The sequence below is a fragment of the Pedococcus soli genome (genome assembly GCF_054782575.1).
The window spans coordinates 282600-340270 of the sequence record NZ_BAAGSF010000004.1; the positions used below are offsets into that span (position 1 = coordinate 282600).

General features: G+C 71.7%; 51 protein-coding genes (2 of these 51 cut by a window edge). 17 read left to right on the forward strand and 34 right to left on the reverse strand.

The window, feature by feature from the left end:
* The 6 genes from ACYVKF_RS07345 to topA form a co-directional block, all read right to left on the reverse strand.
* Nucleotides 1-497, reverse strand: partial view of an ABC transporter ATP-binding protein gene (locus tag ACYVKF_RS07345; RefSeq protein ID WP_056915703.1) — the 5' portion only. 211 nt of this gene lie to the left of the window's left edge; the window shows 497 of its 708 coding nt (coding positions 1-497); it begins with the start codon at nt 495-497; its stop codon lies off the left edge, out of view.
* Nucleotides 490-1296 carry an ABC transporter ATP-binding protein gene (locus ACYVKF_RS07350; RefSeq protein WP_460965895.1) on the reverse strand — a complete coding sequence of 269 codons (807 nt, stop codon included), beginning with the start codon at nt 1294-1296 and terminating at the stop codon, nt 490-492. The genes ACYVKF_RS07345 and ACYVKF_RS07350 overlap by 8 nt, the downstream gene beginning before the upstream one ends.
* A 188-nt stretch (nt 1297-1484) precedes the next feature.
* The gene (locus ACYVKF_RS07355) at nt 1485-2846 is read right to left on the reverse strand and encodes a serine hydrolase domain-containing protein (RefSeq protein WP_460965897.1); all 1362 of its coding nucleotides are present in this window, start codon (nt 2844-2846) and stop codon (nt 1485-1487) included.
* A gap of 23 nt (nt 2847-2869) precedes the next feature.
* Nucleotides 2870-5122, reverse strand: a complete 2253-nt coding sequence (locus ACYVKF_RS07360) for an FG-GAP repeat domain-containing protein (RefSeq protein WP_460965899.1) — start codon at nt 5120-5122, stop codon at nt 2870-2872.
* A 123-nt stretch (nt 5123-5245) separates the two neighbouring features.
* Nucleotides 5246-7477, reverse strand: coding sequence for an FG-GAP-like repeat-containing protein (locus ACYVKF_RS07365; protein WP_460965901.1), 2232 nt, complete (start codon nt 7475-7477; stop codon nt 5246-5248).
* A 107-nt stretch (nt 7478-7584) separates the two neighbouring features.
* Nucleotides 7585-10380, reverse strand: a complete 2796-nt coding sequence (topA, locus tag ACYVKF_RS07370; protein ID WP_460965903.1) for a type I DNA topoisomerase — start codon at nt 10378-10380, stop codon at nt 7585-7587.
* Between the two features lie 187 nt (nt 10381-10567).
* On the opposite strand from topA, the gene ACYVKF_RS07375 reads away from it, so the two are divergent.
* Nucleotides 10568-11371, forward strand: a complete 804-nt coding sequence (locus ACYVKF_RS07375; protein WP_460965905.1) for a dioxygenase family protein — start codon at nt 10568-10570, stop codon at nt 11369-11371.
* Between the two features lie 169 nt (nt 11372-11540).
* On the opposite strand, the gene ACYVKF_RS07380 is transcribed toward ACYVKF_RS07375, so the two are convergent.
* Together ACYVKF_RS07380 and ACYVKF_RS07385 are read right to left on the reverse strand one after the other, a co-directional pair.
* Nucleotides 11541-12461: a hypothetical protein gene (locus tag ACYVKF_RS07380; RefSeq protein ID WP_460965907.1), complete on the reverse strand. Its 921-nt coding sequence runs from the start codon at nt 12459-12461 to the stop codon at nt 11541-11543.
* Between the two features lie 210 nt (nt 12462-12671).
* On the reverse strand, nt 12672-13730 hold the full coding sequence (locus ACYVKF_RS07385) for an NAD(P)-dependent alcohol dehydrogenase (protein WP_460965909.1): 1059 nt from the start codon (nt 13728-13730) through the stop codon (nt 12672-12674).
* A 104-nt stretch (nt 13731-13834) separates the two neighbouring features.
* On the opposite strand from ACYVKF_RS07385, the gene ACYVKF_RS07390 reads away from it, so the two are divergent.
* The 3 genes from ACYVKF_RS07390 (at nt 13835) to ACYVKF_RS07400 (ending at nt 16145) form a co-directional block, all read left to right on the forward strand.
* Complete coding sequence (locus tag ACYVKF_RS07390) at nt 13835-14539, forward strand: TetR/AcrR family transcriptional regulator C-terminal domain-containing protein (RefSeq protein ID WP_460965911.1); 705 nt, start codon at nt 13835-13837, stop codon at nt 14537-14539.
* Nucleotides 14536-14937 (forward strand): VOC family protein, encoded by a 402-nt coding sequence (locus tag ACYVKF_RS07395; RefSeq protein ID WP_056915710.1) that lies wholly within the window; start codon nt 14536-14538, stop codon nt 14935-14937. The genes ACYVKF_RS07390 and ACYVKF_RS07395 overlap by 4 nt, the downstream gene beginning before the upstream one ends.
* A 95-nt stretch (nt 14938-15032) precedes the next feature.
* The gene (locus ACYVKF_RS07400) at nt 15033-16145 is read left to right on the forward strand and encodes an MFS transporter (RefSeq protein WP_460965913.1); all 1113 of its coding nucleotides are present in this window, start codon (nt 15033-15035) and stop codon (nt 16143-16145) included.
* A gap of 13 nt (nt 16146-16158) precedes the next feature.
* Here ACYVKF_RS07400 and ACYVKF_RS07405 read toward each other — a convergent pair whose 3' ends face one another.
* Together ACYVKF_RS07405 and ACYVKF_RS07410 are read right to left on the reverse strand one after the other, a co-directional pair.
* Complete coding sequence (locus tag ACYVKF_RS07405) at nt 16159-16470, reverse strand: hypothetical protein (protein WP_460965915.1); 312 nt, start codon at nt 16468-16470, stop codon at nt 16159-16161.
* Between the two features lie 11 nt (nt 16471-16481).
* Nucleotides 16482-18242 carry a sodium:solute symporter family protein gene (locus tag ACYVKF_RS07410; protein ID WP_056915713.1) on the reverse strand — a complete coding sequence of 587 codons (1761 nt, stop codon included), beginning with the start codon at nt 18240-18242 and terminating at the stop codon, nt 16482-16484.
* Nucleotides 18243-18401: 159 nt separating this feature from the next.
* Between ACYVKF_RS07410 and ACYVKF_RS07415 the strand changes: the two genes are divergently transcribed.
* Nucleotides 18402-19385, forward strand: coding sequence for an NHL repeat-containing protein (locus ACYVKF_RS07415; RefSeq protein ID WP_460965917.1), 984 nt, complete (start codon nt 18402-18404; stop codon nt 19383-19385).
* Between the two features lie 62 nt (nt 19386-19447).
* Here the strand turns inward: ACYVKF_RS07415 and ACYVKF_RS07420 are convergent, their stop codons facing one another.
* The 10 genes from ACYVKF_RS07420 to ACYVKF_RS07465 all read right to left on the reverse strand — a co-directional run bounded on the left by ACYVKF_RS07420 (nt 19448) and on the right by ACYVKF_RS07465 (nt 31076).
* Nucleotides 19448-20251, reverse strand: a complete 804-nt coding sequence (locus tag ACYVKF_RS07420; protein WP_460965919.1) for a pentapeptide repeat-containing protein — start codon at nt 20249-20251, stop codon at nt 19448-19450.
* Nucleotides 20244-22280: an ABC transporter ATP-binding protein gene (locus tag ACYVKF_RS07425; protein ID WP_460965921.1), complete on the reverse strand. Its 2037-nt coding sequence runs from the start codon at nt 22278-22280 to the stop codon at nt 20244-20246. The genes ACYVKF_RS07420 and ACYVKF_RS07425 overlap by 8 nt, the downstream gene beginning before the upstream one ends.
* On the reverse strand, nt 22277-24010 hold the full coding sequence (locus ACYVKF_RS07430; RefSeq protein ID WP_460965923.1) for an ABC transporter ATP-binding protein: 1734 nt from the start codon (nt 24008-24010) through the stop codon (nt 22277-22279). Before ACYVKF_RS07430 ends, ACYVKF_RS07425 begins: the two co-directional genes overlap by 4 nt.
* Nucleotides 24010-24612: a TetR/AcrR family transcriptional regulator gene (locus ACYVKF_RS07435; protein WP_460965925.1), complete on the reverse strand. Its 603-nt coding sequence runs from the start codon at nt 24610-24612 to the stop codon at nt 24010-24012. Before ACYVKF_RS07435 ends, ACYVKF_RS07430 begins: the two co-directional genes overlap by 1 nt.
* A 91-nt stretch (nt 24613-24703) precedes the next feature.
* Nucleotides 24704-25255, reverse strand: coding sequence for a chloramphenicol phosphotransferase CPT family protein (locus ACYVKF_RS07440; RefSeq protein WP_460965927.1), 552 nt, complete (start codon nt 25253-25255; stop codon nt 24704-24706).
* Complete coding sequence (locus tag ACYVKF_RS07445) at nt 25252-26757, reverse strand: PqqD family peptide modification chaperone (RefSeq protein WP_460965929.1); 1506 nt, start codon at nt 26755-26757, stop codon at nt 25252-25254. Before ACYVKF_RS07445 ends, ACYVKF_RS07440 begins: the two co-directional genes overlap by 4 nt.
* The gene (locus ACYVKF_RS07450; RefSeq protein ID WP_056915721.1) at nt 26757-27470 is read right to left on the reverse strand and encodes an AIM24 family protein; all 714 of its coding nucleotides are present in this window, start codon (nt 27468-27470) and stop codon (nt 26757-26759) included. Before ACYVKF_RS07450 ends, ACYVKF_RS07445 begins: the two co-directional genes overlap by 1 nt.
* A gap of 9 nt (nt 27471-27479) precedes the next feature.
* Nucleotides 27480-27953 carry a GNAT family N-acetyltransferase gene (locus tag ACYVKF_RS07455; RefSeq protein ID WP_460965931.1) on the reverse strand — a complete coding sequence of 158 codons (474 nt, stop codon included), beginning with the start codon at nt 27951-27953 and terminating at the stop codon, nt 27480-27482.
* 93 nt (nt 27954-28046) lie between these two features.
* Nucleotides 28047-30542, reverse strand: coding sequence for a sodium-translocating pyrophosphatase (locus ACYVKF_RS07460; RefSeq protein WP_460965933.1), 2496 nt, complete (start codon nt 30540-30542; stop codon nt 28047-28049).
* A gap of 183 nt (nt 30543-30725) precedes the next feature.
* The gene (locus ACYVKF_RS07465; protein ID WP_460965935.1) at nt 30726-31076 is read right to left on the reverse strand and encodes an anti-sigma factor antagonist; all 351 of its coding nucleotides are present in this window, start codon (nt 31074-31076) and stop codon (nt 30726-30728) included.
* Between the two features lie 78 nt (nt 31077-31154).
* On the opposite strand from ACYVKF_RS07465, the gene ACYVKF_RS07470 reads away from it, so the two are divergent.
* Nucleotides 31155-33620 carry a DEAD/DEAH box helicase gene (locus ACYVKF_RS07470; protein ID WP_460965937.1) on the forward strand — a complete coding sequence of 822 codons (2466 nt, stop codon included), beginning with the start codon at nt 31155-31157 and terminating at the stop codon, nt 33618-33620.
* Nucleotides 33621-33758: 138 nt separating this feature from the next.
* Nucleotides 33759-34616 carry a cell envelope integrity TolA family protein gene (locus ACYVKF_RS07475; RefSeq protein ID WP_460965939.1) on the forward strand — a complete coding sequence of 286 codons (858 nt, stop codon included), beginning with the start codon at nt 33759-33761 and terminating at the stop codon, nt 34614-34616.
* 98 nt (nt 34617-34714) lie between these two features.
* Here the strand turns inward: ACYVKF_RS07475 and ACYVKF_RS07480 are convergent, their stop codons facing one another.
* From ACYVKF_RS07480 to ACYVKF_RS07515, 8 genes are all read right to left on the reverse strand, one after another.
* A complete protein-coding gene (locus tag ACYVKF_RS07480) occupies nt 34715-35146 on the reverse strand; it encodes an Rv3654c family TadE-like protein (RefSeq protein ID WP_460965941.1) in 432 nt (143 codons plus the stop codon).
* 17 nt (nt 35147-35163) lie between these two features.
* On the reverse strand, nt 35164-35523 hold the full coding sequence (locus ACYVKF_RS07485; protein WP_460965943.1) for a TadE family type IV pilus minor pilin: 360 nt from the start codon (nt 35521-35523) through the stop codon (nt 35164-35166).
* A gap of 14 nt (nt 35524-35537) precedes the next feature.
* On the reverse strand, nt 35538-35873 hold the full coding sequence (locus tag ACYVKF_RS07490; RefSeq protein ID WP_460965945.1) for a DUF4244 domain-containing protein: 336 nt from the start codon (nt 35871-35873) through the stop codon (nt 35538-35540).
* Entirely contained in the window at nt 35870-36457 is a 588-nt protein-coding gene (locus ACYVKF_RS07495; protein ID WP_460965947.1) for a type II secretion system F family protein, read from the reverse strand. Before ACYVKF_RS07495 ends, ACYVKF_RS07490 begins: the two co-directional genes overlap by 4 nt.
* Nucleotides 36454-37197 (reverse strand): type II secretion system F family protein, encoded by a 744-nt coding sequence (locus tag ACYVKF_RS07500; RefSeq protein WP_460966904.1) that lies wholly within the window; start codon nt 37195-37197, stop codon nt 36454-36456. Before ACYVKF_RS07500 ends, ACYVKF_RS07495 begins: the two co-directional genes overlap by 4 nt.
* 20 nt (nt 37198-37217) lie before the next feature.
* Nucleotides 37218-38354: a TadA family conjugal transfer-associated ATPase gene (locus ACYVKF_RS07505; RefSeq protein ID WP_460965949.1), complete on the reverse strand. Its 1137-nt coding sequence runs from the start codon at nt 38352-38354 to the stop codon at nt 37218-37220.
* A 46-nt stretch (nt 38355-38400) separates the two neighbouring features.
* Nucleotides 38401-39120 carry a CpaE-like family protein gene (locus tag ACYVKF_RS07510; RefSeq protein ID WP_460965951.1) on the reverse strand — a complete coding sequence of 240 codons (720 nt, stop codon included), beginning with the start codon at nt 39118-39120 and terminating at the stop codon, nt 38401-38403.
* 699 nt (nt 39121-39819) lie between these two features.
* The gene (locus ACYVKF_RS07515) at nt 39820-40671 is read right to left on the reverse strand and encodes a Fic family protein (protein ID WP_056915732.1); all 852 of its coding nucleotides are present in this window, start codon (nt 40669-40671) and stop codon (nt 39820-39822) included.
* Between the two features lie 54 nt (nt 40672-40725).
* Here ACYVKF_RS07515 and ACYVKF_RS07520 point away from each other — a divergent pair, with 54 nt between their 5' ends.
* The 7 genes from ACYVKF_RS07520 to ACYVKF_RS07550 all read left to right on the forward strand — a co-directional run bounded on the left by ACYVKF_RS07520 (nt 40726) and on the right by ACYVKF_RS07550 (nt 47671).
* Nucleotides 40726-41928 carry a sensor histidine kinase gene (locus tag ACYVKF_RS07520; protein WP_235529315.1) on the forward strand — a complete coding sequence of 401 codons (1203 nt, stop codon included), beginning with the start codon at nt 40726-40728 and terminating at the stop codon, nt 41926-41928.
* Nucleotides 41929-41937: 9 nt separating this feature from the next.
* Nucleotides 41938-42762, forward strand: a complete 825-nt coding sequence (locus tag ACYVKF_RS07525) for a LytR/AlgR family response regulator transcription factor (protein ID WP_082553449.1) — start codon at nt 41938-41940, stop codon at nt 42760-42762.
* A gap of 52 nt (nt 42763-42814) precedes the next feature.
* Nucleotides 42815-43168, forward strand: a complete 354-nt coding sequence (locus ACYVKF_RS07530; protein WP_235529314.1) for a hypothetical protein — start codon at nt 42815-42817, stop codon at nt 43166-43168.
* Nucleotides 43165-44691, forward strand: coding sequence for a sodium/solute symporter (locus tag ACYVKF_RS07535; RefSeq protein WP_460965955.1), 1527 nt, complete (start codon nt 43165-43167; stop codon nt 44689-44691). The genes ACYVKF_RS07530 and ACYVKF_RS07535 overlap by 4 nt, the downstream gene beginning before the upstream one ends.
* A 208-nt stretch (nt 44692-44899) precedes the next feature.
* Complete coding sequence (locus tag ACYVKF_RS07540; protein WP_056915734.1) at nt 44900-45232, forward strand: DUF485 domain-containing protein; 333 nt, start codon at nt 44900-44902, stop codon at nt 45230-45232.
* Complete coding sequence (locus ACYVKF_RS07545; protein ID WP_460965957.1) at nt 45229-46881, forward strand: solute symporter family protein; 1653 nt, start codon at nt 45229-45231, stop codon at nt 46879-46881. Before ACYVKF_RS07540 ends, ACYVKF_RS07545 begins: the two co-directional genes overlap by 4 nt.
* Before the next feature lie 196 nt (nt 46882-47077).
* Nucleotides 47078-47671, forward strand: a complete 594-nt coding sequence (locus ACYVKF_RS07550) for an AMIN-like domain-containing (lipo)protein (RefSeq protein ID WP_235529313.1) — start codon at nt 47078-47080, stop codon at nt 47669-47671.
* Nucleotides 47672-47759: 88 nt separating this feature from the next.
* On the opposite strand, the gene ACYVKF_RS07555 is transcribed toward ACYVKF_RS07550, so the two are convergent.
* On the reverse strand, nt 47760-48620 hold the full coding sequence (locus ACYVKF_RS07555; RefSeq protein ID WP_460965960.1) for a hypothetical protein: 861 nt from the start codon (nt 48618-48620) through the stop codon (nt 47760-47762).
* 140 nt (nt 48621-48760) lie between these two features.
* On the opposite strand from ACYVKF_RS07555, the gene acs reads away from it, so the two are divergent.
* Both acs and ACYVKF_RS07565 read left to right on the forward strand, forming a co-directional pair.
* Nucleotides 48761-50734, forward strand: coding sequence for an acetate--CoA ligase (gene acs / locus ACYVKF_RS07560; RefSeq protein ID WP_056915737.1), 1974 nt, complete (start codon nt 48761-48763; stop codon nt 50732-50734).
* 141 nt (nt 50735-50875) lie between these two features.
* Nucleotides 50876-51322, forward strand: coding sequence for a ferritin-like domain-containing protein (locus ACYVKF_RS07565; RefSeq protein ID WP_056920322.1), 447 nt, complete (start codon nt 50876-50878; stop codon nt 51320-51322).
* 45 nt (nt 51323-51367) lie between these two features.
* On the opposite strand, the gene ACYVKF_RS07570 is transcribed toward ACYVKF_RS07565, so the two are convergent.
* A complete protein-coding gene (locus ACYVKF_RS07570; protein ID WP_056915739.1) occupies nt 51368-52162 on the reverse strand; it encodes a glycerophosphodiester phosphodiesterase in 795 nt (264 codons plus the stop codon).
* Between the two features lie 118 nt (nt 52163-52280).
* Nucleotides 52281-53075, reverse strand: a complete 795-nt coding sequence (locus ACYVKF_RS07575; RefSeq protein WP_056915740.1) for an IclR family transcriptional regulator — start codon at nt 53073-53075, stop codon at nt 52281-52283.
* A 90-nt stretch (nt 53076-53165) separates the two neighbouring features.
* Here ACYVKF_RS07575 and aceB point away from each other — a divergent pair, with 90 nt between their 5' ends.
* Entirely contained in the window at nt 53166-54773 is a 1608-nt protein-coding gene (gene aceB / locus ACYVKF_RS07580) for a malate synthase A (RefSeq protein WP_056915741.1), read from the forward strand.
* A gap of 57 nt (nt 54774-54830) precedes the next feature.
* On the opposite strand, the gene ACYVKF_RS07585 is transcribed toward aceB, so the two are convergent.
* The 3 genes in view from ACYVKF_RS07585 to xdhB are tightly spaced (at most 1 nt apart) and all read right to left on the reverse strand, a layout consistent with a single transcriptional unit that may run on beyond the window.
* Nucleotides 54831-56144: a guanine deaminase gene (locus tag ACYVKF_RS07585; protein ID WP_460965963.1), complete on the reverse strand. Its 1314-nt coding sequence runs from the start codon at nt 56142-56144 to the stop codon at nt 54831-54833.
* Nucleotides 56141-56980 carry a xanthine dehydrogenase accessory protein XdhC gene (xdhC, locus tag ACYVKF_RS07590; protein ID WP_056915743.1) on the reverse strand — a complete coding sequence of 280 codons (840 nt, stop codon included), beginning with the start codon at nt 56978-56980 and terminating at the stop codon, nt 56141-56143. The genes ACYVKF_RS07585 and xdhC overlap by 4 nt, the downstream gene beginning before the upstream one ends.
* A 1-nt stretch (nt 56981) precedes the next feature.
* Nucleotides 56982-57671 carry the 3' end of a xanthine dehydrogenase molybdopterin binding subunit gene (gene xdhB / locus ACYVKF_RS07595; RefSeq protein WP_460965965.1) on the reverse strand. It continues 1764 nt past the right edge of the window, so 690 of the gene's 2454 nt are visible here — the last part of the coding sequence; its start codon lies beyond the right edge, outside the window; the stop codon is at nt 56982-56984.

The following is a 57671-nucleotide window of genomic DNA, read 5'->3' on the forward strand; positions in this document are numbered from 1 at the left end:
AGGCCCTCGCTGGGCTCGTCGAGCAGGAGGAGCGTGGACCCCATCCGCAGCACCCGGGCGATGGCCAGCATCTGCTGCTCGCCGCCGCTGAGCTTGGTGCCGGGGAAGTCCCGGCGCTCGTGCAGGACCGGGAACTGCTCGTAGACCTGGTCCAGGCTCCAGGCATCGGCCTTGCTCGTGACCGGCGGGAGCAGGAGGTTCTCGGCGACGGTGAGGGTGGCGTAGATGCCGCGGTCGTCCGGCACCCAGCCGATGCCGGCGCGGGCGCGCTTGTCGGCGCTGGCCTTGCCGAGGTCGTCGCCGCCCCAGGTGACGGTGCCCTCGACCTGGCGGTGCAGTCCCATGACCGAGCGCAGCAGCGTGGTCTTGCCGGCGCCGTTGCGGCCGACGAGGGTGACGACCTCACCGGGTTCGACCCGCAGGTCCACGTCCGTGAGGACCTTGGCCTCGCCGTACCAGGCGGACAGTCCCGCGATCTCGAGGGTCTGGTCAGACATGCTGGTCTCCGGCCTGTCCGAGGTATGCGGTGATGACCTTGTCGTCGTTCCGGACCTCTTCGTAGGTGCCCTCGGCGAGCACCTGCCCGGACTGCAGCACGGTGACGGTGTCGGCCAGGGAGCCGACGACGTGCATGTTGTGGTCGACGAACACGACGGTGCGGCCGGCCGCGACCTTCTTGACCAGGGCGATGGTCCGGTCGACGTCCTCGAGGCCCATGCCTGCGGTGGGTTCGTCGAGCAGCAGCAGCTTGGGGTCGAGCGCCAGGGCGAGCGCGAGCTCGAGGGCGCGCTTCTGCCCGTAGGCCAGCGAACCGGCAGCAGCGCCGGAACGGTCGGTGAGGCCCACCTCGTCGAGGAGCTCCATCGCTCGCGGGCGGAACTGCTTCATCGCCGAGCTCGACCGCCAGAACCGGTAGCCGAGCCCGGTGGGCGAGGCGAGGGCGAGCTCGACGTGGTCGACGACGCTCATCTGGTCGAACAGGCTGGTGATCTGGAACGAGCGGGCGATGCCGAGGTGCGCGATCTGCTCCGGCTGCATACCGGTCACGTCGCGGCCCGCGAGGAGGACCTCGCCCGACGTCGGCGTGAGGAAGCCGGTCAGGAGGTTGAACAGCGTGGTCTTGCCGGCGCCGTTGGGGCCGACCAGGGCGTGCACGGTGCCCTCGACGACCCGCAGGCTCACGTCGGAGACGGCGCGGAAGCCGCGGAACTCCTTGGTCAGGTCGCGGGTCTCGAGCAGGGCTGATGCTGCTCGATCTGCTGAGCCTGATGCCTTCGGGCTGGCCTCGGTGGGCACCGGCACCTCCTCGTGCGGCTGGTGCGACGGCAGGGGGACCGTCGCGGTTCTGCAGAACACTAGGGGCGCCCAGTGACCCCGGACATGGCCGCCCTCGACACAGAGCCACCAGAGAACATGTCCGGGCCCCACATACCTGATCGAGGCGCAGGAGGGCCTTGTGAGGCGTTCCCGCGCTCGGGGTGCGGTCAGTGCCAGCGGTCGGGGTGGACGTCCCCGGGGATCTGCGCGGTCGGGTCGTACGGCGTGCGGCTGAACCGGAACGAGGCGAGGTCGAGGTGGCTGACGTGCCCGTCGGGGCCACGGTGCGCCACCAGCGGCTCCCCCTCGTGGTAGCTGTCGAGCCCGACCCAGCCGGTCTCGGTGCGCTTGAACCGCGAGCCACGCTTCAGCCCGGGTTCGCCCAGGACCAGTCCTCCGTCTGCGGCCAGGCGCAGCGAGTATGCCGTCGTCCCCCAGTACCAGTCCCCCACCAGCTCCAGTCCGCCCACCTGCTCGGCGTCTGCGGTCCACGGGGTCGGCGGGAGGGGTTCGCGCTCCGCGAGCAGGGTCATCAGGTCGACGGTGATCGTGCCCATCCCCGAGGTCGCGTTGGCGAACACGACGACGCCGTCACCGGTCTCGAGGTCGACCCGCAGCCCGGCGAGGAAGCCCGGCATCGAGCCGCCGTGGCCACCGAACCTGCGGCCGTCGACGTTCCACACCTGCCAACCGAGTCCGTGCGCTGCGGTCCACGCCTGCCCCGGGTTGTCGTTGACGACGATCGGCAGGCACATCTCCGCCAACGTCGCAGCCGAGAGCAGCCCCTCGGTCCGCCCACCCAGGAAGGCCGCCCAGCGCGCCAGGTCCGACACCGTGGACCACAGCTGGCCGGCCGGTGCCAGCGCCCCGGCGTCGTGCTCGGGCTCCACGTGGACGAGGTCGGCCAGCGGGTGCACGGCCCAGCCCGGGGCGCTGGGGGCCTGCGGACGAAGGGAGGTCCGCGCCATACCGAGGGGGTGGAGGAGTCCGGTGCGGACCGCCTCGTCCCACGGCACTCCCCTCAGCCGGCCGACGAGCTCGCCGAGGACGGCGTACCCGGTGTTGGAGTAGTGGAAGCGGGCGCCGGGGCGAAACCGCAGGCCCGGGCGGCTGGCGAGCAGGGCTGCCCAGTCGCCGCCCTCGGTGCGCTCCCACCACGGGCCGTTGGTCTCCGCCTGCAGGCCGGAGCTGTGCGAGAGCAGCTGGGCCACCGAGACGTGCCCGAACTCGCTGTCCGAGGTCTCGGGCAGGTGGGCGTCGATCCGGTCGGACAGGTCCAGCGCACCCTGGTCCCGCAGGCGCAGCACCTCGACGCCGACGAAGGTCTTGGTGATCGAGCCGATGCGGTACTGCGTCTCGACGGTGGCGCGTGCGCCGTCCTTGCGACCGTCGACCGTGCCGACGGCACCGGACCAGACCAGCTCCCCGCCGCGGACCAGGCCAGCAGCGATGGAGGGGAGGCGGCAGGTCGACTGCTCCTCGGCGAGCCTGCGGTCCAGGGCGGCGACGGTCGTGGTCTCGAGCGGCATGGTCACCGAACCTAGCCGACGACCTACAGGAAGGACCCCCAGCCGGTGCCGGCGACGGTCGCGCCGGTGAAGGTGCCGTTGCCGCGACCCTTGTAGAACCGCAGCTCACCGTTCATCGTGATCGCCCCGAGGTCGCCACGGCTGTCGCCGTTCGCGTCGCGCGCAGAGAACAGCGCACCCATCCCGCCCCAGCCCGGACCCACCTTGACCCGACCCAGGAAGCCGCCCCGGCCGTTGCCGCGGTAGATCCACAGGACGCCGGTCGCGTCGACCGCCATGACATCGGCCTTGCGGTCACCGGTCACGTCCCCGGGCACGAACACCCGGACCATCGAGCCCCAGCCGGTCCCGATCTGGGTCCCCGCGGCGAACCTCCCCTGGCCGTTGCCCTTGTAGAGCCGCATCGCACCGGTCGACGTCACCGCCACGATGTCGGGCAGACCGTCTCCGGAGAAGTCGGCGCTGCCGTCGATGGAGCGCATGCTCCCCCAGCCGGTCCCGCTGATCGTCGACCCGAGCGACTTCCCGTCCCGGTCGACCATGTTTCCCTCGAGGCCACCGTCCTGGTTGATCGTGAGGAACGCCGTGTACCCGTAGATCCGGCCCGACGGGAAGTTGCGGCTCGAAGGGAGGTCCGTGACGGTGGTTGCGGCCTTGAACTTCGGGAACCCGGCGCCACGGTAGAGCCGCACCTGTCCTGCCGGCAGTCGCGCGAAGAGGTCGTCGCGCCGGTCGATGTTCACGTCCCCGGCTCCCCAGACGTTCCCGGAGATCATCGGCGTCAATGACACCGTCGTCGTGGGACCGGGACCGATCTTGCTCTGAGGCGTGACTGCCAGGGTGTAGGTCGTGCCGTTGCGCAGGCTGGGGACGACCACCTTGCTGTACTCCCCCGTCACCGGCACGGTGACGACCCGACCACCCGGGTTGACCACCACCCGGTAGGACGTGAGGTCCTGCGCCTCGTCGGGCATGGTCGAGACCCCCAGCTCGATCGACTGCGGACGACTCCGTCCCGAGACGTCGAGCTTGCTGGGCTTCGCGACGATGTCCTCGGCCGCGAGGTCCAGCGCGTGCTCGCCGATGGTCTTCCCCCGCTCGTCGAGCACCCGACCATCGCGGGTGTACTCCGTCCTTCGCATCGCTGCGTCCAGCAGCACCACGCGCTGCAACCGGTAGGTGCCCACGCGCTGGGGGAGGCCGCGAGTCACGCTCCCCGCGGCCCGGCCGTCCTCGGACCACAGGCTGGTGGCAACACCCGGATCGCCGTCCAGGAGGTACAGCGCCGAGATCGACCGGAGCGTGGAGGAGGTCAGCGTCGTGGAGTAGGTGGCGGTCGCTGTTCCACCGGACACGGCAGAGGACGTCACCGCCAGCCTCGCGAGGACCGGGCCGGGTCCGTCGTAGTAGGAGTTCGCGACGGTGAGACCTGATGCCGAGAACGGGATGCTGTGGGTCCCGCGGGGTCGCGTCGGCTGGGGGAAGAAGATCCCGGCTGGTGCCGTGTACCCGATCGTTCCGTCTGCTGCGTACCGGGAGGCGAAACCGTTGGGGTCTTCCAGGACGACCGACGACAGCACGTAGTCGCCGTTGGACTGCAGGTGGGGCACAGTGCGGGTGAACGCACCTGCCGCGAGCTCCGCCGGATCCGTCGACGTCAGAGAGAAGTGCTCGTCCTGCGCGCCGTGGACCCAGGTGAAGGTGGCCTTCACGACGGGGTGCAGGTCGTGGGCGGCGAAGCGCATGGTGACGGGGGTCCCTGGCTCGACCTTCGTGGGCGACACCCCGATGGACGTCAGCACCGGCGCTTCGAAGTCCTCGGTGGACCCCGACACCACGACGTCGTACGGCGACAGGTCCCGGGTCTCGGTGCACTTGGCGTTAGTGCTGGCGTACGACGGGTTGCAGGCGTACGTGAAGTCGTTGGGAGAGTACGTGAGGAAGACGTACTGCAACGTCCACGTCCCGTTCTGCACCCCGTCCGGCACCTTCCGGGTCCCCGAGCCTGACGTTCCCTTCGACAGGTTGACCGAGTAGAGCCGGCCGGCTGGGTCCTTGTACCCGGCCAGAGCCTCGTCCACGGGGGCGGTGGTGGTCGCGGTGTAGGACAGCACCACCTCGCCTGGCGCCTTGACGGCGTTGGTGCTCACCGAGATGGACGTGATGACCGGTCCGGCCGCGGCACTGGCTGGTGTGGCGGTCAGCAGACCCGCCACGAGGGTCGCCACGACCCCACCGACGACAGCAACGATTCCCCGAACGCGACGAAGCGCCATACCCCTCAAGTCCCTTCAAACCCCGGCGGTGCTGGGAGGGAGCATAGGTCGGCACGTCGTGTCGCGGCGACGAGTAGGGACATTCTGCGCAGACACGCAGCCCCGGGCAGCGCGTCGGACCGACTAGAGGAAAGAGCCCCAGCCGGTGCCGACGACGGTGGCGCCGGTGAAGGTGCCGTTGCCCCGGCCCTTGTAGATCCGCAGCTCCCCGGCCTTGGTCACCGCGCCGAGATCGCCCCTGCCGTCGCCCGTCGCGTCGCGGGCCGAGAAGAGCGCCCCCAGTCCGCCCCATCCCGAGCTCACCTTGACCCGGGAGCTGAACCCACCGGAACCGTTGCCGCGGTAGATCCACAGGACGCCGGCCGAGTCGACGGCCATGACATCGGCCTTGCGGTCGCCAGTGACGTCGCCGGGGACGAAGACCCTGGTCATCGACTGCCAGCCGGTGCCCAGGGCGGTACCTGCTGCATACGTCTCGTTCCCGCGTCCGCGGTAGACGCGCATCTGTCCGGACTGCGTGACGGCCACAATGTCGGCGATCCGGTCGCCGGAGAGGTCGGCCGAGCCGTCGATGAAGCGCATGCCACCCCAGCCCGAGCCGGAACCGGTTCCATACTGCATGGTGCCGTTGCGGTCGACGTGGCGGGTGCTGAGTCGGCCGTCCGACTCCACGACGAGGTAGGCGGCATACCCCCCACTGGGCGCTGCCGGGAACGCGCGGTCGCCCCCGAGGTACTCCGCGACCGTGGCGCCCCGGTACCCGGGCACGTTCGTCCCGCGGTAGAGCCGCATCGCGCCCTCCCCGGTGGGCAGGTGCCCCCACAGGTCGTCGCGGCGGTCGCCCGTGACGTCCCCCGCTCCGAAGAGGTTGCCAGAGATGAGGGGCACGGTGGACGCCGACCGCGACGGCCCGTTGCCGAAAGCACTCTGGGCGGTGACGGAGAACGTGTAGCGGGTGGCGTTGGTGAGGCCATCGACCGTGTACGACGACAGGTCCCCGCGCGCCGGTGCGATGTCGAGGACACGGCCGCCCGGGTTCACGACGATGTGGTAGCCGGTGATGCCCGGGGTCTCGTCCGGCGAGACCACCCAGGTCAGCTGGGCCGAGCCGGGTCGAGACCTCGCGGTGAGCACCTGGACCGCGCTGGGCCTGGTCGTGAGGTCGAGCTTGGTGAAGTCAAGGGTGTGGGTGCCCCGTTCGCCCGTCAGAGCGTTCCACGTGGTGCCGTCGCGGCGGTACTCGATCGAGTAGGAGTAGGGGTCCGTGAGGGTCACCTTGGTCAACCTGTGCGTGCCGATCGACCTCGGGGTGTAGGCGAGCGAGCCCGTCAGCGGCGGCGGGTTGCCGGTGGCCGCCATCGAGGTGCTCACGCCATTCAGGTCGGTCCAGGTGAACAGGGCCGAGCGCAGACCGCTCGCATCCGAGGCTGAGTACGCGACCGGGTACGGCTTACCCACCGCCGGTGGGCCACCCGTGGCTGCGAACGAGTTGAGGACGGGCGGTGCATCGTCCTGGGTGGAACCCGACAAGGTGAAGCCCACGGACGCGAAGTCGACGTCGTGGGTGGTCGGTCCGGTCGCCGGGGAGGTTGGGACGACGGTCCCGTCGGGGCGGAACGTCGCAGAGTTGCCGAGGCTGTCGTAGGTGCGCGCCAGCACGAGCACGTATGGCCCGTCGTAGGCGGTCGACCCGAGGCGGCGACTGAACGAGTCGGAGTTGCCCGCGACATCCGAGGTGTTCAGGACGATGCGGGCCCCGCGAGCCTCGGGTCGGGTGTTCTCGAACGTGAAGGCCACGGATGTGGTCCGGTGAGCCTCCTGTGTCGCCCAGTCGACCGTGACAACGCCGTTTGCCACGACCTCGCTCGGCGAGACGCTCAACGAGGTGAGCAGGGGCGCGTCGAAGTCCTCGTGGGACCCACTCACCACCACGTCGTACGGAGTGAGGTCGCGGCGCTCGGTGCACGCGGCACTGGTGTCGCCGAGGCGACACACCACCGCGCCGCCGGCGTTGCTGTACAACGCGAGAGACTTCAGCGTCCACGTGCCATTGGGGCGTCCGTCAACTACCTGCAGGTCACCCGACCCCGAGCTCCCCATGGTCAGGGCGACGATGCGGGTGGTGCCACGCGCGTCGAGATACGTCGCCTGCGCGTAGGTGACGGGCGAGTCGACCGTCGCGGTGTAGCCCAGCGTCACCTTCCCCGGGGCCGAGATGCTGGTCCCCGAGATCGAGATGTCCCGGACGACCGGCGACGCGGCCGCGCTGGCCGGCGATGCGGCCAGCAGGCCTACCACCAGGACCGCGAGAACCCCACCGACGGTGAGGCCGCTCCGAACGCCACGACCCGCCATACCCTGCTCCCCACCCGAAACCAGCGAAAATGCTGGACGGAGCATAGGTGCGGGACGGCGACGGGCGCCAGAGATTCGGACAAATCTCCAGCGCCCGCACCGACCGGTCAGGCCTTCTTGGCGGCGGCCTTCTTCGTGGTGGTCTTCTTGGCGGTCGTCTTCTTCGCAGCCTTCTTGGCCGGGGCCTTCTTGGCCGCGCGCTTGCGGGTCGTCGGACCCTTCGCCCGCTTCTCCGCGAGCAGCTCGGCGCCGCGCTCGGGCGTGATCGACTCGGGCTCGTCACCCTTGCGCAGGGTCGAGTTGGTCTCGCCGTCGGTGACGTACGGACCGAACCGGCCGTCCTTGACCACCATCGGGCGCCCGGACACCGGGTCGTTGCCGAGCTCCTTGAGCGGAGCCGAGGCGGCGCGGCCGCGCTGCTTGGGCTGGGCGTAGATCGCCAGCGCCTCCTCGAGCGTGATGTCGAAGAGCTGCTGCTCGGTGACCAGGGACCGGGAGTCGGTGCCCTTCTTGAGGTAGGGACCGTAGCGACCGTTCTGCGCCGTGATCTCGACGACGCTGCCGTCCTCCTCCGTGGAGGTGCCGACGACGCGAGGCAGGCTGAGCAGCTTGAGCGCGGTCTCGAGGTCCATGGTCGCGAGGTCCATGTCCTTGAACAACGACGCGGTGCGCGGCTTGACCTTGTTCTTGCCCTTGAGCGCCGCGGTCTCCTCGTCGAGGACCTCGGTGACGTACGGCCCGTAGCGCCCGGCCTTGGCCACGATGTCGCGACCGTTCTCCGGGTCCTGGCCCAGGACCTTGCCGTCGTCGGCGGACTGCTCGAGCAGCTCACGCGCCCTGGCCGGGGTCATCTCGTCGGGGGCGATGTCGTCGTTGATGGTGGCGCGACGCGGCGTGGTGTCGGCGTCGTCGGTCATCTCACCGGTCGACAGGTCGACACCGCGCGGGACGGTCTCCTCGACGTACGGGCCGTAGCGGCCGACGCGGACGACGATCCCCTCGCCGATGTCGATCGTCGAGATCGCGCGGGCGTCGATGTCACCGAGGTCCTCGACGAGCTGCTTGAGGCCGAGGTGCGCGTTGCCGGCGTCGGGCAGACCAGGCTCGGAGCCGACGAGCGCCCCATCACCCTCACCGAAGTAGAACCGCTTCAGCCACTCCGCGCGCTGGGCGTCGCCGCCCGCGATGCGGTCGAGGTCCTCCTCCATCGAGGCCGTGAAGTCGTAGTCGACGAGCTCGGTGAAGTGCTCCTCCAGCAGCCGCGTCACGGCGAACGCGAGCCAGGTCGGGATCAGGGCCGAGCCACGCGTGTTGACGTAGCCACGGTCCTGGATCGTGCCGACGGTGGAGGCGTAGGTCGACGGACGACCGATTCCCTTCTCCTCCATGGCTTTCACGAGCGTCGCCTCGGTGTAGCGCGGCGGCGGCGTGGTCTCGTGGCCGTCCGGTTCGGCCCGGACGACGGTGAGGGACACGCCCTCGCTCAGCTTCGGAAGGCGGCGCTCCTCCTCGGCCTCGGCGGCCTTGGACGCGCGCTCCTCGTCGCGACCCTCCTCGTATGCCGCGAGGAAGCCGCGGAACGTGATGACCGTTCCGGAGGCGCTGAACTCCACGACCCGGCCGTCCTCGAGCGTGCCGCCGAGCTTCACGGTCGCGGTCGAGCCACGCGCGTCGGCCATCTGCGAGGCGACGGTGCGCTTCCAGATCAGCTCGTAGAGCGCGAACTCGTCACCGCGCAGCTCGCCGGCCACCTGCGCCGGCGTCCGGAAGCGGTCCCCGGCGGGACGGATGGCCTCGTGGGCCTCCTGCGCGTTCTTGACCTTCTTCTCGTAGAGGCGAGGCGACTGGGGGACGTACTCGGCGCCATACAGGTCACGGGCCTGCTGGCGCGCGGCGGTGAGGGCGGCCTCCGACAGCGTGGTGCTGTCGGTACGCATGTAGGTGATGTAGCCGTTCTCGTACAGGCGCTGCGCGACGCGCATGGCGTTCTTCGAGGAGAGGCGCAGCTTGCGGGAGGCCTCCTGCTGCAGCGTGCTGGTCGTGAACGGAGCGCTGGGACGCCGGGTGTACGGCTTCTCCTGGACGCTGGTCACGGCCACCTGGCAGGTGAGCACCTGGGTCGCGATCGAGGTCGCGGCGGCCTGGTCGAGGTGGACGACCGACTTGCCCTTCAGGGTGCCGTCGTCGTTGAAGTCACGGCCCATGGCGACGCGGTTGCCGTCGACGGAGCTGAGCCGCGCCGTGAACTGGTTCGACGCGCCGTCGGGCGTGAAGTCGCCCTCGACGTCCCAGTAGGACGCACGGACGAACGCCATCCGTTCGCGCTCGCGCTCCACGACGATACGGGTGGCGACGGACTGCACACGGCCGGCAGACAGTCCCGCCTTGACCTTGCGCCACAGGACCGGGCTGACCTCGTAGCCGTACAGGCGGTCGAGGATGCGGCGGGTCTCCTGGGCGTCGACGAGCGCGACGTCGAGGTCACGGGTGTTGGTGGAGGCGCGCTGGATGGCCTCCTTGGTGATCTCGTGGAACACCATGCGCTTGACCGGGACCTTGGGCTTGAGCACCTCGAGCAGGTGCCAGGCGATCGCCTCGCCCTCGCGGTCCTCATCAGTGGCCAGGTAGAGCTCGTCGGCGTTCTTGAGCAGGCGCTTGAGCTCGGCGACCTTCTTCTTCTTGTCGTTGTCGACGACGTAGTAGGCCTCGAAGCCGTTGTCCACGTCGACGCCGAACCGGCCGAACGGGCCCTTCTTGATGTCTGCGGGCATCTCCGACGGGGTCGGGATGTCGCGGATGTGACCGACGGACGCCTCGACGTCCCAGTCCTTGCCCAGGTATCCGCCGATCGTCTTCGCCTTGGCCGGCGACTCGACGATGACGAGCTTGCGCCCTTCAGCCACGTTCTCTTCCTCGGTTCCTGCTCCCATGTGCTGCGGATTCGTCGCAGCGTGGACATGGCAACGCGAAAGACGGTAGCCGGTCCCGTCAAATCTGCCTCGTCCGGTCTCGCGGACGTGCCTGGTGCTGGTCGTGGGCGGTCTGCCTCGAGCACTTGGTTGAAAGTTCAAGTAGATGTACACTGATGTCATGACCGAGTCCTCCCTGCCCGAGCGGCAGCCCGTGCTGTACCTCAGCCACGGCGCGCCGCCGCTGGCGGACGACCCCCGCTGGACCCGCCAGCTGTCCGACTGGTCCGGCCGCTTCGGCAAGCCCACCAACATCCTCATGGTGTCGGCGCACTGGGAGGAGGCCCCGCTCGCCCTGAGCGCGACCTCCGGCGACGTCCCCCTCGTGTACGACTTCTGGGGCTTTCCCCAGAAGTACTACGACGTCACGTATGCCGCCCCGGGTGCGCCCGAGCTCGCGGACAGCATCACCAAGCTCGTGCAGTCGTCCGAGACCCCGGTCCACCGGGACGAGTCGCGCGGCCTGGACCACGGCGCCTACGTGCCGCTCGTCGAGATGTACCCCGAGGCGGACATCCCCGTCCTGCAGATGTCGATGCCGACACTGGACCCCAGGGCCCTGTTCGAGATCGGTCGCAAGCTCGCCCCGCTGCGCGACGAGGGCACGCTGATCGTGGGTTCGGGGTTCACCACCCACAACCTGCGCTGGTTCAACCCGGCGGCCGGCCCTGACGGCACTCCCCCGGCCGCCTCGAGCGAGTTCGACCACTGGGCCGCCGAGGCGCTCGAGCGCCAGGACGTCGACGGCATCCTCGACTTCGTCCACAAGGCCCCCGCTGCCCTCGAGGCCCACCCGCGCACCGAGCACTGGGCCCCGCTCTACGTCAGTCTCGGCGCGGCATACGAGTCCGGGTCGCTGGAGAACCAGAGCGTCATCGACGGGTTCTGGTTCGGCCTGAGCAAGCGTTCCTGGCAGTTCGCGTAGCCCCACCCTCCAAGCCCGCCCCACCCCAACCCCGACGCCGCCCCAACCCCGCCCCGACGTCGCCCCGACGTCGCCCCGACGCCGCCCCGGCCTGGCTTTGGGTGCCCAGACGGTCGGAAATCCGACCATCTGGGCACCCAAAGCGCGGAAGAAGGGGAGAGTCCACCGGTCAGGCGGCTCGACGGAGCGCCTGCCCGACCTGGGCCATGAAGAGGTCCTCCTCCAGGCGCAGCCCGATCAGGTCGATCGTCAGCACGATGTCGTCGCCGAGGGTGAGCGAGTTGCGACGGAGGTTGTCCGACGTGACGGCCAGCCCCTGCCGGTGCTGCGCCCCGTCGATCTCCACGACCACGCCGTGATCCTCCCAGGCCACGTCGAGGTAGAGGCGACCCCGATGGCCACGACGGACCACCTGTCGACTGGGCACGGGCAACCCCCGCTCGCGGCACAGCCGCGCGAAGTCGAGCTCGCCCAGGGACTGCGCTCCGTCAGCCACGTCGCGCACGAGGCGTCGCACGAACCGGGTCCGGCCGTAGTGCGCGCCGGGGTGCCGAACGGGGCACAGCTGCTCGGCTCGGACGAGCCTCTGCTGCACGGCCATGCAGACGATGAGCGCGGCCTGCCGGTCACTGACCGCCCACTGCGCGGCGCGAATCGTCGCGACCTCGGATCGGACCCGCGGCAGACCCGCCCCGACCGCGTCCCGATCCAGGTCCAGGTCGCGTATGCGGTGCAGGACCACCCCGTCGACGGGTCGCGGCACCGCCGGGTGGGGGACGGCCACGTGCACCTCGTCGGACGTGAAGTTCTCCAGTCCGGCTGCGTGCAGCGCCGAGATCCCATCCAGCGCCGCGCCGTGACCCACCTCCCAGACGGCACGCCACCACCAGGCAGTGCGCGAGAGGCTCCCCGTGTGCACGGCCACCGTGGCGCGACCGTGCAGCCGCCACCGACCGGCCGCCACCTCACGCGCAACCGCGTGGCGGTCGACTCCGAGGTCGCGCAGGTCCGCTCGAGAGATGACGCCGTCCCTGTCGCTTGCGGCCAGCTGGACACTCCGTCGCCGTTCCCACAGCCGCTCCCCACCCATGACGGCAGGGTGGTCGACGTCCCGGCGAGCTCACGACGTCCGCGTCCACGCCTGTGGACCCCCCGGCGGCAGCGGGAGCCATGTGGACGCCGCCCGCTGCCCGAGTTTGGGTGCCCAGGTGGTCGGAAATCCGACCGTCTGGGCACCCAAAGCGCGGAAGGGGTCGGTCGGGGGTCGGGGGTCGGCGGGCGGGGCGGGTCTGAACTGGGGTCAGGGGATGACGACTGACTTGCCGCGAGCGTGGAACTCTCCCTGCACGCGCAGCGCCTCGGCGGCGTCGTCCAGCGACCAGCGCCGATCCATCTCCGGCTTCACCTTTCCCTGGGCCACCAGGTCGATCAGGAGCTCGAGGTCGGAACGGCTGCGGGACGCGACCTTGAACGCGGGCGCCGTGCGACCGCCGAACGCGAAGACGAACGGGACGCTCAGCATGCGCGGCAGGGGGTGCAGCCACGTGGACTTGGGCGAGGTCACCATGGCGTACGTTCCACCGTCCGCGACCAGCCGGCGGCTGTCGCGCAGGCTCAGGCTGCCGGCGTTGTCGAAGAAGAGGTCGAAGGTGTCCCCCACCGCCCGCAGGTCCTCGCGGGTGTAGTCGACGACCCGGTCGGCGCCCGCCCGTCGCGCCGCCTCGAGGTTGTGGGTGCTGCAGACCGCCGTCACGTGGGAGGCGCCGAGGGCCTTGGCCAGCTGGACGGCGAAGTTGCCGACACCCCCCGAGGCGCCGTTGACCAGCACCCGCTGTCCGGGCTGCAGTCCGCCCCAGTCGCGCAGCCCCTGGAGCGCCGTCTCCGCCGCGACCCCGATGGTGGCTGCCTGCTCCAGCTGGACCCCGGCCGGTACCGGCACGAGCCAGTCGGCCGGCGCGACCACGTACTCCGCATAGGCCCCGCCGGACACCTCGCCGAAGACCCGGTCCCCCGGTCGGAGCCGGGTGACGTCTGCGCCGACCGCCTCCACCACCCCCGCGACATCCGCACCGGGGACCTGCCGCTTGGGCCGGCGCAGCCCCAGCGTCGGTCGGGCGAACATCGGCAGGCCGGTGACGTAGTGCCAGTCCAGGGCGTTGACCGAGGCCGCCGCCACACGGACGAGCACATCGGTCGGGCCGACCGCGGGAACGGGCACGGTGCGCACCGCCACGACGTCCTCGGGTCGGCCGTAGCGCTCGTGGACGGCGGCTCGCATGGTCGTCGGCGTCGTGCCGGCTCCCTCGTCCCCCCCGGCCGGACGATGGTCCAGCGAGGTGCTGCTGTCGATGTCGGTCATGGCGCTCTCCCGGTGCCTCAAGTCCAACTTACGGTGTAAATACGTACGCTGTAAGTTAGACCTACGCCGTAAGTCTGTCAACGGTTGCGGGCTACCCTTGGCTGGTGACCGACACCGCCCGGACCGCCGCAGCAACCCGCCCCCTCAGTCGTGGGCGGATCGGGGAGGCCGCCGTCGCCGTCGCGGACGCCGAGGGGATCGGGGCCGTCTCGATGCGGCGCATCGGTCAGGAGCTGGGCGTCGAGGCGATGTCCCTGTACAACCACGTCGCCAACAAGGACGCCATGCTCGACGCGATGGTGGAGCTGGTGGCCGCCCAGCTCATCGCCGGGACGTCCTCGCTCGACGCGCCGGACCCCGCGACGGACTGGCGCGGGGCGCTGCGCGCGAGGGCGCTGGCTGCCCGGGAGGTGATGCTGCGGCACCGCTGGGCACCCGGGGTGCTGCAGACCCGGACGACGATGAACCTCGACCTCGTCCGCTACTACGACGGCGTCGTGGGGGTGCTGCGCGCGGGCGGGTTCAGCAACGACCTGGCACACCACTCGCTGCACGCGCTGGGCAGCCGGGTCGTCGGCTTCTCGCAGGAGCTCTTCGACCCCGGCGCGGCCGCCGACGACGCGTCCGAGGAGATGCTCGAGGCGATGGCAGAGCACGTGCCCCACCTCGTCGGCATGCTGGCGGAGGTCGCCCACGACGACCCGGCCTCCACCCTCGGGTGGTGCGACGACCAGTCCGAGTTCGAGTTCGGGCTCGATGTCCTGCTCGAGGGGCTCGAGCGCCGCCGGGCTTCTACCGTGGTCCCATGATCACTGCCCTGCACACCCTGGTCTACGCCGAGGACCCCGCGGCCGCGCGCGCCTTCTTCCGTGACGTCCTCCAGCTGCCCGGCGCCGACACCGGCGGCGGCTGGCTGATCTTCCGAACCGGCCCGAGCGAGCTCGGCGTCCACCCCTCCTCGTGGGAGCACGAAGGGCGCTCGGGTGGCACCGACCAGAGGTTCGACCTGTCGTTGATGTGCGACGACCTCGAGGCCACCATGACCGAGCTCGAGGGGCGAGGCGCCCGCTTCGAGGGCGATGTCGTCGACCAGGGATGGGGGCGGACCGTCCAGCTCGTGGTCCCCGGAGCCGGGACGATGGTGCTCTACCAGCCCAGCTACGACCCCCCGGCCCTCGGAGGCACCGAGCTCGACGCCATGTGGTGACCACCTGACAGGATGCCGACGTGCGCGAGCTTCCGGTCTGGGTGAGGTGGCTGCTCGTCGGCCGGTTCGTCAACGCGCTCGGCTCGATGGCCTAGGTGTTCGTCCCGCTCTACCTCGTCTCCGACCGCGGGCTCGACGAGGTGGCCGCCGGTTCGATCGCCGCCGTATGGGGCGTGGGCACGATCGCCGGCAACCTCGCCGGCGGGTCGATCGGCGACCGGTGGGGCCTGCGCCCGACGCTCGCCGTCGCGTCGCTCGCCTCCGCCCTCGGCTGTGTCGCCGTCCCGCTCACGCCGACCACCGGCCTCGCCGCGGTCCTGTTCGTCATGGGCGCCCTCGGTGGCATCGGGCGCCCGGTCTCCTTCGCGCTGGTCACCAGCGCGCTCCCGGCGCAGGACCGCCGCCAGGCCAGCGCCTGGATGCGGTCGGTCAACAACGCCGGCACCGTCCTCGGACCCCCGCTGGGCGGCCTGCTCGCCGTGCACCACTTCGGCGCGGTCTTCGTGATCGACGCGGTTGCCAGCCTGCTGATGCTCGCCGTGGTCCTCCTCGTGGTCCCCGCCACCGCCCGGGCCACGGTCGCCGACGGCGCCCCGCGCCGCGTCCTCGACGCGCTCCGGGCCGACCCGCGGTTCGTCCTGCTGCTGCTCACCGTCGTGGCCGCCGACACGGCCTACCGGTTCGCGTACTCGGCCGTCCCGTGGCAGCTCGAGGCGCTCGGCGCGGCGCCCTGGGTCTACGGCAGCACCATCTCGCTCAACTGCGCCCTGATCGTGTTCCTCGAACCGTGGCTGGCCCATCGCCTGCGGGCCCGACGACCCGAGCCGCTCATCGTCGCCGGCTTCGTCCTCGTCGGCGTCGGCTGGCTGGTCGTCGCCCCCTCCCCCGCAGTCGTGACCGTGCTCGCGGCCGTCGTCGTCGTCACGGCCGGGGAGATGCTCTACAAGCCGACCGCCACGGCGCACGCCGCGGACCGGGCCCCCGAGGGCATGCACGGCCGCTACCAGAGCCTCTACGGCGCCGCTTCGATCGGCGGCACGGTCGTCGCGCCACCCCTGGCCGGCGCGCTCTTCAGCTCCTCACCTCACCTGATGTGGGTCGTGGGAGGCCTCCTCGCCCTCGCCGCCGCGGCGGTCCTGGGGCTGACCCGGGCGAGGGACGACAGAGGGGTACGCCGCGTGGTGACCACACGGCATACCCCTCGGTGACGGGCGGTGCGGGTCAGTGACCGCCGGAGCGGCGCCGAGGAGCCGGTCGCGTCGGGTCGTCGCCGACCTTCTCGACCTCGTCGGGGACGACGATCGGCTTGACCCGGGCCCAGCCGAGGAACAGGGCCGAGACGACGATCAGGACGATGCCCGTCCAGAGGTTGGCGTTGACGCCTCCGGTCTTGTCCAGGGCCTGGTCGGCGAACAGCCCTGCGAGCAGCAGGATCACGCCGTAGAGGCCGAGGAGGCTGCCGATGATGTTGCGGATGTCGAACGCGCCGGCGGTCTTCTTGGCCGGCTTCGTCGAGGTCGTCTTGTCGGACATGGCGGCGTCTCCTAGAAGGCGAAGTTGAGGACGAGGACCATGAGCAGCGCGATGCCGGCGAGTGGCATCGTGCGCTGGTACCACGGCTGGCTGGCCTCCTCGGGATCACGGAGGTCCTCCTTGGGCGTCTCGGAGTAGACGAGGCCCTTGAGCTCCGAGGCCGGCTTCGGCTCCGTCACCATCGTGACGAGCACGCTGACGACGATGTCGACGACGAACGCGGTCGAGGCGGCCACGAAGCTGGCCCCCTGCCCCGACAGCCCCAGCACGCCGAGGCTGGCCGAGCCGAACGCGTCCTCGGAGAGGAACGCCACGACCACCGCGGAGATGGTGCCGCTCGATAGACCGACCCAGCCGGCCGTGGCCGTCATCCGCTTCCAGAACATGCCGAGGATGAAGGTCGCGAACAACGGTGCGTTGAAGAACCCGAACAGCGTCTGGAGGTAGTCCATGACGTTGCTGAAGCTCGACGCGATCGTCGCGGTGAAGATCGCGATGACGGTCGCCGCGACGGTCGCGAGGCGGCCGATGCGCAGGTAGTAGTCGTCGCTGTGGTCCTTGCGGATGTAGCGCTGCCACAGGTCGTAGCTGAAGACGGTGTTGAACGCGGAGATGTTCGCGGCCATGCCGGCCATGAACGCGGCCAGCAGGCCCGCGATCGCCAGGCCCAGCAGGCCGTTCGGGAGGACGTCACGCATGAGCAGCAGCAGGGCGTCGTTGTACTTCACGCCCTCGCCGGACGCGCCACCCGCGGGGGTACCGCCACCCTTGAGGTCGATCATCTCCTTGACCAGGACGGCCGAGACCATGCCGGGGAGGATGACGATGAACGGGACGAACATCTTCGGGAAGGCGCCGATGATCGGCGTCTTGCGCGCCGCGGAGATCGACTTGGAGGCCATGGCGCGCTGCACCTCGACGAAGTTCGTCGTCCAGTAGCCGAACGACAGGACGAACCCGAGGCCGAACACGATGCCGATGACCGACAGGAACGACGAGCTGAACCCCGAGAGCGCCTGACCGGGCCAGGACTCGAGCTGCTGGGCCGCGGGAGCGACCTTCGCGGCAGCGGGAGCAGACTCCGCGAACGCGGCGATCTTGTCCTTGAGGCCGCCGTACCCACCCACGCGGTGCAGGCCGATCAGGGTCAGCGGCAGCAGCGAGGCCACGATGACGAAGAACTGCAGGACCTCGTTGTAGATCGCGGCCGAGAGCCCGCCGAGGGTGATGTAGGACAGCACGATCGCGGCGGCGACGATCAGCGCGACCCAGAGGGGCCAGCCGAGCAGCGCGTGGACGATCGAGCCGAGCAGGTAGAGGTTGACGCCGGCGATGAGCAGCTGGGCCACCGCGAAGCTGATCGCGTTGACCAGGTGGGCGCCGGTGCCGAACCGGCGGAACATGAACTCGGGGACCGAGCGCACCTTGGAGCCGTAGTAGAACGGCATCATCACGACGCCGAGGAACAACATCGCCGGGATGGCGCCGACCCAGAAGTAGTGGACCGTCGGCAGGCCGATCTCGGCGCCGTTGGCCGACATGCCCATGATCTCGACGGCACCGAGGTTGGCCGAGATGAAGGCGAGGCCCGTTACCCACGCGGGCAGCGAGCGTCCCGACAGGAAGAAGTCGATCGAGTCGGAGACCGACCGCCGGGCCATGAACCCGATGCCCAGGACGAACCCGAAGTAGATGACGACGAGCAGGTAGTCCAACCAGTTCGCGTCGATCAAGGTGGTCGCGGCGGGCACCGCGAGGGAGAGGTGAGACATCAGCGGCTCCTAGGTGACGACAAACCAGCGGATCAAACCTAGGCGTTGTGGGGCGAAAGGGCACCCGGGCCCCGCGCCCCTCCCCGCCGCTGCTCCTTGGCATGGCGCCGACCACGACGTCGCGGTGCAGCTTCGGGACAACCCACGCATCATGGATTGATGGAACACACCGTGCACCCACGCGCCGGATGGCTCAGGTCACCGGCACCCCTGCTCACGGCCCTCGCGGCCGTCCTCGGACTCCTCGTCGCCGCGGCCGCACCCGCCGGCGCCGCCAGGACGTCCCTCGTCCCCCTCCCCGACGGCCTGCGCCCGGAGGGCATCACCGCGGGTCCGGGCGACACCTACTACGTCGGGTCGCTCGCCGACGGCCGCATCGTCACCGGCGACCTCAGCCGCCGGACGAACCGCGTGCTGCTCCCCGGAGCGGAGGGCCGCCAGATCCGTGGCCTCGACCGCGACGACCGCACCGGGCTGGTCTGGGCAGCCGGCAACGTCGGCAGCGTCGCACACGTCTGGGCCGTCGACAGCCGCACGGGTCGGGTCGCCTCGGACACCGTCGTCCCCGGCGGCGTCTTCCTCAACGACCTGGTCGTGACCCGCGACGCGGTCTGGGTCACCGACTCCAGGGTCGACCGGCTCACGGTCATCGCCCTCGGACGACACGCGCAGCCGACCGGGGCCGCAGCGGCCTTCCTCCCACTGCGTGGTGCTTGGCCCGCCGGCGACGGGGTGGCCAACAACGCCAACGGCATCCGCCAGCTGTCGGACGGTTCGGCGGTCCTCAACAACAGCCGGGTCGGTGGGCTCTGGCGGGTCGACCCGCGCACCGGCGTGACGACGTCCATCCCGGTCCGCGGCGGCCCTGCCATCACCGGCGGGGACGGCCTCGAGCTGTCGGGGCGGACCCTCTACAACGTCAGGGGCACCGGTCAGGCCGAGGTGTCGGTCGTGCGACTCGAGCAGAGTCGCCACGGGTGGTCGGCGAGGTACCAGCGCACCCTCACCGACGCCAGCCTCGACGTCCCGTCCACCGCGGTCCTCGTCGGCGGCACCCTGTGGGCGGTCAACGCCCGCTTCGGTGTCGCGAACCCGGACACCGCTCCCTACTGGATCACCCCGCTGCGGGCCCACCGGGGCTGACCTCCTGCCGGTCCCCCGGGGTGCCAGGAGCACGGCCTGCGCTGCTCCTGGCACCCCGGGCGTCAGGTCCAGTGATCAGGCCGTGCCAGCCCGCGGGGCAGACGGGTCGCTCCGTCCCCGCGTGCAGAAGCCACCTGCGGGCCGGTGACGAAGAGCGAGCCGGACAGGTCCGCCCCGTCCAGCCGCGCACCGCGCAGGTCCGCCCCCAGCAGGTCCGTCCGTCCGAGGTCGACCCCGCGAAGGTCGGCACCCAGCAGGAGGGCACCACGCAGGCTGGCTCGCCGCAGGTCGCGCATCCTCTGGTCGCTGCCCACCAGGTCGGCGCGCGACAGGTCGGGGCCCGGGCCACCACCACCAGACCGCGAGGCCAGGCTCACCGTGGCCAGCAGGGCCCCGACCGCTGCGCCGACGCGGGCCAGATCGACCTCCTGCAGGGCGACCGGTGTTCCGGCGGCGTGCGCCTCGACCTCGGCGTCCAGGGCGGACACCTCGACGGCGAGGTCGGTGCCGGCCACCAGCCGCGCCGCCTCACCGAGGTGGCGCCGGAGCTCGTGCAGCTCGCGCACCACCGGGAACACCGCATACATCTGCGCGGCGGTCTCGGGCGCGGACCTCCAGTCCAGTCCCCCGAACGTCACCTGCGAGACCCGCTGGCCGGCTCCGAAGCAGTCGTATGCCGTGCAGCCGGCGAAGCCGCGCGGCCGCAGCTGGGTGTGGATGCCGCACCGGAAGTCCTGGGCCAGGTTGGGGCAGGGCGTCGCGGCAGGCTTGTCGATGGCGAAGTCGGCCGACGCCGCGAAGGACGGTACGACGCAACACAACCCGAAGCACCGCGAGCAGTCCGCGGCGAGCTCGACCTCAGCCACGCGCCGGCGTCAGCTCGGGGGCGGGGGCCTCCCCGGAGTCCACGTCAACAGCAGCGCCACTGAACTGCGCGGCGTACAGCTCGGCGTAGGCGCCGTCGCGAGCGAGCAGCTCGGCGTGCGAACCCTGCTCGACGATCTGGCCGTCACGCATCACGAGGATGACGTCGGCGTCGCGGATCGTCGACAGCCGGTGGGCGATGACGAAGCTCGTGCGGTCGTGCCGCAGCGCTGACATCGCCTGCTGCACCAGCAGCTCGGTGCGGGTGTCGACCGAGCTCGTCGCCTCGTCGAGGATGAGCAGGGCCGGGTCGGACAGGAACGCCCGTGCGATCGTCAGCAGCTGCTTCTCCCCGGCACTGATGTTGCCGCCCTCGGCGTCCAGGACGGTGTCGTACCCGTCGGGCAGGGAGTGCACGAACCGGTCGACGTAGGTGGCCTTCGCGGCAGCGAGCACCTCCTCCTCGGAGGACCCGGGCTTGCCGTAGGCGATGTTGTCGCGGATCGTGCCGCCGAAGAGCCACGTGTCCTGCAGCACCATGCCGATCTCGCTGCGCAGGTTGTGCCGCGTCAGGGCCGTGATGTCGACGCCGTCGAGCGTGATGCGCCCGGCATCCAGCTCGTAGAACCGCATCACGAGGTTGACCAGCGTGGTCTTGCCCGCACCGGTGGGCCCGACGATCGCGACCGTCTGGCCGGGCTCGACGACGAGGTCGAGGTGCTCGATGAGCGGGTTCGCCGGGTCGTAGGAGAAGGAGACGTCCTCGAACTCCACCCGACCGCGCGGTTCGTCCAGGACCGTCGCGCCGACCGCGTCGGGCCGCTGCTCGCTGGCGTCGAGCACCTCGAAGACGCGCTCGGCCGAGGCCACCCCGGACTGCAGGAGGTTGGCCATGGAGGCGACCTGGGTGAGGGGCTGGGTGAACTGGCGCGAGTACTGGATGAAGGCCTGCACGTCACCGAGGGTCATCGAGCCGCTCGCGACCCGCAGCCCGCCGACCACGGCGATGACGACGTAGTTGAGGTTCCCGATGAACATCATCGTCGGCATGATGATGCCGCTGACGAACTGCGCACCGAACCCTGCGGCATACAGGTCGTCGTTCTTGGCGCGGAACGACGACCGCACCTCGTCCTGGCGACCGAACACCTTGACCAGCTCGTGGCCGGTGAAGGACTCCTCGACGACCGAGTTGAGCTCACCGGTGCTCTTCCACTGCTGCACGAAGTGCTTCTGCGAGCGCTTGCCGATGGCGGCGGTGACCGCCATCGACACGGGGATCGTGACGAGGGCGATCAGTGCGAGCAGCGGCGAGATGTAGAGCATCATCGCGATCATCGCGACGACGGTGAGCAGGGACGTCAGCAGCTGGCTGAGCGTCTGCTGCAGGCTCTGGGCGACGTTGTCGATGTCGTTGGTGACCCGGCTGAGCAGCTCACCTCGCGGCTGGCCGTCGAAGTACTGCAACGGAAGCCGGTTGAGCTTGTCCTCGACGTCGCGGCGCAGACCGAAGATCGTGCGGTTCACCGCCCCGGTGAGCAGCCAGCCCTGGGCCCAGGAGAGCAGGCTGGCGACGAGGTAGATGCCCAGCACCAGGAGCAGCACGTCACCCACCGCGCCGAAGTCGATGCCCTGTCCCGGGACGAGGTACGGCATCCCGCCGACGAGGTCGGCGAGCTTGCCCTCGCCCCGGGCGCGGAGCGCCTCGACGAGCTGCGCCTTGTCGGTCCCGACCGGGAACCGTGCGCCCACCACCCCCGCGAAGATGTGGTCGGTCGCGCGGCCGAGGATCTTCGGGCCGATGGCCGACAGGCCCACGCTCGCGACGGCGAGCGCCAGCACGGCATACAGGGGCGTGCGCTCGGGCTGGAGCAGGCCGAGGAGGCGCTTCGCGGAGGGGACGAAGTTCTGCGACTTCTCCGCCGGCACACCGGCACCCATCATGGGTCCGTGCCGCTGGCCGGCTCGCGCACCCGGCCCGCGACGGGCCTCTGCCGCCTTCTCCTCGGCGGTCTTCACACCTTCGCTCATGCTGCTGCCTCCGCGCTCTGCTGGGACTCGACGATCTCGACGTACGTCGGGCACGTCACGAGCAGGTCGTCGTGGGTCCCCGCCCCGACGACGAGCCCGTCGTCGAGGACGACGATGTGGTCGGCGTCGACGATGGTCGACACCCGTTGGGCCACCACGACGACGGCGGCGTGCCGCGTGACCGGCTTGAGCGCCGACCGCAGCCTGGCGTCCGTGGACAGGTCCAGGGCCGAGAAGCTGTCGTCGAAGAGGAAGATCTCCGGCTTGGCCACGAGGGCACGCGCGATCGCGAGCCGTTGACGCTGGCCACCGGAGACGTTGGTGCCTCCTTGCACGATGGGCGAGTCCAGCCCCTGCGGCATGGCGCGGACGAAGTCCTCCGCCTGGGCGATGCGCAGCGCCTCCCAGAGCTCGTCGTCGGTCGCGTCGGCGTCGCCGTACCTCAGGTTGCTCGCGACGGTGCCGGTGAAGAGGTAGGGCTTCTGCGGGACGAGCCCGATCCGCGCCCACACGTCCTCGAGCGCCGCGTCCCGGACGTCGACGCCCCCGATGAGGACCTGACCACCCGTGACGTCGTACAGGCGCGGGACCAGCGACAGCAGCGTGGACTTGCCCGCACCGGTGCTGCCGATGATCGCGGTCGTCCTGCCCGGCTCGGCCCTGAGTGAAACCCCCTGCAGGACAGGGACATCGGCGCCGGGGTAGGCGAAGGTCACGTCACGCAGCTCGATGCCGGCACCGACCCGTGGGATGGTCACGGGGTCGGCGGGGGGCACCACGGTCGAGTCGGTGTCCAGCACCTCGGCGATGCGCCCGGCCGACACGGTGGCACGGGGGATCATCATCGACATGAAGGTCGCCATCATCACCGACATGAGGATCTGCATGAGGTAGCTCATGAAGGCGGTCATCTCGCCGATCTGCATCTGCCCGCTGGCCACGCGGTGCGAGCCGAACCACAGCACCGCCACCGTCGAGGCGTTGAAGATCAGCATGACGATGGGGAAGACCATGGCCATGAGCCGCCCGACCGCCAGGGCCGTGCCGGTGTACTGCGTGTTGGCCTCGGCGAACCGGGCCCGCTCGTGGTCCTCGCGGACGAAGGCTCGCACCACGCGGATGCCCGTGATCTGCTCGCGCAGCACCCGGTTCACCCAGTCGACCGACTCCTGCATGGTCCGGAACTGCGGGATCATGCGGCGGATCACGAGGGCGACCGACAGCGCCAGCAGCGGGACGGACACGGCTAGCAGCCACGAGAGACCGACGTCCTCGCGCAGGGCCATGATGACGCCGCCGACCATCATGATGGGCGCCGAGACCATCATCGCCGCACCCATGAAGACGACCTGCTGCACCTGGGTGACGTCGTTGGTGGTCCGGGAGATGAGGGTGGGCGCGCCGAAGCGCGAGACCTCCTGTGCGGAGAAGTCACCGACCCGGGCGAAGACCTGGGCGCGCAGGTCACGGCCGAGGCCGGCGGCGGAACGCGCGCCGAGGTAGGTCGCCCACACGGTCGCGGCGATCTGGGCCAGCGACACGGCCAGCATCCAGCCACCCGTGCGCAGGATGAACCCGGTGTCGCCCTGGGCCACCCCCTCGTCGATGATGCGGCCGTTGAGGCTGGGCAGGTACAGCGAGGCGATGGTGCCGACGAGCTGCAGCCCGACGAGCACGGTGACCAGCCCCTGGTAGGGCCGCAGGTAGTCGCGGACGATCCGGACGAGCATCAGTTCCCCCCTCCCTCGGGACGCCGCAGGGCGCCCTCGAGGATGACGTCGACGAGCTCCTGCGGTGAGGAGCCCTGGTGGTGGAGCATCGGGTGCACGCTCGAGAGCGTCAGCATCCGCAGGTAGTTGACGAGCTCGCGCGCCGGCAGGCGCAGCTGGTCCGTGTCCGCCCCGATCAGCGCGACGAACGCGTCGTCGACAGCGGTGTTGGCCCGCTCTCGCCGGGGGTCCTGGCCCTTGTGGGGCGGGCGCATCGGCTTGCCGCCGGCCTGCAGGACGGTCATGAGGGAGAAGATCCCGCGCAGGTAGTCCTGCATCGTCGCCACCGCGGCCGCCAGGCGCTCGCGCAGGGGGAGGGTGTCGTCGATCTCGAGCAGCCGCAGGACCAGCGACTCGGTCTGGAACGCGTCGTGGACGCAGGCGTCGACGAGCTCGTCCTTCGACTCGAAGACCCGGAAGATCGTGCCCTCCGCCACCCCCGCCGCCTTGGCGATCTCCTTGGTGCTGACGGTCCGGCCCTTGTCGCGCAGCAGCGGCACCGTCGACGCGATGATCGCAGCGCGGCGCTCGTCGGGGGCCATGGCGGGGGCTCGGGGAGTCACCCGATCAGACTAAGTGAGTGAGCACTCACTCACAACACCTTTCCTGACCTGCGGAAATGGAGGAGATCAGGTGCGCGACCGGGGCGGGCGCTCACTTCGTCGGGGCGCCCCGGACCTGATCGGCCACCCAAGCGGCCGCGTCCCGGGGCGACGACCGCGCCGTGTCGACCTCGAGGTCGTAGTCGATCCCCTCGTGGACTGCGAGCGCCTGCGCCCGCGCCATCCCGACGACCCGGTCGCCGCGCGCCTGCTCCCTCGCCTCGGCCACCTCGGGGTCGCACCGGACCCCGACCCAGAGCACGTCCAGCCCCTCGAGCGCACCGCGCCAACGGTCCTGGGCGGCCGGTCCGGACAGGAACCCGTCCTCGACGACGACCGGGACCTCGCGGGCGATGGTCGCGACCCCGCCCATCCACGCGTGCTCCACGCGCCGCCACTCCGGTCCGGTCCCGACCGTGCCGTCCGGACGCAGCACCAGGCCGCCCTCGACCCGGTCGAAGCCGGGCGGCAAGGCGTCGATCAGCGTGTCGACGGACAGGCGCAGCCAGGTGCCGGGCAACAGGTCGACCAGGGCGGCGGAGAGCGCGGACTTCCCCGAGCTCGACCCGCCGTTGAGCACGATGACGTGGGGACCCGACCTCACGTCAGCAGACCGTCGGCCACCAGCTCCCGGAGCAGGGCGACGAGGTCGGGCCGCAGGACGTCCTCGTCGACCTCGAGCAGCTGGGCGATGGCGGCGATCGCGGCGCGGGCGGGCAGCGTGCCGTCGCAGACGCTGAGCAGCGCCGCCCCCGCGGTGTCGAGGCGGACGGAGCGTCGCAGTCCGCCACCCTGCCGCAGGAGGATGACGCTGGGGTCCGGGTCGCCCGGGCGCGAGTGCCGCTCCTCGGTGACGTCGGCGGCTGCCGTCCAGGCGACGGAGAGCAGCTCGTCGTCACCGTGCTCGGCCAACCAGGTGCGGGCGCGGATGCCCGCCAGGACGTGGGGCCCCATCGGTTGGGCGACGGGCCCTGCGACCTCGTCCAGGTGCACGAACGGGTCCCGGTCGCCGAGCGGTCGCTGCAGCGTGACGACCCCGAACCCCACGGCCGTCACGTCGCGGGACGCGAAGTCGTCCAGCCACGCGGCATACATCGTCGCGAACTCGACCGTGGCGCTGTGGTGGCCGCCGTCGCGCGCCCAGGTCTCGGCGTACTCGGCGGGGTCCTGCACGTCACGCTGGACGATCCAGGCGTCGAGCCCGGTGCCCTCGACCCAGCCGCGCACCCGGTCACGCCAGTCGGTGTCGCCGACGACCTCCCAGTTGCCGAGGAACTGGGCGATGCCGCCGGGGACCAGGTGGTCACCGATGGAGCGGACGAGCCCCGCGACGATGGCATCCCCCGAGGCACCCCCGTCGCGGTACTCGAAGAGCGGGACGTCCGGGGTTCGGGGCGTGATGACGAACGGCGGGTTGCTGACGATGAGCTCGAACTGCCGTCCCGCAACGGGATCCAGCATCGAACCGCCCACGACCTCCCAGCTGACGTCGTTGAGGGCAGCATTGAAGCGGGCGTAGTCGAGGGCACGCTCGGACAGGTCGGTCACGGTCACGTGCCCGGCGTGGGCCCCGAGGTGGAGGGCCTGGACGCCGCACCCGGTGCCGATGTCGAGCGCCCGACCGACCACGGGACGCGGGGTCCAGGACGCCAGGGTCGTCGAGGCACCGCCGATGCCGAGCACGTGGTCCTCGTGCAACGGCTCGCGCGTCGCGATCTCGGCGAGGTCGGAGGCCACCCACCAGGCGTGGTCCTCGTCGCCGTAGGGGCGCAGGTCGCACGTCGCGACGACGCCGGGGCCCTGATCGCGCACGAGGCCCAGGGACTGGGCCCCCTGCAGGCCCAGCGTCGGGAGCGCCGCGGCGACGTCGTCGGTGTCGACCGCGTCGCCGAGCCCGAACAGCCGCACGAGCGTGGCGAGCGGCGTGCCCGCGTCGGCGGTGACCCGCTGCGCGGGCAGCACCTGCTCACGGGCGAGGGCTGCCCCGGCGAGCGGGCCGAGGAGGTCGGACACCCCTTCGACCGTGTATGCCGCGGCGGCCAGGTCGGTGCGCAGCGCGGCGACGAGTGCGGGGTCGGTGGCCGTGGGTGGCGGGGTCGAGGCCATCAGCCGTCGAGCAGGCCGCCGAGGTTGAACCCTCCCCCGCTGCCTCCACCCTGGGCCGGCGGCGGCGTCCACTCGCTCGGCTGCACGATGACGAAGCCGGGGCCGTGGAACGCGTACTGGAAGGCCTCGCCGGAGCCACCACGGAGCATCGAGCGCACGTTCATGCTCGAGACGACCTGCGGCACGAGGTTCGCCGACCAGCCGACGCAGGCCTGGACGTCGACGTAGGTCGGCTGGGTACCGCAGTCGAGGACGACCGGCTGACCGACCGTGTGGATCGCTGCAGTGCCGGTGCCGTGCAGGGTCGTGTTGAAGAGCCCACCACTGAGCATCCCGGCGCCCTGGACCCGCTTGATGTCCCACTCGATGCTCGAGTCGAACGCGAGCAGGTTCCGGGCGTTGAGGCTGATGCCGTCGCCGGTCAGCTCGACGAGGAAGACGAACCCGGCCTCGGACGCGAAGAACACGTCCCCCTCGCCGGAGACCCGCATCAGCGAGACGTCCTCGCCCGTGACGACCTTCTTGAACAGCTTGCCGACGCTGCCGGCCTTCTCGTGGTCGAAGCGGATGCTGCCCTGGTAGGACACCATGGCGCCCTTGACGGCGAGCACGTCGCCGCCGAGGTGGACGCGCAGCATCTGCGGGTTCTGGAGAGCGAAGCGCTGCTGCGCCTGGACCTCGAGGTTCGCCTGCTCGAACAGTGGACTCTGCATGCGGCAAGCCTAGGCCGAAGGCACCCCGGTGGGGAGGCGGTAGGTGAACCACTCGGACCGGTCGCCGCCGAGGCTGTCGTAGAGCCGCTGCGCCCTGGCGTTGTCAGGAGCGGTCTGCCACTGGAGCCAGCGGCACCCGCGGTCCGCGGCCAGGCCGCGGCAGGCCTCGAGCAGGGCCCGCCCGGCGCCGTGCGAGCGGGACTCGGCGTGGACGAACAGGTCCTCCATCACGGCGAGCGGCAGGCCCAGCGTGGTGTCCCAGCTCCACAGGACGGTCGCGTGGCCTGCCGCGTGCCCCTGCGCGTCACGGGCGATGAGCTGCGTGCCTCCGGCGCCGGTGAGGAAGGCCCGGGCCATGGCCTCCAGGTCGGCCACCGACGGGTCCTCGCGGTAGAAGCGGGCGTAGGACAGCATCGACGGCACGAGGTCCTCGAGGTCCTGCTCGGTGACGGTGGCGACGGTGACTTCGGCGGGAGGGGCCATGGGCGGAATCTACGCGGGCGCCATACCGGGTGGACGACGAACGGCCGGCCCACCGTGGTGGTGGGACCGGCCGTTCGGGCGAGGTGGTGCGGGCTAGCGGTTCGCCGGCTCCTCGATGTGACCGGTCGCGTCGTCGACCGCCTCACCGGGAGTGGTGGTGGCCTCACCGGAGCTGGGCGCCGAGGCGTCCATCCGCTCGGCCTTCTCGCCGTCCTCGTCGCCGCCGATGGCGAGGTCGCGCGCCTTGGACACGGCGACCGCGATGACGACGATGAGCAGGGCGACCGCGGCGATGCCGTACCGGATCGGCGAGTTCTTGTCGTCCCCGATGGACAGCGTGACGATCGCCGGGGCGATGAGCACCGAGACGAGGTTCATCACCTTGATCAGCGGGTTGATCGACGGGCCGGCGGTGTCCTTGAACGGGTCACCGACGGTGTCACCGATGACCGTGGCCGCGTGGGCGTCGCTGCCCTTGCCGCCGTGCGCACCGTCCTCGACGATCTTCTTCGCGTTGTCCCACGCACCACCGGAGTTGGCGAGGAACACCGCCATGAGGCAGCCGGTGCCGATCGCGCCGGCCAGGAAGCCGGCGAGCGGCCCGATGCCGAGGCCGAACCCGACGGCGACGGGCATGAGTGCGGCCAGCAGGCCGGGGGTCGCGAGCTCACGCAGCGAGTCGCGGGTGCAGATGTCGACGACCTTGCCGTACTCCGGCTTCTCCGTGTAGTCCATGATCCCGGGGTGCTCGCGGAACTGGCGACGCACCTCGAACACGATGGCGCCGGCGGCGCGGGTGACGGCGTTGATGGCCAGGCCCGAGAACAGGAAGACCGTCGCGGCACCGATGAGGAGTCCGACGAGGACGCTCGGCGTGACGATCTGCAGGTCGAACGGCGCGTTGGCCTTCTGCAGGATCTGCGTGAACTGCGCCTGCGCGGCCTCCTGGGTGAGCGAGCCACCCTGGACCTTGGCGATGAGGTCGCTCTGCGTCTTCTGCTGCAGCGCGGTGAAGATCGGCTCGAACTTCGCCTGCCACGCGTCGGAGTAGGAGCCGAACAGGGCGGTCGCGGCCAGCACGGCCGTGGCGATCGCGATGCCCTTGGTGATCGCCTTCGTGGTGTTGCCCACCGCGTCGAGGTCGGTGAGGATCTGCGCGCCCTCACCGTCGACGTCGCCGGACATCTCGGCGATGCCCTGGGCGTTGTCGGAGACCGGGCCGAAGGTGTCCATGGCGACGATGACGCCGACCGTGGTGAGCAGGCCGCAGCCTGCCAGCGCGATGAAGAACAGCGACAGGATGACCGAGCCGCCACCGAGCAGGAAGGCCGCGTAGACGGCGCCACCGATGATGACGGCCGTGTAGACGGCCGACTCGAGGCCGACCCCGATGCCCGACAGGACGACCGTGGCCGCACCGGTGAGCGAGGTGCGGGCGACGTCCTTGGTGGGCCGCTTGTCGGTACCGGTGAAGTACCCCGTCAGCCAGAGGATGACGGCCGCGAGGACGATGCCGATGAGCACGGCCAGGATCGCGGCGTAGCGCGGGTTGCCCGAGAGGGCGCTGATCCCGGCGTTCGACGAACCGAGCCCGGCGTAGCTGTCGGGCAGGTAGATGAAGGCGGCGACACCGGAGAGCACGGCAGCGATGGCGGCCGAGATGTAGAAGCCGCGGTTGATGGCCGAGAGGGCGTTCTCACCGGGCTTGACGCGCGTGATGAAGACGCCGATCAGGGCGGTGACCGCGCCGATGGCCGGCACGATCAGCGGGAAGACGAGGCCGTAGCTGCCGAAGGCGGCCGACCCGAGGATGAGGGCGGCGACGAGCATGACGGCGTAGGACTCGAACAGGTCCGCGGCCATGCCCGCGCAGTCACCCACGTTGTCACCGACGTTGTCGGCGATCGTCGCGGCGTTGCGGGGGTCGTCCTCGGGGATGCCGGCCTCGACCTTGCCGACCAGGTCGGCGCCCACGTCGGCAGCCTTGGTGAAGATGCCACCGCCGACACGCATGAACATGGCGAGCAGGGCGGCGCCGAAGCCGAAGCCCTCGAGCACCTTGGGGGCGTCGCCCTTGTAGAGCAGGACGACCACGGAGGCGCCGAGCAGGCCCAGGCCCACCGTCGCCATACCGACCGTGCCACCGGTGCGGAAGGCGATCCGCATGCCGGAGTCACGGTCGCCACCGCGGGCGGCGGACGCGACGCGGACGTTGGCCTTCACGGCCAGGCTCATGCCGAAGTAGCCGATCGCCGCGGAGAACAGCGCGCCGACGATGAAGAAGGCGGAACGTCCCCAGCGGACGCCGGCGGTGTCGGCAGGGAGCAGGAGCAGGAGGAAGAAGACGAGGCCGACGAACACGGACAGCGTCTTGAACTGGCGGGCGAGGAACGCCTGCGCACCTTCCTCGACGGCGGCGCCGATTTCCTGCATCTTCTCGGTGCCGGGGTCGGCCGCCAGCACCTGCTGGCGGAAGAAGACACCCATGACCAGCGCGATCACCGAGATGGCGAGCACGGCTATGACCAGGGTGAGATTGGTGCCGTCCAGCTGCAGGTCAGCAGCGGCGGCAGGCGCAAGGCGCGACATTCCATCCTCCTCGATGGGGAACACTGCGGGCTCGTCCCCGGGCACGACGTGATGACGCACCACCACGGGGGACGATGCTGGCGAGAGTAATGCACGTCACACCGAATGTGACGGCCGGTGAGCAGCGTCACAGTGAATTCGTGACGCAGGAGGTCACGCAGGTGGGGCGGGAGGAGGCTCCGGTCAGGCGTTGGAGGCCGCGGTGGCCTCGTCGACCGACGGGTAGATGTGGAACACCTTGTCGAGCCCGGTGATCTTGAAGACCTTGAGGATGCGGTCCTGGGCGCTGACGATGCGCAGGCTGCCGCTCTGGCCGCGGACGAGCTTGAGACGGCCGACGAGGACGCCCAGCCCGGTGGAGTCCATGAAGGTGACGTTCTCGAGGTCGACCACCAGCGTCGTGCGGCCGGCGGCGACCTGCTTGTCGAGCACCTCACGGAGCAACGGAGCGGTGTACACGTCGATCTCGCCCGCCACGTGGACGATCGTCACGGCACCCTGCTCGCTGCTCGAGACCGACAGGTCCACAGTCACCCTTTCCCTCGACTACGCCAGTTCTTCACCCTCGGGCGCGCGGCTCGGCCGTCTGCCCTCGGGATTACGGTAGCGGCAATGTCCACACCCCTTGGTACCGCACCCGGCGCGCGCCTCGCCTTCGACCCCGAGGCGACGCTCGCCGCCCTGGCCTCCGGCCCCCGCGCCGACCGCCTGCGGCACGTCCACGAGGTGCCCGCCCGCCCCGCGTCGCTGGCGGAGTGGCCGCAGTGGGTGGACCCGTCCGTGTATGCCGCGTGCGCCGGGGCCGGGGTCACCTCCCTGTGGTCGCACCAGCGGGAGGCGGCCGACCTCGCCCACTCCGGGTCGCACGTCGTCATGGCGACCGGCACCGCCTCGGGCAAGAGCCTGGGGTACCTCCTGCCGGTGCTCACGGCCCTGGTCGAGGGGTCTGCTGCACCCACGGGTCGGGGCGCCACCGCCCTCTACCTCTCCCCCACCAAGGCCCTGGCCGCCGACCAGCTGTCCCGGGTGCAGGCCATGGCGGTGCCCGGCGTGCGGGCCGCGACGTACGACGGTGACACCCCCAGCGAGGAGCGCCGCTGGATCCGCGACCACGCCCACCTCGTGCTCACCAACCCCGACCTCGTCCACCACTCCCTCCTGCCGCTGCACGAGCGCTGGGCACCGTTCCTGCGGCGACTTCGCTACGTCGTCATCGACGAGTGCCACGTCTACCGGGGGGTGTTCGGCTCCCACCTCGCCGCCCTGCTCCGCCGCCTGCGCCGTGTCTGTGCCCGGTATGGCGCCTCCCCCACCTTCGTCCTCGCGTCCGCGACCGTGCGTGACCCCGGCGACCACGCCGGCAGGCTGGTCGGCCTGCCGGTGACGGCCGTGACGACCGACGGGTCCCCGCGCGAGGCGATGACGTTCGCGTTGTGGGAGCCCGGGCCGCTCGACGAGGGGTTCGGCGCCACGGCGCCGGCGGACGTCGGCTGGTCCGGTGGCCGCCCCGCGGACGAGGTCCCGTCGGGACCGCAGGACGAGTTCTTCGGGCAGTCCTTCTCCGCCGCCGAGCTCACGGACACCTCCGGTGAGACCCCGGCCCGCCGCAGCGCGACGTCCGAGGCCGCCGACCTGCTGGCCCAGCTCGTCGCCGCCAAGGTGCAGACCGTGGCGTTCGCCCGGTCCCGGGCCGGGGTCGAGGCCCTGGCCTCGAGCGCCCGGCGCACGCTGGAGGGACAGCCGCGGCTGGCAGCCGCCGTCGCGGCATACCGGGGCGGTTATCTCCCCGAGGAGCGGCGCGAGCTCGAACGCGCCCTGCGCCACGGCGACATCCTCGGCCTGGCCGCCACCAACGCCCTCGAGCTCGGCGTCGACATCAGCGGGCTGGACGCCGTCCTGCTCGCCGGCTGGCCGGGGACACGGGCCTCGCTGTGGCAGCAGGCTGGCCGGGCCGGGCGGGCCGGCACGCGTTCGCTGGCGGTGTTCGTGGCCGCGGACGACCCGCTCGACACCTACGTCGTCAACCACCCCGAGGTCGTGTTCGGGCAGCCGGTGGAGAGCACGGTGCTCGACCCCGACAACCCGCACGTGCTCGCCCCCCACCTCGCGGCCGCGGCAGCCGAGCTGCCGCTGCGCGAGGCGGACCTGGAGATGTTCGGACCGGATGCGCGGCGCCTGGTGGACGCCCTCGTGGCCCGCGGGATCCTGCGGCGTCGGCCCACGGGGTGGTTCTGGGCCAGGTCGGACCGCGCCAGCGACCACGTCTCGCTCCGGGGCAGCGGGGAGGTCGTCGGGATCGTCGAGCGCCGCACAGGTCGGGTCCTCGGCACCATCGACGAGGCCTCGGCGCACTCCCAGGTCCACACCGGCGCGGTGCACGTGCACCAGGGCAGCACCTACGTCGTCACCGAGCTCGACCTCGAGGCGGGGACGGCGACGGCGGTCCGTGGCGACCCGGGGTGGAGCACGTTCGCGCAGTCGGTGAGCGCGTTCGACGTCGTGGGCGCCTCGGACGAGTTCTCGTGGGGACCGATCGACGTCGCGTTCGGGAACGTGCGCGTGCACCACCAGGTGACGAGCTTCCTGCGACGGCTCCCCGGGGGTGAGGTCATCGGCACCCATCCGCTCACGCTCCCGCAGCGGACCCTGGCCACCAAGGCGGTGTGGTGGACCATGCCCGTCGACTGGCTAGAGGCCGTCGGCGTGGCCGAGGTCGACATCCCGGGGGCCGCCCACGCCGCGGAGCACGCAGCCATCGGCATGATGCCGCTGGTGGCGACCTCCGACCGCTGGGACATCGGCGGCGTCTCGACGGCCCTGCACCCGGACACCGGACTGCCGACGATCATGGTCTACGACGGGCACCCGGGCGGCGCAGGCTTCGCCCAGCGGGCGTTCGGCGTCTTCGAGATGTGGTTGTCGGCCACGCTCGAGGCCGTGCGCTCCTGCCGGTGCGAGAGCGGGTGCCCGGGGTGCGTCCAGTCCCCCAAGTGCGGCAACGGCAACGAACCCCTGGACAAGGCGGGGGCGGTCCGGCTGCTCGAGGCCGTCCTGCGCCACGCTCCCGAACCCGCCTGAACCGCCTGCGTCCCGGCCCCGGCCGACGCCCGGGTACCACGCCGGAGCGACGGCCGCGAAACGGGCAAAACCGCAGGCCACGGGCTAGGGTCGAAGCGAATGGCGCACCGCGCGCCGCAGATTTTTCGGAGGTCCCCCGTGATCGTGCTCGGACTGATCCTGGTCGTGGTGGCCGTCGCCGCCGCGATCCTCCTGGTCCTCGGCGCCCTGCCCGTGACCGCCACCTCGACGCTCGAGACCGGCATCTTCAAGTTCGAGCTGACGCCGTTGCAGCTGTTGATCGCAGGTGCGGCGATCATGCTGCTCGTGTGGTTCGGCCTCGGCATGGTGCGAGGCAGCATGAAGCGCAGGCGTCGACCCGGTCGTGAGGCCAAGGAGGCGCAGCGCCAGGCCGAGCTCGAGGAGTCGATCCGGTCCGACGAGCGCAAGCGCGCCGAGGAGACCCACCAGAGCGCCCTCGCCGAGCGGGACCGCGCCAAGGACGCCGAGCTGGAGTCGACCCTGGCCGAGCGGGACCGCGCCCGCGACGAGGAGTTCCGCACCCGCGAGCGCGAGATCGAGGACCGCGCCCGCGCCGACGAGCGCGAGCGCCTGGAGCGCGAGTTCAGCGCTCGACAGGCTGCTGCTGCCGCCGCTGTCCCGGCCGCTGGAGTCACTGCGGCCTCGCACGGTGACCACGCGGACCACGGGCACGACCAGGCGCACGACCACGGGCGCGAGGGCACCGAGGTCCCCGTGGCCGGTGGCACCGCCGACCAGCGCCACGACGATGTCGCCGGCTCCGGCTCCGGGCTCGGGGACGGTTCGGCCGACGAGCGCCTCTACACCCCCGGTGACAGCGCCGACAGCCACTCGAACCGTGACGCGGCGGCCGCTGACGGCAATGCCGACGACGCCGAGGTCGGCGACGGCACCGACGCCTCCGCCGAGAACCGCCCCGCGCACCGCACCATGGCCGACCGCATCATGGGCCGGGACCCGCAGAACCACGGCTGACCCCGTCGGCGGGGCCGCCCACCGCGGCGAGGAGACCCCGGGCGACGCGCAGGCGAGACCCAGGGGCCCCCCGGGAGATCACCCAGCGAGACCACGACTCACTCCGACGGCGCGGGCCCAGCCCGCGCCGTTGCTCGTGCCCGGGGCGCTCCGAAGCCCGGGAGCACCAGGCCCACCGGGGCGGTGACCGCGACCCGTGCCGAACCGTCCACCGAGACGGAGCACGCGCTCGGCCGAGCATCGTTGGCGACGGTGACGGCGGCCGCGCGGGCGCAGGCCTGCGCAGTCGTGGCCCCTCCCTGGACGGCCGTGGCGGCCGCCAGGGCGGCGAGGTCGACAGCAGCACGAGCACGATGGGTCGCCACCACGGCGCTGGCGAGGGCGAGTCCTCCGACCAGCACGATGAGCAGCACGCCGATCGCTGCGAGGGCCAGGACGGTGCCGCTCCCGCGCTCCCCCCGCCGGTAGCGCCCACGCCCGCCCAGGGCGCCACGCCTCAGGATCCCGAGCGGCCCCGGCGCCTGAACCACACGCCTCTCCCGGGCGCTCACGGGGACCCACGGCCGGGCGCTCCAGCGGCCGGCACGTCCTCCCTCGCCGCCACGGCGCGCGCCACCGGCGAGGCCCGCGCACCCAGCCAGTGCAGCGCCGGCGCTGCCGGAGCACGCACGGTGACCTCCACCGCGCCGGCCGACCCGGACACGGCGAACCCGGCGCGCGGCGGAGCCAGCCGCCGACCCTGCTCCACCGCCGCTCCGGTCGCGTCACCCCTCGCCATCGCCCGGGCAGTCGCGCGAGCCGCGTCGACGCACCGGACCTGGTCCAGCACGGTGGTCAGAGCCGACAGCGCCAGGACCAGGACCAGCACGAGGGCGGGGAGTGCGACCGCCAGCTCGACGGTCGCCATCCCCCTCTCCCGGCTCAGCTCGCCATGCCGAGGGCCGCCGTGATCACCGAGGCCAAAGCCGACTTCACGCCTCCCGAGCGGACCACGGCCAGGAGCACGGCCGCGAACGCGCAGGCGGCCAGCGTCCCCACGGCATACTCCGCGGTCGTCATGCCGGCCTCCCCTGCGAGACGAACCCTCGAGAACCCCTGTGCCAGTTTGCATCTCACGCTGCACTCCTTGTGTCGGTGACGGCTGGGTGCCGTCTTCGGCACCAGTCCAGCCATCTGGAGGACGACCCACCACCGTCGTCGTCCCTTCCTGTGGACGACGTCCCTGACGTCCCGGTGCTGTGGACCGACGGCCCTCATCGGCCCGCGGTGTCGAGGACGCCCACGGCCAGGGCGATGACGACGGGGAGCACCGCCGTGCAGGCGAACGCGGGGAGGAAGCCCAGCCCGAGGGGCAGCACGAGCAGCACCCCGGCTCGGGCCGCTCGTCGCTCACGGTCCCGCTCCCGACCGTCTCGCAGCCGTGCGGCGGCGTCGGCGACCAGGGCTGCCGGAGCGGCACCGGTGGCCTCGGCCACCGACCAGGCGAGGGCAGCCGGCCGCCAGACCGGGCTGGCGTACGACCAGGCCTCGTCCACCGGGCGCCCCCAGCGCACTGCGGCGACGACCGCGGACAGGTCCTTGGACACCGCCGCCCCCGCCCCTGTGGCGACCTCCTCGAGCGCCCGCGTGAGGTCGAGGCCGGCACGCAGGGCCAGGGCGACGAGGACCAGCGCATCGGCCACCTCGTCGACCTGAGGCGCAGGAGACGCGTCCCGGGACCGGCGCCGGACGCGGGCCACCCTCCGGCCCGGGGTCGACGCCGCGCGCCGAACCGCCGGCCGCAGGCGCCCCGGCCAGACCAGGACGGCCACGCCGGCAGCGAGCGCGAGCGCCCAGCTCATGCCGCCCGGGCGAGGATGGACCGGCTCCACCACCAGCCGAACCCCGCGAACACCACACCTGCGACGAGGCTGGCCGTCGACCAGGTGGTCGAGAGGTACAGGTCACGGGGGCTGATCCCGCAGGCGAGGCCGACCACAGGACCGCTGAGCGGCAGCAGTGCCAGCACCGTCATCGAGGCCCGGGGGCCGGCTGCGGCACTGGCGAGGCGCTCGCGCGAGCGCACCCGGGCTCGCAGCACCTGCTCGCTGGCGGTGAGGGCGTCGGCCAGCGGCGCGCCCGTGCGCTCGCTGAGCGACCATGCCTGACCGACGAACCGCAGGGCCTCGCTGTCGAGCAGGGCGGCGTGGTGGCGCCAGGTGCCCGAGACCGGTTCGCCGGACGCGCCGACGCTGACGAGCTCCAGGAGCAGCGGCCCGAGCACCGGGTCGTCGGCGACCGCCGAAGCGCCGGCCTCCAGGCTCGTGGTCGCCGGGACTCCTGCGCGCAGCGGCGCGGCGACCAGGCCCAGCAGGTCGGCCAGCCGGCCCTCCGCCGCGACCACCACCCGGCGCGGGTGGGGGCGACGTGGGCGCGGAGACCACTCGTCACGACATGACGGGCCGACGGCGTCCCGTCCGATCTGCCGACCCGGCCACACCCGCCGCCCCGACCCGACCCGTCGTCCGGGCCAGACCAGCACCGCAGCCACGACGAGTCCGAGCGTGACGTGCAGGACCCCTTCGGCGGACCAGCCCGTCATCGTGTCCACGGAACCCGCCATCATGCCCGCGCCACGGGCCGGACCCCGTGCTCCACCAACGCCGACCAGGCCGGACCCCGCCGCCCCGTCACGGCATCGAGGGCCAGCTCGCAGACCACCTCGTCGCCCTCGCGCCGCAGCACCGACAGGGACGCCACCCGCCTGCCGGTGCGGGTCCGTTCGACGTGCACGACCGCCTGCACCGCGCTGGCGAGCTGGCGCTGCACCGCTTCCCGCGGCATCCCCGCGAGCGCCCCGAGCGCGTCGAACCGGGTCGGCACGTCGCCCGGGGAGTTGGCGTGGACCGTGCAGCAGCCGCCGTCGTGCCCGGTGTTGAGGGCCGCGAGCATCTCGCGCACCTCCGGTCCGCGGGCCTCTCCCACGACGAGCCGGTCCGGCCGCATGCGCAGCGCCTGGCGGACGAGGTCGACCAGGCCGACGTGACCGTGCCCCTCGACGTTGGCCCCACGGCCCTGGAGCAGCACCACGTGGGGGTGGGTGATGGCGAGCTCGCGCACGTCCTCCACCACGACCAGCCGCTCGTCGACCGGCACCTCGGCGAGCATGGCGGCGAGCAGCGTCGTCTTCCCGGAGCCGGTGCCACCGGTCACGACGAAGGACCGCCGACGGGTGACCAGTGCGCGCAGCAGGTCCTCCACCGAGTCGTCGAACATCCTCGTGGACCGCAACGAGGCCAACCCGTCGGCCCGCGCACGCGGGATGCGGAGGCTGACGTGGACCCCGCCCTCCACCAGCGGCGGGAGGATGGCGTGCAACCGGACCCCACCCGGCAGCAGGCCGTCCACCCACGGCTGGCTCTCGTCCAGACGCCGCCCCGCCAGGGCGGCCAGGCGCACACCGAGGCGCCGCGCGGCCGCGGCGTCGGCGAGGTCGACCCCTGCCGCCTCGACGCCGGCACCGCGGTCGACCCACACGGATCCGTCGCCGTTGACGAGGACGTCGGTGACCGACTGGTCCGCGACCAGGCCCTCCAGCGGCCCGAACCCCAACACCTCCGCCGCCAGCGCGGCTCGGGCCTCCTCGGCACCACGGGACCCCAGCCGCACGGCGTCCACGGTCGCCACCCGACCGACCGCCGCGACGTCCGGCGACTCCCCGCGCCGGATCCGGCCGGCGATGTGCTCGGCCCCGTTCACGTCGACACCCCGACGTGTGCGCCGCGGCCCGGGCGGGGCGGGCCGCTCACGCGCTGACCCGGTCGGCGTCGACGCCGCGGCCGGCGCAGACCTCCAGCTCGGCCAGCAGTCGGTCCACGGCGGTGACGAACGCCCCGTTCCTGCGGGTGCCCGGTGCGCGTGCGCGTTCGGCGTCGGCGACGACCTGGCTGTCGTCGACCAGGGTGCCGGCGTGCGGCAGGTCGAGGTGCTGGGCGACCTGCTCCCCCGTCACCGGCTCCCGCCGACCCGCCCGCAGGACCAGCCGCGCTGGGACGCTGAGCCGGCCGATCTCCGCCGCCACCGCCGCGGCATCCGCGAGGTGCCGGGCAGTGGGGCCACAGACCAGCAGGACGTCGGTGCACTGCCCGGCCCACCGCAGGGATCCGCCGAGATCGAGGATCGTCAGCGCGCAGATCGAGGACAGCGCCCCCAGACAGGCACCGACCACGTCGTCAGGCACCGGCGACCCGCGGGCGGCCAGCACGCGCGCCACACCGTCTGCAGGCAGGGACCTCAGCAGGTCCGCGCCGTCGACCTCGCCCCGGACGTCGGACAGGTCGGGCCAACGCAGCCCGGGTTCGTGCTCGATGCAGGCGGTGACGTCCAGGCCGCCGCGCTCGAACGAGCCGTCGACGCACACGGTCGCCCCCACCGAGGCGGCCGCACGCACCCCCAGGGCGACAGCGAGGGTCGAGGCCCCCAGCCCGCCCGACGCTCCGACGACACCCAGCACGCGATGCTCCATGCGGCGAGCCTGCAGGGGTCACGGACCGGCCCGGAAGCGGGTGGCGACGGGCCTGTGGACGGCCGCGGGCGGCATACGGACCTGTGGACGGAACCGGCCGGAGAAAGGGGACGGCCCCGGTCGGGGGGACAACCGGGGCCGTCGACGCACCATGCTCCGGGGGGGAGGAGCAGGTACGCCGGTCCGCTCTACCCCGAGGGGGAGCGAACAGGAACATCGTGGACCATTAACCGTTCAACCGCAACTCGTTCGAGCGGGGGTCGTCTCGGGCGCCGGGCCAGGCGGAGACGTCCGCGAACAACCGAGCCCAAACGGTCACATCCGCCACGCCCGGCCCGGGCGTCACACCCGCCACACGAGGATGGCACCCCGCGCGAACGGGGTGCCATCGACCGTGATCCGCCTCGGGTTACCAGGCGTGCTTCCTGTAGTTGTCGCACCGGGACAAGCCCGTCACGATCGGTCCACCAGTGGACTGCCCGCGCGTGGGTGCCCGATGGGGTCACGGTGGTCGTCGGACTCTCGTGCGTCGACGTCAACTCCATGTGTACCGCGGTCCGGACGCGATGGGAACCCTTGACTTTTGGCTCACCAGGGACGTGTCCCCTGGCGCCCGGCGTGTCGCCCCCGATCGTGACCGTCCACCGGCTCCATGTCAGGACGGGTGCCCGAATCCGCTGCGACCGCAACGGTTCCGCGTCAGCTCAGGCGTCCGGCCCGGACCGCGTCGCAGACCTGCTCCCCCTGCTCGGCGCCGGCGACGAGGGCGGCGGCGCAGTGCTCCAGCCACAGCCCCACACCCTCCCGCGTGCCCGTCCCGTATGCCGCGAGCGCACCGAGGTAGGCCGGCCCGCCCTGGGCCGCGTGGCCGGCCTCCGTGACCGCGACGCCGGTCGGGTCGAGCCCGAGCGCCTGCACGACGGCGCGCTCCAGCGCCCGCGCGACGACGCCGTTCCCGCGCACGAACGGACGCATCGTCGCCACCTCGGCGTGCACGACGGCAGCCACCACGAGCGCCGGCACCTGCGCACCCTTCGCCCCCGCTGCCAGCAGGCCCACCACACCGTCCAGCCGGGCGCGCAGCGCAGCGGCCGACGGCGCGGGACCGAGGTCGACCAGCTCCTCGCAGTCCTCCCCGTGCAGGCGCGGGCGTCCGAGCTGGGCGTCCTCGACCAGCCCCGAAGCCGCGGCCACGTGCAGCCGGGCCAGGGCCTGCAGCGGGGCCGTCGCCACCAGCGAGCGGACGTGCTCGCTCTCGGCGGTGGCCTGCACGACCCCCCGTGCGACCCGCTCGACCGGGTCCGGCTCGAGCGGCCAGGCAGCGGCGCCGCGCATGACGTCCCGCACGAGCTCGAGGGGGACGGTCGCACCCTCCAGCGCAGCACTCGCCTGCGCGCCGCGGACCCGGGACTCGGCGGACGCCTCGGGGATCCTGCGACGCAGGGCCTCGTGCCACCGCAGTCGTTCGCACGCCTCGCGGGCGGCGGAGATCCGCTCGGGCACCCCCGGGAGCTCGGCGAGGGCACGGAGCGAGGCGACGGCATCAGGCACGGCGCCAGCCTAGGGCGCCCGTCCTTGGACGCCCGATCGCCCTAGAGTGCGCATGTGTCGGGCAGCTTCCACCTCCCCACCGCCATCGTGGTCGCCGGCGCGATGGTGCTCGTCTACGCGCTCGTCCGGCTGGTCCGCCACGGCCGCAGCGGCTCGCGTGGCTTCGTGTCGGACGTCGACCACGCCACCCACGCGACCCTGCACACCGCGTCGTTGGCGGCGCGGCACCTGCAGGACGGCCTGACTCCCGAGGGGGTCGGTCGCGCCGCCAAGCACCTGCGCCAGCTCCTGGGCGCTCCGGCGATCGCCGTCACCGACGCGGCCTCGCTGCTCGCCTGGGACGGCGTCGCCGACCACCACGCGCCGCACGCGCTGGAGCACGCCACCGAGGTGCTGCGCAGCGGGCACACCATCGTCCTCGGCGCCGGGCAGGTGAGCTGCTCCGACCCCGACTGCCCGGTGCGGGGTGCGGTGATCGCCCCCGTCGTGAGCGCCGACCGGGTGGTGGCTGCCATCGCGGCATACGGACCGAACGCGTCGGCGGGGCTCGCCCGGGCGACCGAGGAGGTGGCCGGCTGGATGGCGACCCAGGCCGAGCTCGCCGAGCTCGGGCACCAGCGGACCCGCACCATGGAGGCTGAGCTGCGGGCCCTGCGGGCGCAGATCAGCCCGCACTTCATCTACAACTCCCTGGCCGCCATCGCGTCGTTCGTGCGGACCGACCCCGAGCGTGCCCGCGAGCTGCTGCTCGAGTTCGCCGACTTCACGCGGTACGCCCTGCGCCGGGGCGGGGCCTTCACGACCCTCGCCGAGGAGCTGCGCAACGTCGAGCGGTACCTCGTCCTCGAGCAGGCGCGGTTCGGGGACCGGCTCACCATCTCGTTGCTCATCGCGCCGGAGGTGCTCCCCGTGACCGTTCCCTACCTGGCGATCCAGCCGTTGGTGGAGAACGCCGTCCGGCACGGCCTGGCCACCAAGGAGGGCGGCGGCCACGTGCGGATCGTCGCCACGGACGAGGGGGCCGAGGCCGGCATCACCATCGAGGACGATGGTGTGGGTTCGGACCCGCAGGTCATCAGGGCGGTGCTCGACGGCCGGGCGGACGGCGACAACGTCGGGCTCGGCAACGTCGACGCCCGACTGCGCCAGGTGTATGGCGACGACTTCGGCCTCGTCGTCGAGACGGCCCCCGGGGCGGGGACCAAGGTGTCGTTCCGGGTGCCCAAGTACGCGCCGGGCGTGCACCCCACCACGTAGAGTCCCCCCATGGCTGGCGCCCCCTCCGGCGACCCGGAGCTGCTCAGCCCGCAGGACGCCAGTGCCGGCGCCGCGGGCACGTCGCCGCACGCCCTGCGGGCCCTGGTCGTCGACGACGAGGTCCCGGCGCTGGAGGAGCTCAGCTGGCTGTTGCGGCAGGACGACCGGATCGCCGAAGTGCGGACGGCCGGCAGTGGTGCGGAGGCGTTGCGGGCGCTCGAGACCGGCGACATCGACGTGGTGTTCTCGGACATCTCGATGCCCGGGCTCGACGGCATGGACCTCGCCCGCGTGATCGCCCGGTTCACCCAGCGCCCGCAGGTCGTGTTCGTCACCGCCCACGACCAGCACGCCGTGGACGCCTTCGCGGTCGACGCGGTGGACTACGTCATGAAGCCGGTGCGCCCCGACCGCCTCGCGGAGGCCGTGCGCCGGGTGGTCGCCTCGGTGGAGTCGACGGGCTCCGACCCCGCCCCGCCCCCGGTCGGCGACCAGGACGAGACCATCCCGGTGGAGCTGGCGGGTGTCACGAGGTTCATCACGCGCAGCCAGATCCGGTACGCGCAGGCGCAGGGCGACTACGCCCGCCTCCACACCCCGGCCGGGTCCCACCTCGTCCGGATCCCCCTCAGCACCCTCGAGGAACGTTGGGCCGCAGCGGGATTCGTGCGGATCCATCGCAGCACGCTCGTCTCCCTGCGGCACGTCAAGGAGGTGCGGATGGAGCACGGTCGGTGCAGCGTCGTGCTCGACGAGGTCGAGCTCCAGGTGAGCCGGCGCCACACGCGGGAGCTGCGTGACCGCCTCCTGCGCCCCAACCGCCCCGCCGAGTGACGTCGTGAGCGAACCGGCGGGACCTCCACCCCCGGCCCCGCCACGGGTCCGGGTGACCAGCACCCGCCGCGACGCCACCACGCGCCACGGCGCCCGGCCGCTCACCCGGGAGATCGACGAGCAGAGCAACCTCGGTGAGGTCTACATGTCGGGCCTCATGTCGGCCCAGCTGAGGCTCGCCGCGATGGTGCTGGCGTTCGGTGCGGTGGGCCTGGGCGGGCTGCCCCTGCTCTTCCTGCTCGTCCCCGCGACGCGCAGCCTGGAGATCGGTCGGGTCCCGTTGCCCTGGCTGATCCTCGCGGTGGTGGTCTACCCGGTGGCGCTCGTGGTCGCGCGCTACTACGTGCGCCAGAGCGAACGCATCGAGGCGGAGTTCTCCGCCGTCGTCGCCCGGCGGGAACCGTGAACACCGCCTACGGCCTGGCTGCCATCGGACTCATCTGCCTCGTGACGCTGGCGATCGGTGCGTTCGGCCTCAAGCTCTCCCGCACGACGAGCGACTTCTACGTCGCCGGCCGCACGGTCACCCCCTACCGCAACGCCAGCGCGATCGGTGGCGAGTACCTCTCTGCCGCAAGCTTTCTCGGGATCGCCGGGCTCGTCTACACCAACGGTCTCGACATGCTGTGGTTCCCGGTCGGCTACACCGTGGGCTACGTCGTGCTCCTCGTCCTCGTCGCCGCCCCGCTGCGACGATCCGGCGCCTACACGCTGCCCGACTTCGCCGAGGCGCGGCTCGAGAGCACCACGATCCGCCGCCTCTGCTCGGTGCTCGTCGTGGGCATCGGGTGGCTCTACCTGCTGCCACAGCTCCAGGGCGCGGGGCTGGCCCTGACGAGCGTGACCGGAGCGCCGAGCTGGGTGGGTGGCCTCGTCGTCGCCGTCGTCGTCGTGGCGAACGTCGCCGCCGGTGGCATGCGCTCGATCACCCTGGTGCAGGCCGTGCAGTACTGGATCAAGCTCACGGCGATCGCCGCACCGGCGTTCGTGCTGCTCGCGGTGTGGTTCCACGACGGCGCACCCGGTCCGGCGAGCGCCCGCGACTCCAGCTGGGTCGAACCGCTGGGTGGCCTCGCCGGACAGGGTCATCCCGTGTACGCGACCTACAGCCTCCTGCTCGCGCTGGCGCTGGGGACCATGGGCCTGCCGCACGTGCTCGTGCGCTTCTACACCAACCCCGACGGCCGGGCGGCCCGGCGGACCACCCTCACCGTCGTCGCCCTGCTCGGCGCGTTCTACCTCTTCCCCCCGCTGTACGGCGTGCTCGGCCGGGTCTACCTCCCGGAGCTCCCGGTGGGTGTCGCCGCCGACACGCTGGTCCTCCAGCTGCCCGGGGCGATGCTGCCCGACCACCTCGGCGAGGTCCTGTCGGCGGTCCTCGCCGGTGGGGCGTTCGCGGCGTTCCTGTCGACCGCGTCCGGCCTGACGATGTCGGTCGCCGGGGTCATCGACCAGGACCTCCTGCGCCGACGGCTGGGCCGCGTGACCGGCGGCGACTTCACGGTCGTCCAGGGCTTCCGGATCGCGACGGTCCTGGGCGTGGTCGTCCCGTATGCCGCGTCGCGGCTGATCGAGCCGGTGGGCCTCGCGACGATGGTCAGCCTGGCCTTCGCCGTCGCGGCCTCGACGTTCTGCCCGCTGCTGGTCCTCGGGTCCTGGTGGCGTGGCCTGAGCACCGTCGGAGCCGCCGCCGGGCTCGTGGTCGGCGGCGGTCTCGCCGCGAGCGCCGTGGCGGCGACCGTCCTGGCCGGACCCATCCCCGGGTGGCCCGGCGCCCTGCTCGGGCAGCCGGCGGCCTGGAGCATCCCGCTCGCGTTCGCCACCGCCGTCGTGGTGTCGCTGGCGACGCCGGGCCGGATCCCGCTGCACACCGCACGCACCATGGTCCGCCTGCACACCCCGGAGGACCTCGTCCTCGACCGCGACTGAACGCCGAGCCTGCCGCTGGTCGCAGCACACCGACCGCTCACCGCAGGGGTCGTGGCCACCCGGCGACCACAGACCCCGTACGGCGCGCCATCGCCCGGCACCCCTGCCGACCTGCTGTTGCCCACGTCACAGTGGCGCCAACCGCACACCGCGGCGCCCTGCGACCGGTTCCCGCCGGCCGCGCCACGCCAGCCACTGGAGGTGTCCCGTGAGCAACGACGCTCGCACGGATCACGACCCCTACGTCGACCTGCAAGGGTCGCCGGAGTTCGACGAGCTGCGGAGCCGGTTCCGCAAGTTCGTCTTCCCCATGACCGCGCTCTTCCTCGCGTGGTACTTCCTGTACGTCCTGCTCTCGACCTACGCCCCGGCGTTCATGAGCACCAAGGTGTTCGGCAACGTCAACATCGGCCTGATCCTCGGGCTCGGGCAGTTCGTGTCCACCTTCGTCATCACGATCATCTACGTGCGCTGGGCCGACCGGGAGTTCGACCCGCGCGCCGCCGCCCTCGCCAAGACCATCGGGGAGGACCACCGATGAGCGCCACCGTCGTGCACGCCGCCCCCGGCCTGGTCCCCATGGCCACCAACGTCGGCAGCCCCGCCCTGAACATCACGATCTTCGGGATCTTCGTCCTCATCACCCTGGGCATCGTCATCCGGGCGTCGAAGAACAACCGCAGCGCGGCCGACTTCTACGCCGGTGGCCGCGCCTTCACCGGCCGCCAGAACGGCATCGCCATCGCGGGCGACTACCTGTCGGCCGCATCGTTCCTCGGCATCGCCGGGGCCATCGCCCTCAACGGGTACGACGGCTTCCTCTACTCCATCGGCTTCCTCGTCGCCTGGCTCGTCGCCCTGCTCCTGGTCGCCGAGCTGTTGCGCAACGCCGGCAAGTACACGATGGCCGACGTCCTGTCGTTCCGGCTCAAGCAGCGCCCGGTGCGCATGGCCGCGGCGATCTCCACGCTCGCGGTCTGCTTCTTCTACCTGCTCGCCCAGATGGCCGGTGCCGGCGGTCTCGTCGCGCTCCTGCTCGGCATCGACGACAAGGCGGGCCAGTCGCTGGTGATCGCCGTCGTCGGCGTGCTGATGATCTCCTACGTCCTCATCGGCGGCATGAAGGGCACGACCTGGGTGCAGATCATCAAGGCCGTGCTGCTCATCATCGGCGCCGGTGTGATGTTCCTGTGGGTGCTCGGCAAGTTCGGGCTCAACCTCAGCAGCCTGCTCGGCGACGCCGTCCAGGCGTCCGGCGGCAAGAAGGTCCTCGACCCGGGCCTGCAGTACGGCAAGAGCGGCCTGACCAAGATCGACTTCATCTCGCTGTCGCTGGCCCTGGTGCTCGGCACGGCCGGCCTGCCGCACGTGCTGATGCGCTTCTACACGGTGCCTTCGTCCAAGGAGGCCCGGAAGTCGGTCGAGTGGGCCATCTGGCTCATCGGCATCTTCTACCTGTTCACCCTCGTGCTCGGGTACGGCGCCGCCGCCCTCGTCGGCCCGAAGGTCATCGCCGCCGCACCGGGCAAGGCCAACTCGGCCGCGCCGCTGCTCGCCTACGAGCTGGGCGGGGAGCTGCTGCTCGGCATCATCTCGGCGGTGGCGTTCGCCACGATCCTCGCGGTCGTCGCGGGACTGACCATCACCGCCAGCGCCAGCCTGTCGCACGACATCTACAACTCCGTCATCAAGGAGGGCACCGCCTCGGCGGAGGAGGAGGTCAGGGTCGCCCGCATCACCGCGGTCGTCATCGGCATCTTCGCCATCCTCGGCGGGATCCTGGCCAACGGCCAGAACATCGCGTTCCTCGTGGCCCTCGCGTTCGCCATCGCGGCGTCCGCGAACCTGCCCACGATCCTCTACTCGCTGTTCTGGAAGCGGTTCAACACCCGTGGCGCGCTGTGGTCGATCTACGGCGGCCTCATCACCGCGCTGACGCTGATCATCTTCAGCCCCGTGGTCTCTGGCAAGCCGGTCGACCCGGCGACGGGCAAGTCGCTGTCGATGTTGCAGGACACCGACTTCCACTGGTTCCCGCTCGACAACCCGGGCATCGTCTCGATCCCGCTGGCCTTCGTCCTGGGCTGGCTCGGCACCGTGACGAGCAAGGAGTTCAACGCCGCCAAGTACGCCGAGATGGAGGTCCGGTCCCTGACCGGCCACGGTGCCGAGAAGGCGACCACCCACTAGGGCGGCCCGACGACCGCGCGGAGCCACGCGCCATACGCGGTCTGCGCGAACCACGGTGCCGCGTCCCCGAGCAGGGGGCGCGGCACCGTGCTGCCGGGACCGACCGGACTTATGTGGACGACACGGTCAGTGGCCCGCGAGCGGTCAACCTGCACGCCGTGGCCCGCGTCGTTGGGGTGTCCGAAAGGGGGACACCATGAAGACCACCCGCACGAACCGCACGACCCGCCTGGCCATCCGGTCACTCGTCGTCGCCGCCGCCCTCGGGGCCATCCCCGTCACCGCCGCGCTCGCCTCGCCGACGAGCGCGACCACCGCCACCACCGCCGCGCCGTACTGCGGCATCACGTGGGGCTCGCTCGCGAAGACCAACAGCACCATGGCCATCGGCCCGGTCACCGGGGTCCGGTCGGGCCGACACTCGTGCTACGACCGGCTCGTCGTCGACCTCAAGGGGAGGCCGTCGGGCTACACGGTGAAGTACGTCAGCAACGTGTTCACCGAGGGCCAGGGGAAGCTCGTGCCGCTGCGCGGCGGGGCCAAGCTGGTCGTCGTCGTCAACGCCCCGGCGTACAACCCGAACGGCACGACGTCCTACGCACCGAAGAACCCCAAGGAGGTCGTCGACGTCACCGGGTACACGACGTTCCGACAGGTCGCCTGGGCGGGCACCTTCGAGGGGTACACCTCGATGGGCCTCGGTGTGCGGGCACGGCTGCCGTTCCGCGCCTTCACCGTCAACGACGGCACCACCAGCCGCCTCGTGATCGACGTCGCCCACCGCTGGTAGGCGACTGCGCGGCACACCTCCCGTGCGACCGGTCAGGTCCGCGGGAGTGTGCCGCCCGGGGGAGGTATGGCGCCCGCGCGCCGGTCGGTCAGGCCCTGGCCTTGTCGGGCGCCGTGGCCGACCGGCGCGCCAGGGCCGCGCGACCGGCGCGCACCAGCACGACCAGGACGGCCAGGACCGCCGCGAGGACGTACCACTTGGTCGACGAGGTGAGCAGGGCCTGCGAGTGGTGCCACCACTGGGTCCGCACGAAGAGCCACGCGGTGTCGGCGACGGTGCGCGCCTCCTCCTTGACGGGGATGCCCCCGGTGCCGGGACGCACCGTCTCCCAGCCGTACGACAGTGCCTTGGCGAGCAGGGCGAACACCAGCCAGGTCACCACCAGCCGCAGCAGGCTGAGCACGGTCGGCGCGACCCGCTGCCAGGTCGCCACCGCGAACGGAAGCGCGAGCGCCAGGGCCAGCGCCAGGCCGCGGGGCCAGGTCGTCGGCGACAAGCCGGCAACCACCGCCAGCACCGTCGCGGCGGCGAGCGCTCCCTTCGCCCCGCGCGCACCGAGCAGGATGCCGAGCAGCGCACCGCCGCCCAGCAGCGCGACGAGGACGAGGCGTTCGTGGGGATAGGTGTCCGTGTGCGGTCCGTCCAGGGCCCAGCCGAGGGCGCTGAACACCAGCACGATGGCGAACCGCGGCCAGGGCGAACGCACCACCAGTGACACCGACGCCGCGGCGGCCGTTGCGCCGAGGAAGAGCACGTCGCCCTTGAACACGTCGAGCGGCAGGTGCAGCCACGACTCGAGTCCGAGGAAGCCGACCGGCCACCAGAGCAGCGCGCCGAGGACGAACGACAGGGGCGCCCAGAGGTGGCGGAGCCCTGCTGCGCCACGACGGGATCCGCGGCCGGGCTCGTCGGGGGAGGACGGCGCCGACGCCTGGGTCGTGGTGGTCACGGCGACGAGGCTAGCCGCTCGGCTGGCCCAGTGGGCCGCCGGACGACCACGCCGACCGTTCCCCTTGCAGTGGCAGGGGTCGGGCGGGTTGGCTGGGGGTAGCAAGCCAACGCCGTCTTCAGCCCTTCCAGGAGGAACCCGTGTCCGAGACCGGCACCACGAGCACCACCACGAGCCAGTCGCCGGAGCGGGACCTGTCCCCCTCCCCCGAGTTCGCGGCCCAGGCCAACGGCACCAAGGAGCTCTTCGACCAGGCCGAGTCCGACCACGAGGGCTTCTGGGCCGCCCAGGCCCGCCAGCGCATCAGCTGGGCCAAGGACTTCGACCAGACCCTGGACTGGAGCGGTGCACCCTTCGCCCAGTGGTTCGTCGGCGGTGAGCTCAACGTCGCCCACAACTGCGTCGACCGCCACGTGGAGGCGGGCAACGGTGACCGCGTCGCCATCCACTTCGAGGGCGAGGGTGGCGACACCCGCACCATCACGTACGCCGACCTGCAGAAGGACGTCGCGAAGGCCGCGAACGCACTCGAGTCCCTCGGGGTGGCCAAGGGCGACCGCGTCGCGATCTACCTGCCGATGATCCCCGAGGCCGTCGTCGCGATGCTGGCCTGCGCCCGCATCGGCGCGCCGCACTCGGTGGTGTTCGGCGGGTTCTCGGCCGACGCCCTGCGCACCCGCATCGCTGACGCCGAGGCCAAGGTCGTCATCACCGCCGACGGCCAGTTCCGCCGGGGGAAGCCGGCAGCGCTGAAGCCTGCCGTCGACGCCGCCGTCACGGGTGACAGCACCGTGGAGAAGGTCCTCGTCGTCAAGCGCACCGAGGGCGAGGTCGAGTGGGACGACCAGCGCGACGTCTGGTGGCACGACGTCGTCGACAGTGCGAGCGACGAGCACGAGGCCGTCGCCCACGACAGCGAGCACCCGCTCTTCATCCTCTACACGTCCGGCACCACCGGGAAGCCCAAGGGCATCTTCCACACCACGGGCGGCTACCTCACGCAGGCGGCCTACACGAACTCCGTCGTCCACGACGTGCACCCCGAGACCGACGTCTACTGGTGCACCGCCGACATCGGCTGGGTCACCGGCCACAGCTACATCGTCTACGGCCCGCTCGCGAACGGCGCGACGCAGGTCATCTACGAGGGCACCCCGGACACGCCGCACCAGGGCCGGTGGTGGGAGATCGTCGAGAAGTACAAGGTCTCGATCCTCTACACCGCGCCGACGGCGATCCGGACGTTCATGAAGTGGGGCGACGACATCCCGGCGAAGTTCGACCTGTCGTCGCTGCGCGTGCTCGGGTCGGTCGGCGAGCCGATCAACCCCGAGGCGTGGCTCTGGTACCGCAAGCACATCGGCAGCGACAAGGCCCCGATCGTCGACACGTGGTGGCAGACCGAGACCGGCGGCATCATGATCAGCCCGCTGCCGGGCGTCACCACGCTCGAGCCCGGCTCGGCGCAGCGCCCGATCCCCGGCATCAGCGCCGAGATCCTCGACGACGAGGGCCAGCCGCTGCACGACCCCGAGGCCGTCGGCTACCTCGTGCTCACCAAGCCGTGGCCCGGCATGCTCCGCGGCATCTGGGGCGACCCCGAGCGCTACAAGGAGACGTACTGGTCGCGGTTCGGCGAGAAGTACTACTTCGCCGGCGACGGGGCCAAGTACGACGAGAAGGGGAACATCTGGCTCCTGGGCCGCGTCGACGACGTCATGAACGTGTCCGGCCACCGCCTCTCCACCGCCGAGATCGAGTCGGCCCTCGTGTCGCACCCGTCGGTCGCCGAGGCCGCGGTCGTCGGTGCGACGGACGAGACCACGGGCCAGGCGGTGTGCGCGTTCGTCATCCTGCGCGGTGGCTTCGTCGACAACGGTGACGAGACCGTCCAGGAGCTGCGCAACCACGTGGCCAAGGAGATCGGTCCGATCGCCAAACCCCGCCAGATCATGGTGGTCGCCGAGCTCCCCAAGACCCGCTCGGGCAAGATCATGCGCCGCCTGCTGCGCGACGTCGCCGAGAACCGCGAGGTCGGCGATGTCACGACCCTGGCCGACTCGTCGGTCATGAACCTCATCAAGCAGGGCATGTCGGGTTCGTCGGAGGACTGACCTCCACCACACCACCCCGCGCAAGGTATGCCGCGGACGCACCTCGCGTCCGCGGCACGCCTGTGTCCGTGGCGGGGTTTGGACGCTGCGGAAGCGGGTAGGTGACCGGCGAACGCCATCACCGACAGAAGGAGCACAGCCATGTCAGCTGACGAGAAGGTCGCCAAGGACCTCGTGGAGACCCTCAAGGACGGCCGCAACGGCTTCACGTCCGCCGCCGAGAAGCTGCGTGACAGCGACAGCCCGGAGGCCGCCTCGACGCTCGAGCGCCTGGCCGAGCAGCGCGCCGCCTTCGCGCGCGACATCGTGTCCATGGGCCACGACTACGGTGACGACGTCGACGAGAGCGGCTCGGTGGCCGCCACGCTGCACCGCGGCTGGCTGTCCCTCAAGGACGCCCTGACCGGCGACGACGCCTCCGGTGTCCTCGGCGCGGCCGTCACCGGTGAGGACCACGCGGTGTCGGAGTACGAGAAGGCGCTGGCGGAGGACGACCTCAGCGACGGGTTCCGCACCGTCGTCCAGCAGCAGCACGCCGCGATCGTGGCGGCGCGCGACGAGGTCAAGGCGCTCCAGCAGACCGCCTGACCCTGTCCGACGAGTCCTCGAGCGCCTGACCCCGCCCCGGCGTGGTCAGGCGCTCAGGGCCTCCGGGAACGTGGGCGCGCCCGGCATGGGAGTCCACTGGCCGCGGGAGACCAGGACCTCGCGCAGCAGGTCGGGCCGGTCGCTGATGATGCCGTCCACCCCGGCGTCGAGGACCCGGCGCATCGCGACCGGGTCGTCGATGGTCCAGACGACCACCCGCACACCGATGCGGTGCGCACCCTCGACCAGTCGCTCGACGAACACCGGCACGCGGCCCAGGCGCAGCGGCACGTGGGCGAACTCCGCGGTCGCCAGGCGCCGCGATGGCCGCACCCCCGTCCGCGACGACGTGACCAGGGCGGCGAGCGAACGCCAGCCGAGGGCGCTGCGCACCCCGGGTGCCTCGGCCCGCACGGTCGCGAGCCAGCTGTCCCACGCGCCCGCCACACAGACGCGCTCCCGGAAGTCCTTGTGCTGCAAGACCTTCACGAGGGGACCAATGGCACCGCGGTCCTTGAGGTCGACGGTGAAGCGGGCGTCGGGGAACGCCTCCAAGGCCTCGGTCAGGGTCGGGATCGGCTCAGTGCCCTCCACCCGTATGCCGCGCAACCGCGCGAGGGTGTGCCGGGCGACAGGGCCGCGGCCGTCCGTGACGCGGTCGAGGGTGTTGTCGTGGAAGCAGACGAGGTGGCCGTCGGACGTGAGCTTGACGTCGGTCTCGAGGTAGCGGAAGCCGAGGGCGGCAGCCCGACCGAACGCGGCCAGGGTGTTCTCGGGCGCGAGGCCGGCGCCTCCGCGGTGGGCGAGGGCGATGGGTCCGAACTCGGAGCCGTAGGCCATGGCACCAGCGTGCCGAAGGAAATGGCCACCACGGACCGGAAACGGCCGCTGGGACCACTGTTCACCCCATCAGGGACAACCGTTCGCCCGATGCTGCCGTGCGGACACCCGGTGACCCCTACCGGGCGCCGCGCATCTCCCGCGAGATGGCCTCGGCGGCACGGTGCAGCGGACCCGTCGCCCGCGCGACGAACTCGTCGGTCACCCGCGTCACGGGTCCGGAGACCGACAGGGCCAGGAGCTGCGGCGCGTCGGGGACGGCCACCGCGACGCACCGGACGCCGACCTCCTGCTCCCCCTCGTCGAGGGCGTGACCTCGACGGCGGGTGCGTTCGAGCTCGGCGAGGAACTCCTCCGGGGTGGTGATCGTGTGCTCGGTGCGGGCCGGCATCCCGGTGCGCTCCAAGAGGGCGCGGACGTCGGCCGGGTCGAGGTCGGCCATGATCGCCTTGCCGACCCCGGTGGAGTGCGGCAGGACCCGACGGCCCACCTCGGTGAACATGCGCATCGAGTTGCGGGAGGCCATCACCTGGCCGACGTAGACCACCTGGTCGCCGTCGAGCATCGCGAGGTTGACCGACTCCCCGAGCTCGTGGGCGAGCCGCTCCATGTGGGGGCGGGCCCAGCGGCCGAGCATGCGCGAGGTGGTCTCGCCGAGGCGGATCAGGCGCGGTCCGAGCGAGTACTGGCGGGAGGCCTCCTGGCGCACGTAGCCGAGGTCGACCAGCGTGCGCACGAGGCGGTGGATCGTCGGCAGCGGCAGGTCGGCGTCGTTCGCGAGCTGGGAGAGGCTGATCACCCCACCGGCGTCGGCCATCGTCTCGAGGATGGCGAAGGCCCGCTCGAGGGACTGCACCCCACCGGTCTTGGGCGCCGCCGTGACCGGCTCGATCGCGGTCTCGTCGGTGCTCATATATCTCTCCCCATGAGGCGAATGAGAAGAAGATTTCGTATCATGGAAGTATCGTAGTGCACCGACCCCGACAGTGAGGATGAGCCACCGATGTCCGCCATCACCGTGACCGGAGGCCCGGTCGAGCGCAGCGACGAGGTCCTGACCCCCGAGGCCCTCGACTTCCTCGCCGAGCTGCAGACCCGCTTCGGCGGCACCCGCGACGAGCTCCTCGCCGCCCGCAGGGCTCGCCGCGAGGAGGTCTCGAAGACCGGCCGGCTCGACTTCCTCGACGAGACCCGGGAGGTGCGCGAGGGCGACTGGACCGTGGCGCAGGCGCCGGCCGACTTCCGCGACCGCCGTGTCGAGATCACCGGTCCGACCGAGCGCAAGATGGCGATCAACGCCCTCAACTCCGGCGCCAAGGTGTGGCTGGCCGACCTCGAGGACGCGAACACCCCGCACTGGGCCAACGTCATCGGCGGCCAGGTCAACCTGCGAGACGCCGTCCGCGGCACGATCGCGTTCACCTCGCCGCAGGGCAAGGACTACTCGCTCGAGGACCCGAGCTCCACGCCGGTGATCGTGCCGCGTCCCCGCGGCTGGCACCTCGACGAGGAGCACCTGCAGCTGGACGGCAGGCCGCTCGTCGGAGCGCTCGTCGACTTCGGCCTGTACTTCTTCCACAACGCCAAGGAGCTCCTCGAGCGTGGCAGCGGCCCGTACTTCTACCTGCCGAAGATGGAGTCGCACCGCGAGGCCCGCCTCTGGAACGACGTCTTCACCTTCGCCCAGGAGCACGTCGGCGTCCCTCACGGCTCGATCCGGGCAACCGTCCTCATCGAGACCATCCCGGCCGCGTTCGAGATGGACGAGATCCTCTACGAGCTGCGCGACCACGCCGCCGGCCTCAACGCGGGGCGCTGGGACTACCTGTTCTCCATCATCAAGTACTTCCGCGACTCCGGTCCCGAGTTCACGCTCCCCGACCGCAACGCCGTGACGATGACCGCGCCGATGATGAAGGCCTACAGCGAGCTGCTCGTGAAGACCTGCCACCGGCGCGGAGCATTCGCGATCGGCGGCATGGCTGCGTTCATCCCGAGCAAGGACCCCGAGGTCAATGACCAGGCGTTCGCCAAGGTCCGCGCCGACAAGGAGCGCGAGGCCGGCGCGGGGTTCGACGGCTCGTGGGTCGCGCACCCGGGCATGGTCGACCTCTGCAAGGAGGTCTTCACCGAGGTCCTCGGCGACCGGCCCAACCAGCTCGGCAAGCAGCGCGACGACGTCTCGGTCTCCGCCGACGACCTGCTCGCAGCGGGCAAGACGCCCGGCGACCGCACCGAGGAGGGCCTGCGCGGCAACATCACCGTGGGCATCGCCTACCTCCAGTCGTGGCTGCGGGGCAACGGCGCGGTCGGCATCCACAACCTCATGGAGGACGCCGCCACCGCCGAGATCTCGCGTTCGCAGATCTGGCAGTGGATCCACAACGAGGTCACCCTCACCTCCGGGGAGAAGGTCACCCGCGAGCTCGTCGACCGCCTGGTCGAGGAGGAGTATGCAGCGCTGGAGGAGTCCGTCGGCACGGACGCCTTCGCCGACGGCGAGTGGGAGGCCGCTCGCCGGCTGTTCGTCGAGTGCGCGCTCGACCCCGACTTCCCCGACTTCCTCACCCTCCCCGCCTACACCGAGGTGCTCCGGCTCGAGAAGGCCTGACCTCCACCGCTTCGCCCACGACGCCCGCCCCGGTCGGACCCGGTGCGGGCGTCGTCGTCAGCGGGTCGCGGGACGACGGAACCGCCCGGCGGCGACCTGGTCGCCACCGACCCAGACGCCCTCGATGTCGCTCGTCGTGCCCAGCGCGAACACCTTGGCCAGGGCGTCCAGGGTCGAGTTCGCGTTGCCGAGCCCGACGTCGAGCGGGTTGCCCGCCTGCGGCAGCACCCACACCGCGTCGAACTGCTTGCCCACCGACAGGTCGCCGACCTCGTCGGCCAGGCCGAGCGCGTCGGCACCGGCCGACGTCGCCAGCCACAGCAGGTGGGCCGACGTGAGCGCCACGCCGTCGGCGCCGAGCAGCTGCTGCATGAAGTAGGCCTGCAGCCCCTCCTTCAGCAGCGAGAAGCCTGTTCCTGCACCGACGTCCGACCCCAACGCCACCCGGACCCCGTGGTCGAGGTGCCGCTGCAGCGGGAACAACCCGCTGCCCAGCGCGGAGTTGCTCGTCGGGCAGTGCGACACGGAGGCGTCCTGGCTGGCGAGCAGGGCCAGCTCCTCGTCGACCGGGTGCACGTTGTGGGCCAGCACCGAGTTGCGGTCGACCAGGCCGTGGTTGGCGTAGGTGTGGACGTAGTTCGTCCCACCGAAGAGCCGCCTCACCTCGGCGACCTCGAAGAGGTTCTCGTTGACGTGGGAGGTGAACCACGAGCCCTGCACCTCCTTGAACGTCGCCGCGCACGACTCGAGCATCGCGTCGCTGGCGGAGAACGAGAAGCGGGGCGTCACGGCATACCGGAGGCGACCGTGGCCGTGCCAGCGCTCGGCGAGCCCGCGCGCCTCGTCGTAGGCCCGGTCGGGGGTGGACAGCAGCTCGGGCCGCAGGCTGCGGTCCGAGACGACGAGCCCGGTGGTGACCCGCAACCCGGCCACGTCGGCGGCGGCGAACATCGAGTCGACGGCGGTGGCGAAGTGGGAGCCGAACACGAGCGCCGTCGTGGTGCCGGCATCGACCAGACCGGTGACGAAGTCGCGCGCGACACCCTTGGCGTAGGCGACGTCGGCGAGGCGTGCCTCCTCGGGGAGGGCGCACTGGTCGAGCCAGTCGAGCAGCGGCATGCCCAGACCGCCGATGACCCGCACCTGCGGGTAGTGCACGTGGGTGTCGACCAGGCCCGGCAGGAGCATGCCCCCGGGCAGCTCGATGACCACCTCGTCCGGGTGCTCGGCGCGCACCTCGGCGAAGGAACCGCGCGCGACGATGAGCCCCGACTCGTCGACGACGAGGCCGCCGTCCTCCTCTGCACGCAGGGCGCCACCGGCGAAGGGGTCGGACGGGGTGTCGACGATGCGGGCGCGGTAGAGGGTCACGTCGTGACCTGCTGGCGGTCGTCGACACGGGCCGAGGACCGTTCGGCCTCGAACACCCGCACGAGGTCGGCAGCGACGCTCACGGCGATGGTCGCGGGATCCTTGCCGGTGAGCTCGGGCAGGCCGATCGGCGTGGTGATACGACTGAGGGTTTCGGCCGAATGTCCCTCCGCCGCAAGGCGCTTGCGGAAGCGGGACCACTTCGCCGACGAGCCGATGAGCCCGATCGACGCGAGGTGGCTGCAGCGCAGCGCGGAGTCGCACAGGGCCGCGTCCTCGGCGTGGTCGTGCGTCATGACGAGGACGTGCGTGCCGTGCGGCACCTGGCCGAGCACCAGCTCGGGCACCGGTGCGTGGTGGGCGTGCACCCGCGCGACGGCGTCGTCGAGCGGCGCCAGCCTCCGTGGTGAGACGTGGTCGGCGCGCGAGTCGACGAGGTGCAGCTCGAGGTCGTGCCGCGCGAGGATGCGGGCCAGCTCGAGGCCGACGTGGCCCATCCCGAAGATCGCCACCGAGGGGGCCACGGCCAGCGGCTCGAGCAGGATGACGACCTCCCCGCCGCAGCACTGCTGACCGTGCTCGGCACGCGCCTTGTCGTTGAGCGACAACGACAGCTGCTCGGGGACGAGCACGCCCTCGGCGACCATGGTCCGTGCCCGGGCCACGGCAGTGGCCTCGAGGTTGCCCCCGCCGATGCTGTCCCAGGCGTCGTCGACGGACACGACCATCTTGGCTCCCGCCTCCCGCGGCGAGTGGCCGCGGACGGAGACGAGGGTGACCAGGACGCCGGCGCGACGCTCGCGCCGGAGCCGCTCGACGGCTGCCAGCCAGTGCATCTCAGGCTCCACCGGAGGCGGACTGCGCCGCGAGCTCGGAGTGCGGGCGCAGCGGCTTGGTCGCCGGCTGGTCGGGGACCACGCCGGGAGCGCCTTCCTCGACGTGGCCGTGCTCGTCGCGTCCACCACGGCTGCGACGGGCCTGCTCCAGCGCCCACCACACGGCCTCGGGGGTCGCCGGCGAGGCAAGGTCGACGCTGGTGCCTGACGGCCCGAACGCCGCGGCAGCCTGGCGCAACGCCTCCCGGACGGAGAACGCGAGCATGAGCGGCGGCTCCCCGACCGCCTTGGAACCGTAGACGGCGCCGTCCTCGTGGGCCCGCTGGAGCAGCGCCACGTTGAAGACCTCGGGCATCTCGGAGAAGCTCGGCAGCTTGTAGGTGCTGGCCGCCTGGGTCGCCAGCCGGCCGCGGGACGGCCGGTCGCTCTCGTCCCAACGCAGGTCCTCCAGGGTCAGCCAGCCGGCGCCCTGGACGAACGCGCCCTCGACCTGACCGATGTCGACCAGCGGCGAGAGGCTGTCGCCGACGTCGTGGACGATGTCCACCCGGCGCGTGCGGTAGGCGCCGGTGAACCCGTCGACCTCGACCTCGGTGGCCGCGACGCCGTACGAGAAGTACTTGAAGGGTGACCCGTGCATGATCGAGGAGTCCCAGTGCAGGCCCTCGGTGCGGTAGAAGCCCGCCGCCCA

Coding starts and splice junctions, on each gene's coding strand:
- ACYVKF_RS07355 (WP_460965897.1), bottom strand. CDS start 2,846: ATGCCGCTCGAGACCACGACCGTCGCCGCCCTGGACCGCAGGCTCGCC.
- ACYVKF_RS07360 (WP_460965899.1), bottom strand. CDS start 5,122: ATGGCGCTTCGTCGCGTTCGGGGAATCGTTGCTGTCGTCGGTGGGGTC.
- ACYVKF_RS07365 (WP_460965901.1), bottom strand. CDS start 7,477: ATGGCGGGTCGTGGCGTTCGGAGCGGCCTCACCGTCGGTGGGGTTCTC.
- ACYVKF_RS07375 (WP_460965905.1), top strand. CDS start 10,568: ATGACCGAGTCCTCCCTGCCCGAGCGGCAGCCCGTGCTGTACCTCAGC.
- ACYVKF_RS07380 (WP_460965907.1), bottom strand. CDS start 12,461: ATGGGTGGGGAGCGGCTGTGGGAACGGCGACGGAGTGTCCAGCTGGCC.
- ACYVKF_RS07385 (WP_460965909.1), bottom strand. CDS start 13,730: ATGACCGACATCGACAGCAGCACCTCGCTGGACCATCGTCCGGCCGGG.
- ACYVKF_RS07395 (WP_056915710.1), top strand. CDS start 14,536: ATGATCACTGCCCTGCACACCCTGGTCTACGCCGAGGACCCCGCGGCC.
- ACYVKF_RS07405 (WP_460965915.1), bottom strand. CDS start 16,470: ATGTCCGACAAGACGACCTCGACGAAGCCGGCCAAGAAGACCGCCGGC.
- ACYVKF_RS07410 (WP_056915713.1), bottom strand. CDS start 18,242: ATGTCTCACCTCTCCCTCGCGGTGCCCGCCGCGACCACCTTGATCGAC.
- ACYVKF_RS07415 (WP_460965917.1), top strand. CDS start 18,402: ATGGAACACACCGTGCACCCACGCGCCGGATGGCTCAGGTCACCGGCA.
- ACYVKF_RS07425 (WP_460965921.1), bottom strand. CDS start 22,280: ATGAGCGAAGGTGTGAAGACCGCCGAGGAGAAGGCGGCAGAGGCCCGT.
- ACYVKF_RS07430 (WP_460965923.1), bottom strand. CDS start 24,010: ATGCTCGTCCGGATCGTCCGCGACTACCTGCGGCCCTACCAGGGGCTG.
- ACYVKF_RS07445 (WP_460965929.1), bottom strand. CDS start 26,757: ATGGCCTCGACCCCGCCACCCACGGCCACCGACCCCGCACTCGTCGCC.
- ACYVKF_RS07450 (WP_056915721.1), bottom strand. CDS start 27,470: ATGCAGAGTCCACTGTTCGAGCAGGCGAACCTCGAGGTCCAGGCGCAG.
- ACYVKF_RS07455 (WP_460965931.1), bottom strand. CDS start 27,953: ATGGCCCCTCCCGCCGAAGTCACCGTCGCCACCGTCACCGAGCAGGAC.
- ACYVKF_RS07460 (WP_460965933.1), bottom strand. CDS start 30,542: ATGTCGCGCCTTGCGCCTGCCGCCGCTGCTGACCTGCAGCTGGACGGC.
- ACYVKF_RS07470 (WP_460965937.1), top strand. CDS start 31,155: ATGTCCACACCCCTTGGTACCGCACCCGGCGCGCGCCTCGCCTTCGAC.
- ACYVKF_RS07485 (WP_460965943.1), bottom strand. CDS start 35,523: ATGGCGACCGTCGAGCTGGCGGTCGCACTCCCCGCCCTCGTGCTGGTC.
- ACYVKF_RS07490 (WP_460965945.1), bottom strand. CDS start 35,873: ATGAGGGCCGTCGGTCCACAGCACCGGGACGTCAGGGACGTCGTCCAC.
- ACYVKF_RS07495 (WP_460965947.1), bottom strand. CDS start 36,457: ATGAGCTGGGCGCTCGCGCTCGCTGCCGGCGTGGCCGTCCTGGTCTGG.
- ACYVKF_RS07500 (WP_460966904.1), bottom strand. CDS start 37,197: ATGACGGGCTGGTCCGCCGAAGGGGTCCTGCACGTCACGCTCGGACTC.
- ACYVKF_RS07510 (WP_460965951.1), bottom strand. CDS start 39,120: ATGGAGCATCGCGTGCTGGGTGTCGTCGGAGCGTCGGGCGGGCTGGGG.
- ACYVKF_RS07525 (WP_082553449.1), top strand. CDS start 41,938: ATGGCTGGCGCCCCCTCCGGCGACCCGGAGCTGCTCAGCCCGCAGGAC.
- ACYVKF_RS07545 (WP_460965957.1), top strand. CDS start 45,229: ATGAGCGCCACCGTCGTGCACGCCGCCCCCGGCCTGGTCCCCATGGCC.
- ACYVKF_RS07550 (WP_235529313.1), top strand. CDS start 47,078: ATGAAGACCACCCGCACGAACCGCACGACCCGCCTGGCCATCCGGTCA.
- ACYVKF_RS07565 (WP_056920322.1), top strand. CDS start 50,876: ATGTCAGCTGACGAGAAGGTCGCCAAGGACCTCGTGGAGACCCTCAAG.
- ACYVKF_RS07570 (WP_056915739.1), bottom strand. CDS start 52,162: ATGGCCTACGGCTCCGAGTTCGGACCCATCGCCCTCGCCCACCGCGGA.
- ACYVKF_RS07575 (WP_056915740.1), bottom strand. CDS start 53,075: ATGAGCACCGACGAGACCGCGATCGAGCCGGTCACGGCGGCGCCCAAG.
- aceB (WP_056915741.1), top strand. CDS start 53,166: ATGTCCGCCATCACCGTGACCGGAGGCCCGGTCGAGCGCAGCGACGAG.
- xdhC (WP_056915743.1), bottom strand. CDS start 56,980: ATGCACTGGCTGGCAGCCGTCGAGCGGCTCCGGCGCGAGCGTCGCGCC.